37 protein-coding genes and 1 pseudogene (1 of these 38 cut by a window edge) are annotated in these 45,968 nt (G+C 74.2%); 22 read left to right on the top strand and 16 right to left on the bottom strand.

The genetic code is table 11. The features are described from left to right. The 3 genes and pseudogenes from RZ50_RS04675 to RZ50_RS04665 form a co-directional block, all read left to right on the top strand. A pseudogene (locus RZ50_RS04675) lies at positions 1-401 on the top strand (hypothetical protein); the annotation flags it as partial. Between the two features lie 128 nt (positions 402-529). Continuing rightward, positions 530-964, top strand: a complete 435-nt coding sequence (locus tag RZ50_RS04670) for a sec-independent translocase (protein WP_196948512.1) — start codon at positions 530-532, stop codon at positions 962-964. Between the two features lie 220 nt (positions 965-1,184). Next, a complete protein-coding gene (locus RZ50_RS04665; RefSeq protein ID WP_196948511.1) occupies positions 1,185-1,862 on the top strand; it encodes a hypothetical protein in 678 nt (225 codons plus the stop codon). 119 nt (positions 1,863-1,981) lie between these two features. On the opposite strand, the gene RZ50_RS04660 is transcribed toward RZ50_RS04665, so the two are convergent. The 4 genes from RZ50_RS04660 to RZ50_RS04645 all read right to left on the bottom strand — a co-directional run bounded on the left by RZ50_RS04660 (position 1,982) and on the right by RZ50_RS04645 (position 5,779). Then, positions 1,982-3,142: an Mrp/NBP35 family ATP-binding protein gene (locus RZ50_RS04660; RefSeq protein WP_196948510.1), complete on the bottom strand. Its 1,161-nt coding sequence runs from the start codon at positions 3,140-3,142 to the stop codon at positions 1,982-1,984. Positions 3,143-3,198: 56 nt separating this feature from the next. Beyond that, on the bottom strand, positions 3,199-3,834 hold the full coding sequence (locus RZ50_RS04655) for a DUF1003 domain-containing protein (RefSeq protein ID WP_196948509.1): 636 nt from the start codon (positions 3,832-3,834) through the stop codon (positions 3,199-3,201). Beyond that, entirely contained in the window at positions 3,824-5,110 is a 1,287-nt protein-coding gene (locus tag RZ50_RS04650; RefSeq protein WP_196948508.1) for a magnesium transporter MgtE N-terminal domain-containing protein, read from the bottom strand. Before RZ50_RS04650 ends, RZ50_RS04655 begins: the two co-directional genes overlap by 11 nt. Positions 5,111-5,239: 129 nt before the next feature. Further along, positions 5,240-5,779: a hypothetical protein gene (locus RZ50_RS04645; protein WP_196948507.1), complete on the bottom strand. Its 540-nt coding sequence runs from the start codon at positions 5,777-5,779 to the stop codon at positions 5,240-5,242. A gap of 131 nt (positions 5,780-5,910) precedes the next feature. On the opposite strand from RZ50_RS04645, the gene RZ50_RS04640 reads away from it, so the two are divergent. Continuing rightward, positions 5,911-6,840, top strand: coding sequence for a DMT family transporter (locus tag RZ50_RS04640; RefSeq protein ID WP_196948506.1), 930 nt, complete (start codon positions 5,911-5,913; stop codon positions 6,838-6,840). A gap of 8 nt (positions 6,841-6,848) precedes the next feature. Here the strand turns inward: RZ50_RS04640 and corA are convergent, their stop codons facing one another. Then, complete coding sequence (corA, locus tag RZ50_RS04635) at positions 6,849-7,970, bottom strand: magnesium/cobalt transporter CorA (protein WP_196948505.1); 1,122 nt, start codon at positions 7,968-7,970, stop codon at positions 6,849-6,851. Between the two features lie 428 nt (positions 7,971-8,398). Here corA and RZ50_RS04630 point away from each other — a divergent pair, with 428 nt between their 5' ends. Beyond that, on the top strand, positions 8,399-9,040 hold the full coding sequence (locus tag RZ50_RS04630; protein WP_196948504.1) for a suppressor of fused domain protein: 642 nt from the start codon (positions 8,399-8,401) through the stop codon (positions 9,038-9,040). Between the two features lie 81 nt (positions 9,041-9,121). On the opposite strand, the gene RZ50_RS04625 is transcribed toward RZ50_RS04630, so the two are convergent. From RZ50_RS04625 to RZ50_RS04605, 5 genes are all read right to left on the bottom strand, one after another. Next, positions 9,122-9,982 (bottom strand): PHP domain-containing protein, encoded by an 861-nt coding sequence (locus tag RZ50_RS04625; protein ID WP_196948503.1) that lies wholly within the window; start codon positions 9,980-9,982, stop codon positions 9,122-9,124. Positions 9,983-10,028: 46 nt separating this feature from the next. After that, positions 10,029-10,667 (bottom strand): DUF6758 family protein, encoded by a 639-nt coding sequence (locus tag RZ50_RS04620; protein WP_196948502.1) that lies wholly within the window; start codon positions 10,665-10,667, stop codon positions 10,029-10,031. Positions 10,668-10,977: 310 nt separating this feature from the next. Further along, the gene (locus RZ50_RS04615; RefSeq protein WP_196948513.1) at positions 10,978-11,136 is read right to left on the bottom strand and encodes a hypothetical protein; all 159 of its coding nucleotides are present in this window, start codon (positions 11,134-11,136) and stop codon (positions 10,978-10,980) included. 369 nt (positions 11,137-11,505) lie between these two features. After that, positions 11,506-12,384: an alpha/beta fold hydrolase gene (locus tag RZ50_RS04610; protein ID WP_196948501.1), complete on the bottom strand. Its 879-nt coding sequence runs from the start codon at positions 12,382-12,384 to the stop codon at positions 11,506-11,508. A 166-nt stretch (positions 12,385-12,550) separates the two neighbouring features. Beyond that, positions 12,551-14,581 carry a DEAD/DEAH box helicase gene (locus tag RZ50_RS04605; protein WP_254801983.1) on the bottom strand — a complete coding sequence of 677 codons (2,031 nt, stop codon included), beginning with the start codon at positions 14,579-14,581 and terminating at the stop codon, positions 12,551-12,553. A gap of 697 nt (positions 14,582-15,278) precedes the next feature. Here RZ50_RS04605 and RZ50_RS04600 point away from each other — a divergent pair. Further along, the gene (locus RZ50_RS04600) at positions 15,279-16,007 is read left to right on the top strand and encodes a ferritin-like fold-containing protein (protein WP_196949935.1); all 729 of its coding nucleotides are present in this window, start codon (positions 15,279-15,281) and stop codon (positions 16,005-16,007) included. A gap of 52 nt (positions 16,008-16,059) precedes the next feature. On the opposite strand, the gene RZ50_RS04595 is transcribed toward RZ50_RS04600, so the two are convergent. The 3 genes from RZ50_RS04595 to RZ50_RS04585 form a co-directional block, all read right to left on the bottom strand. After that, complete coding sequence (locus RZ50_RS04595; RefSeq protein ID WP_196949936.1) at positions 16,060-16,386, bottom strand: hypothetical protein; 327 nt, start codon at positions 16,384-16,386, stop codon at positions 16,060-16,062. Positions 16,387-16,532: 146 nt separating this feature from the next. Then, complete coding sequence (locus RZ50_RS04590; protein ID WP_196949937.1) at positions 16,533-16,760, bottom strand: DUF3107 domain-containing protein; 228 nt, start codon at positions 16,758-16,760, stop codon at positions 16,533-16,535. Positions 16,761-16,894: 134 nt separating this feature from the next. Further along, positions 16,895-17,554 (bottom strand): TetR/AcrR family transcriptional regulator, encoded by a 660-nt coding sequence (locus RZ50_RS04585; RefSeq protein WP_196949938.1) that lies wholly within the window; start codon positions 17,552-17,554, stop codon positions 16,895-16,897. A 232-nt stretch (positions 17,555-17,786) separates the two neighbouring features. Between RZ50_RS04585 and RZ50_RS04580 the strand changes: the two genes are divergently transcribed. From RZ50_RS04580 to moeZ, 4 genes are all read left to right on the top strand, one after another. Then, positions 17,787-18,689 (top strand): alpha/beta fold hydrolase, encoded by a 903-nt coding sequence (locus RZ50_RS04580; RefSeq protein ID WP_196949939.1) that lies wholly within the window; start codon positions 17,787-17,789, stop codon positions 18,687-18,689. A 421-nt stretch (positions 18,690-19,110) separates the two neighbouring features. Continuing rightward, complete coding sequence (locus RZ50_RS30035) at positions 19,111-19,488, top strand: DUF3492 domain-containing protein (RefSeq protein ID WP_217680239.1); 378 nt, start codon at positions 19,111-19,113, stop codon at positions 19,486-19,488. A gap of 84 nt (positions 19,489-19,572) precedes the next feature. Further along, positions 19,573-20,562: an NAD(P)-dependent oxidoreductase gene (locus RZ50_RS04570; RefSeq protein WP_196948301.1), complete on the top strand. Its 990-nt coding sequence runs from the start codon at positions 19,573-19,575 to the stop codon at positions 20,560-20,562. 230 nt (positions 20,563-20,792) lie between these two features. Continuing rightward, positions 20,793-21,971, top strand: coding sequence for an adenylyltransferase/sulfurtransferase MoeZ (moeZ, locus tag RZ50_RS04565; RefSeq protein ID WP_196948302.1), 1,179 nt, complete (start codon positions 20,793-20,795; stop codon positions 21,969-21,971). Positions 21,972-22,041: 70 nt separating this feature from the next. Here the strand turns inward: moeZ and RZ50_RS04560 are convergent, their stop codons facing one another. Continuing rightward, positions 22,042-24,795 carry a lysylphosphatidylglycerol synthase transmembrane domain-containing protein gene (locus tag RZ50_RS04560; RefSeq protein WP_254801980.1) on the bottom strand — a complete coding sequence of 918 codons (2,754 nt, stop codon included), beginning with the start codon at positions 24,793-24,795 and terminating at the stop codon, positions 22,042-22,044. 135 nt (positions 24,796-24,930) lie between these two features. Here RZ50_RS04560 and RZ50_RS04555 point away from each other — a divergent pair, with 135 nt between their 5' ends. The 4 genes from RZ50_RS04555 (at position 24,931) to RZ50_RS04540 (ending at position 33,445) form a co-directional block, all read left to right on the top strand. Beyond that, positions 24,931-25,308 carry an MGMT family protein gene (locus RZ50_RS04555; RefSeq protein ID WP_196948303.1) on the top strand — a complete coding sequence of 126 codons (378 nt, stop codon included), beginning with the start codon at positions 24,931-24,933 and terminating at the stop codon, positions 25,306-25,308. A 54-nt stretch (positions 25,309-25,362) separates the two neighbouring features. Beyond that, positions 25,363-28,725, top strand: a complete 3,363-nt coding sequence (locus RZ50_RS04550) for an ATP-dependent DNA helicase (RefSeq protein ID WP_196948304.1) — start codon at positions 25,363-25,365, stop codon at positions 28,723-28,725. Positions 28,726-28,808: 83 nt separating this feature from the next. Next, a complete protein-coding gene (locus RZ50_RS04545) occupies positions 28,809-32,066 on the top strand; it encodes an ATP-dependent DNA helicase (protein ID WP_196948305.1) in 3,258 nt (1,085 codons plus the stop codon). Positions 32,067-32,260: 194 nt separating this feature from the next. Next, positions 32,261-33,445, top strand: coding sequence for a PP2C family protein-serine/threonine phosphatase (locus RZ50_RS04540; RefSeq protein ID WP_196948306.1), 1,185 nt, complete (start codon positions 32,261-32,263; stop codon positions 33,443-33,445). A gap of 22 nt (positions 33,446-33,467) precedes the next feature. On the opposite strand, the gene RZ50_RS04535 is transcribed toward RZ50_RS04540, so the two are convergent. Further along, positions 33,468-34,439 (bottom strand): endonuclease/exonuclease/phosphatase family protein, encoded by a 972-nt coding sequence (locus RZ50_RS04535; RefSeq protein WP_308271370.1) that lies wholly within the window; start codon positions 34,437-34,439, stop codon positions 33,468-33,470. Between the two features lie 67 nt (positions 34,440-34,506). Here RZ50_RS04535 and RZ50_RS04530 point away from each other — a divergent pair, with 67 nt between their 5' ends. The 6 genes from RZ50_RS04530 to RZ50_RS30030 all read left to right on the top strand — a co-directional run bounded on the left by RZ50_RS04530 (position 34,507) and on the right by RZ50_RS30030 (position 42,537). Continuing rightward, positions 34,507-35,154 (top strand): PadR family transcriptional regulator, encoded by a 648-nt coding sequence (locus RZ50_RS04530; protein WP_196948101.1) that lies wholly within the window; start codon positions 34,507-34,509, stop codon positions 35,152-35,154. A 68-nt stretch (positions 35,155-35,222) separates the two neighbouring features. Further along, on the top strand, positions 35,223-35,987 hold the full coding sequence (locus tag RZ50_RS04525) for an ABC transporter ATP-binding protein (protein WP_196948102.1): 765 nt from the start codon (positions 35,223-35,225) through the stop codon (positions 35,985-35,987). Continuing rightward, positions 35,984-38,863, top strand: a complete 2,880-nt coding sequence (locus RZ50_RS04520; protein ID WP_196948103.1) for an FtsX-like permease family protein — start codon at positions 35,984-35,986, stop codon at positions 38,861-38,863. Before RZ50_RS04525 ends, RZ50_RS04520 begins: the two co-directional genes overlap by 4 nt. 137 nt (positions 38,864-39,000) lie before the next feature. After that, positions 39,001-40,404 carry a dipeptidase gene (locus RZ50_RS04515; protein ID WP_196948104.1) on the top strand — a complete coding sequence of 468 codons (1,404 nt, stop codon included), beginning with the start codon at positions 39,001-39,003 and terminating at the stop codon, positions 40,402-40,404. 88 nt (positions 40,405-40,492) lie between these two features. After that, a complete protein-coding gene (gene nudC / locus RZ50_RS04510) occupies positions 40,493-41,419 on the top strand; it encodes an NAD(+) diphosphatase (RefSeq protein ID WP_308271367.1) in 927 nt (308 codons plus the stop codon). Between the two features lie 278 nt (positions 41,420-41,697). Further along, a complete protein-coding gene (locus tag RZ50_RS30030; protein WP_196948106.1) occupies positions 41,698-42,537 on the top strand; it encodes a GntR family transcriptional regulator in 840 nt (279 codons plus the stop codon). A 119-nt stretch (positions 42,538-42,656) separates the two neighbouring features. Here the strand turns inward: RZ50_RS30030 and RZ50_RS04500 are convergent, their stop codons facing one another. Beyond that, a complete protein-coding gene (locus RZ50_RS04500; protein ID WP_196948107.1) occupies positions 42,657-42,914 on the bottom strand; it encodes a mycoredoxin in 258 nt (85 codons plus the stop codon). A 164-nt stretch (positions 42,915-43,078) separates the two neighbouring features. Between RZ50_RS04500 and RZ50_RS04495 the strand changes: the two genes are divergently transcribed. Beyond that, entirely contained in the window at positions 43,079-45,349 is a 2,271-nt protein-coding gene (locus RZ50_RS04495) for an ATP-dependent DNA helicase UvrD2 (RefSeq protein ID WP_374199871.1), read from the top strand. Positions 45,350-45,608: 259 nt separating this feature from the next. Next, positions 45,609-45,968, top strand: partial view of a hypothetical protein gene (locus RZ50_RS04490; RefSeq protein ID WP_196948109.1) — the 5' portion only. Its footprint extends 99 nt past the window's final position; 360 of the gene's 459 nt are visible here — the first part of the coding sequence; it begins with the start codon at positions 45,609-45,611; the stop codon falls past the right edge of the window.

Raw genomic sequence — 45,968 nt, 5'->3', positions numbered from 1 at the left:
GGACGAGAGCGCGCCCGCTGATGGGCCGGCGCACCGGCCGCCCGGAGGCCGCCGCCCGCCCCGACCGCACCCCCGTTCGGCCGCAGCCGTCCGCGGCCGTCCTCCGCTCCTCCGCACGCGGGCGACGCCTCGTCTTCGCCGCCGCGGGCGCCTTCTCGGTCGCCGCGGTGACGCTCGGCGGCGTCGGCGGGCTGCCCCAGGGCGAGGAGCAGCACGGCACCACGCTCAGCCCGCCCGGCGGCAGCGGCGGCTCCGGCCGCCCGGGCCTGGTCCCGATGAACGCGCAGGTCCCGGTGGACTTCCCGGGCCGGCCGATCGCCTCCACCCGGGAGGCGACCCCGTCCGCCTCTCCCGAGCGCTACCCGGGCAACATCGCCGCGCTGCGCCAGCAGCTGCCCTAGCGGAACCCCTCGCACCCGGCTCAGGCCACCGGCTGGTCTTTACCACGGCTTCATCCCAACGTGGAACAGGGACCCGCCGGTGGCCATTACCCTGTAGGAACCGTCGTCCGGCGAGCTAGGGAGCAAAGGTGTTCAGCGATGTAGGAGGGCTGGAGGTCCTGACCCTGATCGTCATGGCGATCATCATCTTCGGCCCCGACAAGCTGCCGAAGCTGATCCAGGACACCATGGGCTTCATCCGGAAGATCCGGTCCTTCGCCGACAACGCGAAGGAGGACATCCGCAGCGAGCTGGGCCCGGAGTTCAAGGACTTCGAGTTCGAGGACCTCAACCCCAAGACCTTCGTGCGCAAGCAGCTCATGGGGGACCAGCAGGACCCGCTGGGCCTCAAGGAGATGAAGGACACCCTCGACATCCGCTCCGTCCTGGACGACAAGCCCGCGGCGCCGGTGAACGGCCACAGCGGCAGCGTGAGCTTCGAGAAGGCCTCCCCGGCCCCCGCCTCCTCCGGTGCCCCGCTTCAGCCGGGCGAGCGGCCCCCGTTCGACCCCGACGCGACCTGACCGCGACCCGCCCGGACCCCGCGGCGACGCGAGCCCGCCCCGCCCGGCCGCCCGGCTGAGCGGGGCGGTGGCGTGTGCGCCGCTATTGTGCTGATTGTTCCCGCTGAGCCGTCCGTCACATCCGCGCCCCCGCGGACCAGGAACGGCCACCGGGAACGCCGAGGTACGCCACCATGGGAGCGCGCCACGGCAGGCACACGTGCGTTGAGGAGGCCCGGGGATGGACGCGACGAGTCAGGCGGGAGGGGCGACGGCCACGGCCGGCGGCCCGGTGGTCGGCGGACAGGCCGGCCCGGCGGACCCGCTGGTGCCCTACCTGTCCGCAGACTTCCCCTGGTACGGCCTGGACGACGGCTGGACCGGCCGCCGCTACCTGATGCAGGCCGGTGCGGGCGGCCCCCGTGCCGGGGCGGCCGGCAGCGTCGACTACGGCACCCTCGGCCACGGCGACGAGCCGGCCAGGCAGTTCGAGGCGCGAGACGTGCGCAAGTTCGCGGTGGTGGTCACCGTGGCCCGCCGGGACAGCCGCCGCAGCGCCGACAACACCGGCACCCTGGAGGCGACCTCCGCCTCCTCCGCCGCCTGGCTGGCCGGCTCAGGCCTGCTCGCCGCGACCTGGCCCGGCCAGCTGGACCGCACGCTGCGCCAGGACTGGATGGACCAGCAGAGCACCCTGGCCTGGGACCTCGCCGACGACCTGGCGGGCCCCGGCTGGTCCACTCTCAGCCTGCCGGTCAACGGCCTGCCGCAGCCTTTCCGCTACCGCGAGTCCGAGTACGGCTGGGTGCTGGCGGGGGAGGCCCCCGGCGTCCTGCTCGGAGCCTTCGGGCGTGGCGTCAGCGCCTACGGCGTCGGCTTCGCCACCGTCCCCGACCTGGGCGCCTACACCCGGCCGTAGTCGCCTTCTCCGAGGACCACGAGCGGCCGCGGCGCCGTGCCGGTTGACGTCCTGTCACCGGTTCCGGGCACGGGAACGGGCCGGGTGCGGGTGCACCCGGCCCGTTCCGTCCGCCGATGTCAGAACTTGTTCCTGGGGGTCAGCCCGAGCGACATCCCGGACAGCCCGCGCTGGCGGCCGCCGAGCTTGCCGGCCACCGCGCGCAGGGCCGCGCCGGCCGGGGAGTCGGGGGCGGCGAGCACGACCGGGCGGCCGTCGTCGCCGCCCTCGCGCAGCCGGACGTCGATCGGGATCGAGCCGAGCACCGGGACGGTCGCGCCGACGGTGCGGGTGAGCGCGTCCGCGACGGTCTGGCCGCCGCCGGTGCCGAACACGTCGATCATCTCGTCGCAGTGCGGGCACGGCATGCCGGACATGTTCTCGATCACGCCGACGATCTTCTGGTGGGTCTGCACCGCGATGGTGCCGGCCCGCTCGGCTACCTCGGCGGCGGCCATCTGCGGGGTGGTGACGATCAGGATCTCCGCGTTGGGGACCAGCTGGGCCACCGAGATCGCGATGTCGCCGGTGCCGGGCGGCAGGTCCAGCAGCAGCACGTCCAGGTCGCCCCACCACACGTCGGCGAGGAACTGCTGCAGCGCGCGGTGCAGCATCGGGCCGCGCCAGACCACCGGGGCGTTGCCCGGGGTGAACATCCCGATCGAGATGACCTTCACGCCGTTCGCCTGCGGCGGCATGATCATGTCCTGGACCTGGGTCGGCCGGCCCTCGACGCCCAGCATCCGCGGCACGCTGTGGCCGTAGATGTCGGCGTCCACCACGGCGACCTTCAGGCCGTCCGCGGCCATCGCGGCGGCCAGGTTCACGGTGACCGAGGACTTGCCGACGCCGCCCTTGCCGGAGGCCACGGCGTAGACGCGGGTCAGCGTGCCGGGCTTGGCGAACGGGATCTCCCGCTCGGGGGCGCCGCCGCGCAGCAGCTGGGAGAGCTCCTTGCGCTGGGCGTCGCTCATCACGTCGAGCTCGACCTCGACGCCGGTCACGCCGGCCACCGCGCCGACCGCCTCGCGGACCCGGGTGACGATGGTGTCGCGCATCGGACAGCCGGAGACGGTCAGGTAGACCGCGACGCGCACGGCGCCGCCCTCGGCGATCTCGACCGATTTCACCATGCCGATCTCGGTGATCGGGCGGTTGATCTCCGGGTCGTTGACGGTCGCCAGCGCCTGGCGTACGGACTCCTCCGTGACGCCGGCCGCGACCTCTGTCTCGTTGGCCATGCCTTGATGGTACGGCGCCCGGGGCACCTCTTAACCGGTCGGTAGCGTGCCGCAGGTCACAGCGCCTCCGAGGCGTCCCGGCGCTCGTCCATCTCCTTGAGCAGCGACTGGAGTTCGGAGCGGATGAAGTCGCGTGTGGCCACCTCGCCGAGGCCCTGCCGCAGCGCCGCCACCTCCCGGGCCAGGTACTCGGTGTCCGCGATGCTGCGGTCGCTGCGGGCCCGGTCCTGCTCCATGTTGACCCGGTCCCGGTTGTCCTGGCGGTTCTGCGCCAGCAGGATCAGCGGGGCCGCGTACGAGGCCTGCAGGGACAGCGCCAGGGTCAGGAAGATGAACGGGTACTCGTCGAAGCGCACGCTGGCCGGCAGCAGGGTGTTCCACCCTATCCAGAGGACCACCACCACCGTCATCCAGACGATGAACCGCCCGGTGCCGAGGAAGCGGGCGATCCGCTCCGACAGCACGCCGAAGGCCTCGGGGTCGTAGGACGGCAGCGTGATCAGGCCGGGGCGGGCGGTGCGCGGCTGGTCGAGCCGGGAGCGGTTGGAGCCGGTGATCGGGGAGGTCTCCAGGCGGTCCCGGCCGCCGCCCTCGCGGGTGCGCAGCTCGCGCAGCTGGCGCAGCTCCCGCAGCTCGCCCTGGAGGCGCCGGCGCGCGGAGTCGTTCGGCTGTCGGTTGCGGTCAGTGTCCACCGGCCACCCCTTCCCTCTCGTCGTCCCCGGCGTGCAGCGCGTCGTCGCGCCAGTCGTCCGGCAGCAGGTGGTCGAGCACGTCGTCGACGGTCACCGCGCCGAGCAGGTGGTCCGCCTCGTCCACGACCGGCGCGGCCACCAGGTTGTAGGTCGCCAGGTAGCTGGTCACCAGTGACAGCGGGGTGTCCGGCGGCAGCGGGTCCAGGTCGTCGTCCACCAGTGAGCCGACCAGCACGTACGGGGGCTCGCGCAGCAGCCGCTGGAAGTGCACGACGCCCAGGTAGCGCCCGGTCGGGGTCTCGTTCGGCGGGCGGCAGACGAACACCTGGGCGGCCAGCGCGGGCTTGTGGTCGCTGACCCGGATCCGGGCCAGCGCCTCGGCGACCGTCGCGTCCGGCTCCAGCACGATCGGCTCGGTGGTCATCAGACCGCCGGCGGTGTCCTCCTCGTACGTCAGCAGGCGGCGCACCGGCGCGGCCTCCTCGGGCTCCATCAGCTGGAGCAGCCGCTCGGCCTCCTCACCGGGCAGCTCGGAGAGCAGGTCGGCGGCGTCGTCCGGGTCCATCGCCTCCAGGACGTCGGCGGCGCGCTCCTGCTTGAGCTTGCCGATGATCTCGACCTGGTCGTCCTCGGGCAGCTCCTCCAGGACGTCCGCGAGCCGATCGTCGGGCAGCGCGGCGGCCACCTCGCCCCGGCGCTTGGCGGACAGGTGGTGCATCACGCTGGCGAGGTCGGCCGGGCGTAGCTGCTCGAAGGTGGCGAGCAGGTTGGCCGCGCCCTGGTCCTGCTCGGGCAGCGTGAAGCCGGTGACGTCCTGCCAGTCCAGGGTGAGCCGCTCGCCCCTGCCCTTGCGCAGCCGGCCGGCCCGGCCGACCTGCACGAAGACCTTGCTGACCTCCCACTCGCGCAGCCGGGTCTGCACCATGCCGACGTCCAGCACGGTGACCTCCTCACCGGTCTTGGACCAGGTGACGGTGCGGTCCAGCAGCTCGGCGAGCACCAGCGTCTCGGCCGGGCGCTGCTCGAAGCGCCGCAGGTTGATCAGGCCGGTGGTGAGCACCTGGCCGGACTCCAGGCTGGTCACCCTGGTCATCGGCAGGAAGATCCGGCGCCGGGCGACCACCTCGACGACCAGGCCGAGCACGCGCGGCGGACGGCCGCCGAGCCGCAGCGAGACCACCACGTCCCGGACCCGGCCGACCTGGTCGCCGTTCGGGTCGAAGACCGCGATGGCGGAGAGGTGGGAGATGAAGACCCGGGTACCTGGCCCTGCCATGGACTCCCTCGACTCGCTCGACGCCGTGCGGCGTGCGCCGGGGCGCACGTTCGGCCCAGGCTACCCGTGTGTCCGAGGCCCGGCCCGGTGTGGCACCGTAGCGGCCGCAGGAGTCCTGGGCATGAACCTTTAGCGGCGCTTGAACAGCAGTTTGGGCAGGCCGGCCGGGATCGGGCGGCGGGTGGTGGCCGGGGTGGGCAGCGGCTGGGCGGCGTGCGATCCGTCCGGCATCGCGCCAGGACGCTCGGTCAGCGGCCCGGTCGGCTCCAGCCGCAGCACCCGGCACTCGCGGGCCCAGCGCTCGGTGATGGCGTCGGTGTCGGGAGCGTTCAGCCGCTTGCCCTTGAGCTCCTCGACGGCGCCCCGCCAGGCCTCGCCGTTCGGCTCCAGCTCGACGACCCTGGCGTTCCAGCCGGTCAGCCGGCCGCCCTTGTCCTTGCTGCGCACGGTGACCACGGCCCCGGCGCCAGAGGTCAGCCCGTGCAGCGGCTGCTCGCCGTCGTCGCCGACCACCACCACCGCGCCGTCGTGCCAGGCGTGCCAGAGCGGGCGGGCCTGCGCCTCGCCGTCCGCGCGCACCCAGAGCAGCCCGGACTTCTTCGCGGCCTCCTCCAGCAGGGCCTGGTCGAGGAGGTCGTCGGCGGTCGCGGCGGCGGGCGTACGGTCCATGGCGGACAGCGTACGGCTTTCAGGCCCCCCGGTGTCCGCCGGACGTCTCAGCCCCCGGGCGACAGTTCCATTAGCGGCCCACGGGCCTTACCGTATGAGCGCCCCGCCACCATGACCAGCGAAGGAGCGCCGTGCCCGCCGCCCGGCCCGCGACCGCCCCCGCCATCGCCGCAGCCGCCGACCCTCGGCCCGCGCAGCCGCTGCCGACCCTCGACCTGCTGCTGCTCGCCGTCTCGATCGGCGGCATCTCCTTCTCCGGCCCGCTGATCAGCGCCACCGCCGCCCCCGCGCTGGCGATCGCCCTCTGGCGCAACGTCATGTCGGTCGGCGCCCTCGGCCCGTACGCGCTGCTGCGCCACCGCGCCGAACTGCGCGGCATCGGGCGGCGGGCGCTGCTGCTCGCGATCGCCGCCGGGGCGCTGCTCGCCGTGCACTTCGCGCTCTGGATGCCCAGCCTGCGGATGACCTCGGTGGCCTCCGCCACCGCCCTGGTCACCACCACCCCGCTGTGGACGATCCTGCTGATGCGGCTGTTCGGCGTCCGGGCGCCGCGACTGGTCTGGCTCGGCACCGTCGTCGCCTTCGCCGGCGTGCTGGTGCTGACCGGCGTGGACCTCTCGATGTCCCCGCGCGCCCTGCTCGGCGACGGCCTGGCCCTCGCCGCCGGCCTCGCCGCGGCCGGGTACATGCTGCTCGGCGCCGAGGTCCGGCGGACGGTCAGCACCACCGCGTACACGCTGGTCTGCTACGCCACCACCGGGCTGGTCCTGCTGGTGATCTGCCTGGCCGCCGGGACGCCGCTGTCCGGCTGGTCGGCCGGGGCGTGGTGGCAGATCGTGCTGCTGATGGTCTCCGCCCAGCTGCTCGGCCACTCGCTGAGCAACCGGGTGGTGCGCAACCTCGGCCCGTCGATCACCTCCACCGCGATCCTGCTGGAGACCCCGGGCGCGGCCCTGATCGCCGCCCTCTGGCTCGGCCAGTGGCCCCCGGCGGCCGCCTACCCGGCGGTGGTGCTGATCCTGCTCGGCCTGGTGCTGGTCGCCCGCGGCGGACGGCGCTGAGCCTTCGGCTACAGCCAGCCGTTGCGGCGGAAGCCCCGGTACATCCCGAGGCAGATCAGCACGATGGCGCCGAGCACCATCGGGTAGCCGTACTCGTCGTCCAACTCGGGCATGTACTTGAAGTTCATGCCGTACACGCCGGTGATCATCGTGGGCACGGCGAAGATCGCCGCCCAGGCGGTGATCTTGCGCATGTCCTCGTTCTGCGCCACCGACACCTGCGCCAGGTTCGCCTGGAGCAGCGAGTTCAGCAGCTCGTCGAAGCCGTGCACCTGCTCGGTGACCCGGGCCAGGTGGTCGGCGACGTCCCGGAAGTACTTCTGGATGTCCGGGTCCACCAGGCGCTGCGACGGCTCGGACAGCTGCTGCATGGGCCGCAGCAGCGGCGCCACCGCGCGCTTGAACTCCAGCACCTCGCGCTTGAGTTGGTACACCCGGCCGACGTCCTCGCTGCGGCCGCCCTTGGCCGAGAAGACGCCGTACTCGATCTCGTCCATGTCGGTCTGCAGCCGCTCGGCGACCAGCAGGTAGTTGTCCACCACGTGGTCGGCGATCGCGTGCAGCACCGCCGAGGGGCCCTTCGCCAGCAGCCCGGACTCGTCGGTGTCGGCCTCCAGCCGGTGCCGCAGCTCCTGGAGCGAGCCGTGGCCGCCGTGGCGCACGGTGATCACGAAGTCCCGCCCGGCGAAGACCATCAGTTCGCCGGTCTCCACCACCTCGCTGGTCGGCGTCAGCTGGTCGTGCTCGACGTAGCGGATGGTCTTGAAGACGGCGAAGAGGATGTCGTCGTAGCGCTCCACCTTGGGCCGCTGGTGCGCGTGCACCGCGTCCTCCACCGCGAGCGGGTGCAGGCCGAAGCGCTGGGCGATGCCCTCGAACTCGGCCTCGGTCGGCTCGTGCAGCCCGATCCAGCTGAACGAGCCGGTGCCGTCCGTCAGTTGGTGCGCCGCCTTGACCCGGCGGGCGGCCTCGCGCGGGCTGCAGCTCTCGCCGCTGCGCCGACCGTGCTGGTAGACCGCGCAGTCCACGACCGCCGAGCCGCTGCCCTCCGGAACGGCGTCGTACGGGCCGGTGGCGCCCCGGCGGCGGTTGGTGCGGACGGCGGCGCGCAGGCTGTTGATCATCGACATGACAGGCTCCCTGGGACAGGAACCGTCGCACGGCGGCGGGAAGGGCGAAGGCGGGGCCGTGGTGCGGCGGCGAGGAACACCGGTGAAGGGGACGAAGGTGCTCTCCCGGCCGGTCCGTTCGCCGTCGATCCGCGCGCCCGGGCCGCTACGGCTGGTTCAGCCGCGAAGGCCTGCGGGGCGGATGCTGCGGGGAGGTCGGGGCCGGGCAGAGCTGCCGGTACTGCATGGTCGGCCGGTATCCACCGCAACCACCTCCTTCGCGCCGCCGCCCCGGGACGAAGGATCCCGGTGGCCAGTCGCTCACCCTAACACCTGACCGGGCGTCGGCGCCGGGGGGTTGACCAAGCCTTGACGGCCCACCGTCCGCACGCGTCGACGGGCCCGCCCTCCACGCGTCCCGCGCGCCCGCCCGGGTTACGCTCACCGGCATGGCGCACGACTTCCCGCTCTTCGGCGACCCCCACGGCGGCAGCTCCCCTGAGCTCTCCCGGGAGGCGGTGCTGGCCGCCGTCGAGGCCCGGCTGATCTCCACCTTCGGCGAGCCGGGCGGCCGTGCCGCCGTCACCTTCCTCGGCGCCGACCGGATCGAGGTGCTGCGCTTCGGCCCGGATGCCGAGGGCCTGGTCCGCTACACCACGCTCGGGATGTCCGCCGCGCCGATGGCCGACCCGACCTCGCCGGTCGCCGACCAACTGCGCGGCCCGCGCGTCGAACTGGTGCTGACCGTGCGCGGCGGACGCGACGGCGTGCTGCGCAGCCTCGCCACCTTCGCCGCGACCCCGCAGGTCGAGGGCCTGGTGGTGGCCCCGGGCGGCTCGCTGGACCTCGGCGCCCCGCTCTGGGACGGCGCCCCCTTCACCTCGGTGCTGGCCGCCGAGCCGGGCGGCCTGGTCGAGGACCTGGAACTCGCCGAGCCCGCCGAGCCGGTGCGCTTCCTGCCGCTGCTGCCGATGACGCCCAACGAGGCGGGCTGGAAGCGGGTGCACGGCGCGGCCGCGCTCCAGGAGCGCTGGCTCAACCAGGGCACCGACCTGCGCGACCCGGACCGGCGCGGCGTCAAGCTCGACTGACTCCGGCTCAACTCGGGCGTGCGGCAGGGTCCGTACGCCCATGCCGCGCCCCGGTGCGCCGGAGCGTGGCGGCCGCGCCGCTCAGTGCCCGATCGGCTTCGCGCCGGTGGCCTGCGCCAGCAGCGCCTCGTACACGGCCGGGTCGGTGGTGTGCTCGCCGAGCCGGACGGTCTTGCGGCTGCCGTGGTAGTCGCTGGAGCCGGTGACCAGCAGTCCGAGCTCGCCGGCCAGGCCGCGCAGCCGCTGCCTGGTCTCCTCGTCGTGGTCGGTGTGGTCGACCTCCAGCCCGGCCAGCCCGGCCGCCGCGAGGTCGGCGATCACCCCGTCGGACACCGTCCGGCCGCGCTTGACCGCGCCGGGGTGGGCGAAGACCGGCACCCCGCCGGCCGCCCGGACCAGCCGGACCGCCTCGATCGGGTCGGTCTCGTGCTTGCGGACGTCCGCCCGGCCGTCGTTGGCGAGCCAGTCCGGGGTGAAGGCGTCCGAGACGGTGGCCACCACGCCGGCCTCGACCAGCGCGCTGGCGATGTGCGGCCGCCCGACGGAGCCCGCCCCGGCGATCCGCTGCACCTGCTCCCAGCTGATCTCCGCGCCGAGCTCGCGGCAGCGCTCGACGATCGCCCGCCCGCGCCGGAACCGGTCGGTGCGCACCAGCTCCCGCTCGCGCGCGAACTCCGGCTCCTCGGGGTCGAACAGGTACGCCAGCAGGTGCATGCTGACGCCCTCCACCGCGCAGGACAGCTCGGCGCCCGGGACGAGGGTCAGCCGGGTGCCGTCCGGCAGCGCGTGCACCGCCTCGGCCGCCTCGGCGTGGCCGGCGACGGTGTCGTGGTCGGTGAGCGCCACCACGTCGAGGCCGGTGGCGACCGCCGCCGCGACCAGCTCGGCCGGGCTGTCGGTGCCGTCGGAGGCGTTGCTGTGGGCGTGCAGGTCGATGCGCACGGGGCGGACTCCTGGATGCTCGTGGGTGCCGCCCAGGATAGGACGTTCAGCCCAGCAGGCGGGGGGAGAGGGCCCCACAGGGCAGCAGGTCCAGCTCGGCGCCGGCCTCGCGCAGGTCGGTGAGCACCAGTTCGTCGTACATCACCAGGGCGGACTGCTCGGGCCAGGCGACCGCCCAGAGCCAGAGCCCGCGGGCCTCGCCGACGAACACCGCGCGGTCGGCCGGGGCGTCCGGGACGTGGAACATCGGGGTGGGCCGCCCGGCGGCCATCAGCTTGGCGTCGGCGGGCTTGTAGAGGCCGACCGAGTCGCCCGGGTCCGGCCCGGGCAGTCCGGCGTAGCGGGCGCCGAGCCCGACGCCCAGCTCCTCGGCGACCAGCACCAGCTCGCCGAAGCCGCCCAGCGGCGCCGGCCCGGAGCAGGCGACGGCGGTGGCACGGGCGCCCGAGACGTCGTCCCCGACGTGGGCGATGCCGGTGTAGAGCCAGCCCACCGGGAGCGGCCAGGGCAGCCAGACGGGGACCTGGGAACGGACGACGGCGACGCCCAGGGCTTCCACACTCGGGGGCAGCACGGGCTGCATCGGGTGCACCGCTCCGTGCCGGTCGCACTGCCAGGTGTCCGAAAACAGACCGGGGGCGCGGACCCGACCGGCGCACCTCGGGCAGCTTGGCTCGCCCCTCATAGCCGACAACGCTCCTCCCTCCGGACCGCCGCGTCAAGGACGATCACCCGTACGGACGGCTACGGCGGCACCTGTCGGTGGCGGACGCCCGGCCGGCGCTGGGTGGGGTGCGGCGCGGGCGGTTCCCGTTGGGGGGATGTCCCGTGACGGGCGGTGGCAAACGTCCCGGGCTCCGGCCCCGGACGCACTGACGCCCCGTCATCGTCGATCGCGGTGACGGGGCGTCAGTCGGGTATCGGAACGTCCGGATCGGACGATCCCGGCTCGTCTGCGGCGGGTGAGGCCTCCCGGTCGGAGGCGCCGCGCAGGGTCAGACGGTCGGGCACGGGCGGATGAGCAGGCGTTCGCCGGTGCGGGCGGCGGCCTGGACGAGTTCCTGCACGGTGGCGGCGTCGGCGATCACGCGGTCGGTGGCGGAGCCGTTGGCGTCGTCAAGTCGGACGATCTCGAAGCGCATGGTCTTCGTCATGGGCGTCTCCTCTCCTGGCCCCGTCGGCTGGGGCGGCTGCGGCTGACTCGGTATCAGCCCTTTCGGGGTCCGGCGGATCCGGCGGTGCGGCCGGAGTGGCCGGGGCGTACGTGCGGCGGTCTGCTGCGGCAAGGGCTCCCCCTGCTTGCCTGGTGCGTCCAATGCCTCGTGAACCACGGTGCCGTGGCGGTGCTACTGGGCCGTTGCCCGCCCGTAACGTCCAGGTTTCGACTGATCGGCGCCCGAGTGCGGGCCGGTCGATGATTCCCGGACAGAATCAAAGATTACCGTAACTAACGAATTTTGTCCTGCGTTGAGGACGGTCGAACTTCCAGAAGTGGTTCAGACCACTCTTGGCGCGGGGTCCGCTCAGGCCCAGAACGACGCCAGCGCCGCGGCCGTGGCGGCGGGCCGCTCGGCGTTGGGGGAGTGGCCCGCGTCCTCGACCACCACCCGGCGGGCGCCCAGCCGCTCCGCCATCCGGGACTGCTCCGGCACCGGCCAGGCGTAGTCCCGCACCCCGGAGAGCACCAGCACCGGCAGCACCCCGGCGGTCACCGCCGCCAGCTCCGCCACCCGGTCCGGCGCGGCCACCAGGTGGGCGCCGGTGACGGCCAGCGCCCGCGGCACCCCGGCCACCCAGCGGCGGTGCAGGAACTCCGCGATCTCCGGCTCCACGGCGGGCCTCGGCTCGCCGCTGCTCTCCTCCATCTGCCGCATGATCTGCCAGATCTCTTCCAAGCCGAGCACCGGCAGGACGTCCAGCAGCAGCTTGGTCCGAGCCGCCTCGGAGGGGTCCAGCGCGCCCGGGCCGGTGGACATCAGGGTCAGCGAGCGCCACGGCAGCGCCCCCTCCGCGGCGGCCGCCAGCACGGCCTCCCGCACCACCTGGCCGCCGAAGGAGTGCCCCAGCAGGTGCACCGGTCCGCCCTCCGCCGCCAGCACCTCGGTCAGCGCCCGCACGTCCGCGCCCAGCGCCGCCACCGCGTACGCGGCCGGATCGTCCGGCCCGCCGGTCTCGTACTGCCCCCGCTGGTCCACGGCCGTCACCCGGTACCCGGCCGCCGCCAGCGGCTCCAGCAGCCCGATGAAGTCCTCCTTGCTGCCCGTGAACCCCGGCACCAGCAGCGCCGACCCCCGCACCGGGCCGTCCGGCTCCGCCCGCAGCGCCGCGAACTCCCCCCGCGCGGTCACCACCCGCTCCGCCCGCGCACAGCCGGGCAACGTCAGGAAAGGCGGGGTGCTCATGCGCCCACCTCGCTGCGCTCGCTCATGGACTCATTCCCTCCCGCGACGGACCGACATCCCGAGCCTATGCCGTTCCCGCGCTGGTCGCCGTGCCGTTGCGGGCGGGAACGCCCGAGGGGGCGGGCGGGCCGGTGTGGCCCGCCCGCCCCCTCGGGGCGCGTGTGGCTCAGCTCTCCGGGGTGGCTTCCGGGGCGACCGCGGCCTTGCGGGTGCGGGTGCGCTTGCGCGGGGCCGGGACCTCGGCGGCGGCCGCCTCGGTGGCCGGGGCCTCCGGGGCGGTCTCGGCGACGGCCTTGGGCTTGCGGGCCCGGGTGGCCTTCTTGGCGACCGGGGCCTCGGCGGGAGCCTCGGCCGGGGCCTCGACAGCGGTCTCGACAGCGGTCTCGACGGCTACGGCCTTGCGGGTCCGGGTCCGGGTGGCCTTCTTGGCAGCCGGGGCCTCGGCGGGAGCCTCGGCCGGGGCCTCGACAGCGGTCTCGACGGCTGCGGCCTTGCGGGTCCGGGTCCGGGTGGCCTTCTTGGCGACCGGGGCCTCGGCGGGAGCCTCGGCCGGGGCCTCGGTCACCACGGCGGCCTCGACGGCCTCGACGGCCTCGACGGCCTCGGCCTTCGGCTTGCGCGCCCGGGTCCGGGTGCGGGAGGCCGGCTTCTCCTCGGCCACCGGGGCCTCGACCACGGCCTCGACGGCCGGAGCCGCCTCGACCACGGCCTCGACGGCCACCGCGGCGGTCTCACCGGCGGCGGCGCCACCGCGCGAGCGGCGACGACGACGGCGCGGCGCGGCCTCGCCCTCGGCGCCCTCGACGGCCGGGGCCGCCGGAGCGGCCACCGAGGCCTCGGTCACCACGGCGGACTCGTCGGCCCCGTCGACCGTCGTGCCGCGGCGGGTGCGGCGGCGCTCACGGGTGCGGCGCGGCTTCTCCTCGGCGGCCGGGGTCTCGACGGCGGCACGGCCCGAGCCGCCCCGCCCGCCGCGGCCGCGACCGGTGCGGGCGCCGCGCCCGCCGGTCTCGCCGAGGTCCTCGATCTCCTCCGCGCCGAGCCCGGCCCGGGTGCGCTCCGAGCGGGGCAGGATGCCCTTGGTGCCCGGGGTGATCTTCAGCAGCTCGTACAGGTGCGGCGAGGTGGAGTAGGTCTCCTCCGGCTCGTTGAACGGCAGGTCCAGCGCCTTGTTGATCAGCTGCCAGCGCGGGATGTCGTCCCAGTCGACCAGGGTGACGGCGGTGCCGGAGGCGCCGGCCCGGCCGGTGCGGCCGATCCGGTGCAGGTAGGTCTTCTCGTCCTCGGGGCACTGGTAGTTGATGACGTGGGTGACGCCCTCGACGTCGATGCCGCGGGCGGCCACGTCGGTGCAGACCAGGACGTCGACCTTGCCGTTGCGGAAGGCCCGCAGCGCCTGCTCGCGGGCGCCCTGGCCGAGGTCGCCGTGCACCGCGCCGGCCGCGAAGCCGCGCTGGGTGAGCTGGTCGGAGACGTCGGCGGCGGTGCGCTTGGTGCGGCAGAAGATCATCGCCAGCCCGCGGCCCTCAGCCTGCAGGATGCGCGAGACCATCTCGACCTTGTCCAGCGAGTGCGCACGGAAGATGTGCTGCTCGATGTTGGCGACGGTGGTGCCGGTGTCGTCCGGGGCGGTGGCCCGGATGTGGGTCGGCTGGCTCATGTACCGGCGGGCGAGGCTGATCACCTGGCCCGGCATGGTGGCCGAGAACAGCAGGGTCTGCCGCTTGGCGGGCAGCATGGTGATGATCTTCTCGACGTCCGGCAGGAAGCCGAGGTCGAGCATCTCGTCGGCCTCGTCCAGGACCAGCGCGCGGACCTTGGACAGGTTGAGCTTCTTCTGCCCGGCCAGGTCGAGCAGCCGGCCCGGGGTGCCGACCACGATGTCGACGCCCTTGGAGAGCGCCTCGACCTGCGGCTCGTACGCCCGGCCGCCGTAGACCGCGAGCACGCGGACGTTGCGGACCTTGCCGGCGGTCTGCAGGTCGTTGGTGACCTGGGTGCAGAGCTCGCGGGTCGGGACGACGATCAGCGCCTGCGGGAAGTCGGAGAGCTGCTCCTCGGTGGTCCGGCCGGCGTCCACGTCGGCGCGTACGACGACCCGCTCGATCAGCGGGAGGCCGAAGCCGAGGGTCTTGCCGGTGCCGGTCTTGGCCTGGCCGATGACGTCGTGGCCGGTCAGCGCGACCGGGAGGGTCATCTCCTGGATGGGGAAGGGGTGGACGATGCCGACGGACTCCAGGGCCTCGGCGGTCTCCGGGAGGATCCCCAGTTCCCGGAACGTCGTCTTGATGGGTTCAGCGGTGGTGGACAGGGTGCTGCCTCTTCCGTTTTTCGGAGGGGCCGAGAGCGAGCGGCGGGCGGGCAGCCGCGCGGCTGCGTACGGGCCTGGGCGGCCCCGAACAGCTGCGCGGACGCACAACCGCGCCGGTCCCTGCGGCCGGCCGGTGCGCGCGGCCCGGTGCGGGGCGCGTCGCCGGCGGCGTCGGGGAGGATTCCCGTGAGGGACCTGCGCGGGACCTCCGCCAGGTGGGCGTGGTCTCGGCGGCCCTCGCTCGGCCACTGATGCGGTGCCAAGGCTTGAAGTCCAAGCCATGGTCGGAGCCGATCGGCTCTCCGACCGGGCATCCGCGTACGTGAGTACCCGTGCCTCCGGTGCGGACACGTCCGAGGGGACGGCACCACTACGGAGCGGGCTGGCTCGGGCCACCGAGACGGCGGTGACACCGTGCAAGCACGACGGGGCTCCGTACCACCATACAGTCAGGCGACGACTCGAACACGTGATGCGTCTGACATTGCCCCCGGAGACCGGCACGTGATCAGGCGATTCGGGAGGTCACCCGGGCGCGCCCGATGGTGGGGACGCGGGCCCGGCGGGACTAAGGTGGCGGGTCATGGACACCCATGGTGAGACGCAGGACGCCGCGGCCGGCTCGATCGGCGACTGGGCCACGTGCTCGGCGGACCCCGGCTACCGCGCGGCGGTGCTGGATCTGCTCGGCGCACTCGCCTACGGCGAGCTGAGCGCCTTCGAGCGGCTCGCCGAGGACGCCAAGCTGGCGCCGGACCTCGCCGACAAGGCGGCCCTGGCCCGGATGGCCTCCGCCGAGTTCCAGCACTACCAGCGGCTGCACGACCGGATCGCCGAGATCGGCGCCGACCCGCAGGAGGCGATGCGCCCCTTCGTCGAGCCGCTGGAGCTGTTCCACCGGATGACCGCCCCCTCGGACTGGCTGGAGGGCCTGGTCAAGGCCTACGTCGGCGACGCCATCGCCACCGACTTCTACCGCGAGGTGGCCGTCCGGCTCGACGACGACACCCGCGAGGTGATCCTCGGCGCGATGTCCGACACCGGCCACGCCCAGTTCGCCGTCGACAAGGTCCGCCAGGCCATCGAGGCCGACCCGCGGGCCGGTGGCCGGCTCGCGCTGTGGGGCCGACGGCTGATGGGCGAGGCGCTCAGCCAGGCCCAGCGGGTGGTCGCCGAGCGGGACGCGCTGTCCAACCTGCTGGTCGGCGGCGTCCGGGTGCAGGGCTTCGACCTGGTCGAGGTCGGCAAGATGTTCAACCGGATCACCGAGGCGCACACCAAGCGGATGGCCGCGCTCGGCCTCGCCTCCTGAGCCCGGCTGAGCCTGGCTGAACCGGACCGAGCCCGGCTGAACCGGACGACCCCTACGCCGGACGGTGCCGCCGCGCCGCGCGGTGGACGCCGCCCCGGTGCGGGCGGTGCCGGTGCGCCGGGGCCCGCCCGGCCGCGAGGTCCGGCCGGGCCAGCAGCGAGGTGAGCACCGCGGCGGCCAGCGCCGAGAACGCCACCGACACCACCGGGAAGCGCCCGTCCAGACAGAAGTGCGCCACCGCCCCGCCGCCCAGCGCGGCCCCCGCCGCCGTGCCCAGCACCAGCGCGCGGGACGCCCGGAAGTACCCGGGCAGGCCCAGGAGCGCGGCCCCGCCCGCGACCAGGCCGACCAGGGCGAAGGCGATCGTTTCGACCAGCAAGGCAGCCTCCCGGGGGGACGGGCGTACGGCACCGGTGCCGTCCCTGTCGCCGTACCCCGGCGCACCCGGCCGTACACGCGACGGTGCCCCGCTCCCTGGGGGAACGGGGCACCGGAACGCTTCGCCGGGCGGCGAAACCGGGCGACTCAGAGGGTGGCGAAGCCCACCTTGCGGGTCTCCGTCTCACCGATCTCCACGTACGCCAGGCGCTCGGCCGGAACGATGATGCGGCGGCCGTGCTCATCGGTCAGCGTGAAGAGCTTCTCCGAGCCCTCCAGCGCCTTCGCGACCGCGCTCTGGACCTCATCGGCAGTCTGCGAGCTCTCGATCACGATCTCGCGCGGCGCGTTCTGCACGCCGATCTTGACCTCCACGGCTTCCGTCCCTCCGGGTTTGCAGCCTCCACGCGCGGACACCGGACCGCCTGGAACAAGCGTTCGCGGCGACCGCGCCGTACGGCTTCACCATAGAGCACCGGATCACCGGCCTGACGAAGGTCGGCGGATCGTCACCGCTGCGCGGACGGCTCCCCGGCCTGGTCGCCCGGGTGCATCGGGAAGCCCTTCAGCCCGCGCCAGGCCAGGCTGGCGACCAGTCGCACCGCCTCGTCGCGCGGGATGTCCAGCCCCTGCGAGAGCCAGTACCGGGCGGTGATCTGGGCCAGGCCGCAGACGCCCGCGGCCAGCAGCTTCGACTCCGCCTCGGGCAGGTCGGTGTCCTCCTGGATCACCTTGCTGACCAGCGTGGCGCTCGCCTCCGAGGCCCGCTCGACCCGCTCGCGCACGGCCGGCTCGTTGGTCAGGTCCGACTCGAAGACCAGCCGGAACGCGCCCGACTCGCTGGAGACGTAGTCGAAGTACGCCTCCATGGTGTTGGCCACGCGCTGCTTGTTGTCGGTGGTCGTCGACAGCGCCTCGCGGGTCGACTCGACCAGGGCGTCGCAGTGCTTGTCCAGCAGCGCCAGGTAGAGCTCCAGCTTCCCGGGGAAGTGCTGGTAGAGCACCGGCTTGCTCACCCCGGCGCGGTCGGCGATGTCGTCCATGGCGGCCGCGTGGTAACCCTGTGCGACGAACACCTCCTGGGCGGCACCGAGCAGTTGTTCACGGCGGGCGCTTCGCGGCAGGCGGGCACCGCGCGGGCGCTCCTGCGCCTCCTGGATGGCCGTCACGGCGCTCCTCACTTCGGGCTTCTTCGGGGCTGGCAAGATGGCCGATTCTACTTTTCGGTAACCGCGCCCGCGTTCGGCGGAGGCGAGAAAAGCTGCCGGGCCTGCTTGTCAGGAGCCCACAATACGGCGCTGACCTCGGCGTCGGCAGTGGTGTGACAAGGGGCGGGACGAGTGACGGAACGGCCCGCCCGGCCGCCGCCGGTCCGGCCGGGGCTCACTACCATCGTCCACCATGAGCAGCGCTGAGCAGCAGGTACGTACGGTCGAGGTCCCCGGCGCGGTGCTCGCGGTGCACCGCAGCGCCGAGGACGGGGGCGCCGACGGCCGCACGCCCGGGCTCTTCGTGCACGGCCTGGGCGGCTCGGCCGCCAACTGGACCGCGCTCATGGACCGCCTCTCCGGCGTCGTCGACGGCGAGGCCGTGGACCTGCCCGGCTTCGGCCGCTCCAACCCGCCCGCCGACGGCAACCTCAGCCTCTCCGGCCACGTCCGCGCCGTCATCGGCTACCTGGAGGCCTCCCGGCGCGGACCGGTCCACCTGTTCGGCAACTCCCTCGGCGGCGCCGTCGCCGTCCGCCTCGCCGCCCTGCGCCCCGATCTCGTGCGCAGCCTCACCCTGGTCTCGCCCGCCCTGCCCGAACTGCCCCCGCAGCGCTCCGCCTGGCCGACCGGCCTGCTCGCCCTGCCCGGCGTGCCCGCGCTGCTGCGCCGGCTGCCGGCCGGCCGGCGCGACGCCGAGGCGGCCACCGAGGACCTGCTGCGCCTGGTCTACGGCGACCCGGGCAGCCTCGAACCGGCCGCCCGGGCCGAGGCGGTGGCCGAGTACCGGCGCCGGCTGGAGGTGCCGCACGCGATGCAGGCGCTGATCGGCTCGGCCCGCGGCATCGTCTCGGCGTACACCGAGCGCGGCGACCAGGCGCTGTGGCGGCAGGCCGAGCGGGTCGAGGCGCCGGTGCTGCTGGTGTACGGGCTGCGCGACCGGCTGGTCGCCTACCGCTCGGCCCGCCGCGCCTGCGCGGCCTTCGCGGACGCCCGGCTGCTGGTGCTGCCGGACTCCGGGCACGTGGCGATGATGGAGCACCCCGACGCGGTCGCCCGGGCCGTCCGTGAGCTGATCGCGGACGCGGACCGCTGAGCGGACCCCAGGGTCCGTCTTCGGACTCGCGTCTGCGGGGCGACGCGCCCCCGGCCTTCGGCCGGGAGGTGCCTCCCTCCTCCGCCTTGCGCTGCACGCGCGGCGACGGCGCCCGCGTATAGCGCGCGCCAACGGGTCGGTTCGGGGCGAGGTCACGTCGGTTCACTCGTTCAGGTGGCAGCCAGGCATGTGACCGATGCATTGCCCCGGGCCGGTCCTACCTTTCTGCTGCCGGACCGAACAGGTGTGGGGGAGGGCCGCTGACGCCGGAGCACGGCGGGTGGTCCGACAAGGGCCCGGCGTACGACCCCGCGGCTCCCGCGGCCCCTTCCCAGGGGGGCGTCCAAGGGGTGCGTGGGGCGGCCGGCCCGGCCGAGGGCCGCCGGCACCGCCCCCGTTCCGAGGCAGAAGGAGGTCTCCCGTGCGCGTCGCCCTGCTCACCGAGGGTGCCCGGCCGCATCCCCGGCGTGGTGCCGGCGACTGGTGCGACCGGCTGGCCGAGGGCCTGTCGGAGCACGAGTTCGAGCTGTACCTGCTGACCGGTTCCGAGGGCGGCCCCGGCGCCGTCGACCGGCTCCCGACCGTCTGGCGCGGGGTGCGGGACCTCGCACTGTGGGGGCGCTGCGGCCGGACGGCGGCCGCCGCGCTGGGGGCGGCCGCCGGGCCCGCCGCGGCGGTGGCGCTGCTCGCGCCGGGGCGCTCCGGGCCGTCGGCCGTTCTGCTCGGCGGCGGCGCGGTCGCGGTGGTACTGCTGGCGTACGCCTGGGTGGTGCTCGGCCGGGCCGACTCGCACCGCTGACGCTCACGACCCCTGTTCGTCCTCTTTCGTTGTTCTCAGTCCGCCAGGTCGTCCCCGACCTCGCTTCGTGGAAGGACGCCCCCGATGAGGGTGCTGCTGCTGGGCGCCGACGGCTTCATCGGCCGCCGGGTGACCGATCGTCTGCTGATGGACCAGGAGTTGCAGGTGACGGTGCTCGGCCGGCGCGACTCGGCCGACATCCGCTTCGACCTGACCACCGGGAGCCCGGGCGCGTTGGCCCGGTTCCTGGACGCGGTCGCGCCGCAGGTGGTGATCAACTGCGCGGGCGCCACCTACGGCAGCTCGCGCACCCTGATCCGGTCGAACACGCTGGCCGTCGCGACCGTCTGCGAGGCGATCCGGCGCAGCCGGGAGCCGGCCCGGCTGGTGCACGTCGGCTCGGCCGCCGAGTACGGGCCGGTGCCCGGCGGGGTGCCGGTCTCCGAGCAGGCCGAGCCGCGGCCGGTCGGCCCGTACGGGGTGTCCAAGCTGGCCGGGACGGAGCTGGTGCTGGCCTCCGGGCTGGACGCGGCGGTGCTGCGGGTGTTCGACGTGGTGGGCCCGGGGGCGCCGACGGCCTCGCTGTTCGGCCGGCTCGCCGAGGGGCTGCGCCGGGCGCTGGAGCGGGACGAGGGCCAGGTGCGGATGCCGGACCTGTCCGGATACCGGGATTTCGTGGACGTGCGGGACGTCGCGCGGGCGATCCGGGCGGCGGCGGTCTCGGCCGCCACCGGGGTGATCAACATCGGCAGCGGGCACGCCGTCCGGGCCCGGGACGCGGCCCAGCTGCTGGTGCGCGCCTCGGGCTTCGAGGGGTCGATCGTCGAGGAGAACCGGCAGGTCCTGCTGCCCGCGCAGGTGGCCGGGCCGGTCGGCGACCACCTGCCGGGGCACCACCTGCCGGGCCACCGGGCGGAGGGCCAGCGACCGGAGGGGCGGCCCGCCCCGGGTGAGCCGGTGCCGTGGCGGCAGGCGGACGTGCGCACCGCCCGGGACCGTCTCGGCTGGCGGACACAGGTGCCGCTGGAGGAGTCGCTCGGGGACGTCTGGCTGGAGACGGCCTGCCGGGTGTGAGCCGCCCCCCCGTGCCGCCCCGGGCCTTGAACCACTGGTCCGGGGCGCCCCCGGGGGCCCGGCGGGTGGTTCCACGATCCGGCGTGGCCCGTCTCGCCCATCGGACGGGCTGTCTCGGAATACCGGAGGGGCGTGACACTGTTGGCGTAGACAGCCATCCGAGCGGCGGAGCGTCGCCTCCGTCCGAGGCTGGTCCTGGCCACCTGAACAAGACACCCATCGGAGTCCCCGTGTCGTTGCCACCCCTGGTCGAGCCGGCCGACGAGCTCACCGTTGACGAGGTCCGCAGGTACTCCCGCCACCTGATCATCCCCGATGTCGGGATGGCCGGGCAGAAGCGGCTGAAGAACGCCAAGGTGCTGTGTGTCGGCGCCGGCGGCCTCGGCTCGCCCACCCTGCTGTACCTGGCCGCGGCCGGTGTCGGCACGCTGGGCATCGTCGAGTTCGACGTGGTCGACGAGTCCAACCTCCAGCGTCAGGTCATCCACGGCCAGTCGGACATCGGCCGCTCCAAGGCGGAGTCGGCGCGCGACTCGGTCAAGGAGATCAACCCCTACGTCGACGTGATCCTCCACGAGGAGCGCCTCGACAACTCCAACGTCATGGAGATCTTCTCCGGCTACGACCTGATCGTGGACGGCACCGACAACTTCGCCACCCGCTACCTGGTGAACGACGCCGCGGTGCTGCTCGGCAAGCCGTACGTGTGGGGCTCGATCTACCGCTTCGACGGCCAGGCCAGCGTCTTCTGGGCCGAGCACGGCCCCTGCTACCGCTGCCTCTACCCGGAGGCCCCGCCGCCGGGCATGGTCCCGTCCTGCGCCGAGGGCGGCGTGCTGGGCGTGCTGTGCGCGTCCATCGGCTCGATCCAGGTGAACGAGGCGATCAAGCTGCTGGCCGGCATCGGCGACCCGCTGGTCGGCCGGCTGATGATCTACGACGCCCTGGAGATGAACTACCGCCAGGTGAAGGTCCGCAAGGACCCGAACTGCGCCGTCTGCGGTGAGAACCCGACGGTCACCGAGCTGATCGACTACGAGGCCTTCTGCGGCGTCGTGTCGGAGGAGGCGCAGGCCGCCGCCGCCGGTTCGACCATCACCGCGAAGCAGCTCAAGGAGTGGCAGGACGAGAAGGAGGACATCTTCCTGATCGACGTCCGCGAGCCCGGCGAGTACGAGATCGTCAACATCCCCGGCGCGGTGCTGATCCCGAAGAACGAGTTCCTGATGGGCGACGCCCTGGAGAAGCTGCCGCAGGACAAGAAGATCGTCCTGCACTGCAAGTCGGGCGTGCGCTCGGCCGAGGTGCTGGCCGTGGTCAAGGCCGCGGGCTTCGCCAACGCCGTCCACCTGGGCGGCGGCGTGCTCGGCTGGGTGAACCAGATCGAGCCGCACAAGCCGGCCTACTAGGCCGAGGCGATCGACGGAGGAGGGCCCCACCGCTCGGCGGTGGGGCCCTCCTCCGTCGTACCGGGGTTCCTCAGAGCGCGTTCTTGCGCTGCAGCACGTTGTAGGAGATCCAGCCCGGCAGCACCGGCAGCCAGAAGGTGAGCGCCCGGTAGAGGAAGACCGCCGGGGTGGCGACCGCGGGGGAGACGTCCGCGACGGTCAGGGCGCCGATCAGGGCGACCTCGACCGGGCCGATGCCGCCCGGGGTGGGGATCGCCGAGCCGGCCGCGTTGGCGGTCAGGAAGACCACCGCGACCGCCGAGTAGCTGATGTTGCCGCCGAAGGCCTGCACCGAGAAGTCCAGGCAGGCGGTGAAGGAGAGGGTCAGCAGCAGGATGCCGCCGAAGCCGGTGATCAGCTTGCTGGGCGTCTGCATCAGGTCGAGCATCCGCGGCACCACGCCGAAGAACAGCGAGCGCAGCCGGCCCAGCACGAAGCGGCGCAGCGGCGCGACGGCGGCCACCACCAGGGCGAGCACGGCGGCGGTGAGCACGCCGATGATCACCGCGCGGGAGGCGGAGAGGTCGCCGTTGGTCTGGCTGCCGGTGACCAGGCCGAAGCTGAACAGCAGCAGCAGGTGCCCGGCCAGGCCCGCCAGCTGGGAGGCGCCGACCGAGGCGACCGCCTGGCCGGGGCGGATGCCGGCCTTCTGGAGGTAGCGGGTGTTGAGCGCGATGCCGCCGATCGCGGCGGGCGCGACCAGCTTGACGAAGGAGCCGGCCAGCTGCGCGGCGACGGTGCGCCGGAACGGCAGCCGCTCGGGCACGAAGCCGGTCAGGCTCATCGCGGCGGCGACGTAGCTGAACGCGGCCGCGAGCAGGGCCGCCGCCGCCCAGGCCCAGTTCATCTGGGAGAGCTTGAGCTGGGCGGGCTTGATGGTGGTCAGCGCCAGGTAGGCGGCGAAGGTGAGCGCGATCACCATGATCAGGCTCTTCGGCTTCAGCCGCTCCAGCTTGGCCGGCTCCATCGGCGCCTCGGGGGCGATCTGCAGGATCTGGCCGCGGATGCGGCTGAGCAGGTCCTCGCCGGCCGCCGCGATGTCCTCCTCGGCCTGCTGCTGGGTGCGCTCGCCGGCCGCGACCTGCTCCAGCGCCCTGGCCCGGGCGGCGGTCCTGCGCTCCTTGGTCAGCCGCGCCAGGTCGACCCGGGTGGAGCGGCTCATCCCGACCGGCTGGAGCAGCGGCAGCGCCTGGGCCACCCGGTCGGCGCCGAGCACCGCGTTGGCGGTGGCGACGGCCCGCTCGGGGCCGATCCGCAGCGCGAAGGTGGTGAGCAGCTGGGCGACGTCGATGCGCAGCGTCAGGTCGGTGGCGGCGATGTCGCCGCCGGAGAGGTTGACCAGGCAGGCGGTCTCGTCGTCCACCACCAGCAGCGACTCGCCCGTCAGGCGGCGGTGGGCGATCCGGCGTTCGTGCAGGGCGGCCACCGACTGCCAGAGCGAGGCCATCACCCGGTCGGTGATCTCCTCGTCGGGGAGCTCGTCCAGGGTGCGGCCCTCGACGTTCTCGTACACCAGGATCGCGGCGTCCGGGCCCAGCTCGGAGGTGGCGACCAGCTGCGGCGCGCGGGCGCCCGAGGCGGCCGCCGCGTACGCGATCAGGGCCTCCTGCTCCAGCGCCTGGCGCAGCGACTGCGGGCTGCGGCGCACCGCCACCGAGCGCAGCCGCAGCCGCCGCCAGGCGCGGTAGAAGAAGCCGGAGGCCTGCTGCTCGCGGTCGATGATGTGGACGTCCAGCGGCGGGCCGTCCTGCTGGGTGACGTAGTAGCGCCGGGTGCCGCCGGGGGCGTCCGGGGCGCGGTGCGCGCCGTCCGGGGTGAAGCCGACCTTGCGCAGGCCGATCATCAGGTGCTGGCCGGTGGGCCGGATGTTGGGGGAGCCGATCGCGTACAGCGTGCCGTAGGCGACGGACCAGCCGATCAGCACGGTGAGCAGCAGCGACAGCGGGGTGGTGTAGCCGCCGAGCAGCTCGGTGACCCCGCTGAAGACGACCACCACCCACAGGGCCACCCGCCAGCGCGGTCTGCTCGACATGCCGACGGCGGTCATGTAGGCGATCACCGGGGCGAGGTAGCCGTGCACCGGGTCGGTGAGGCTGCCGTTGCTGTCCAGCGGCAGCCGGGTCAGCGCCGTCCGGATGTGCTCGGAGGCGCCCTCGGCCACCCACCAGTCGATGCCCAGCGAGACGCCGTACGCGAGCACCGAGGCGAGTACGCCGTCGGCGACCCGCAGTCCGTCGCGTTTGATCAGCCGCTCGACGGCGAAGGCCAGCGGCACGGCGAGCACCGCGACGCTGGAGAGCAGGCCGGTGATGGTGGACAGCACCGCGGAGAAGTGCGGCGCGTTGGTGGCGATGTCCTGCTCGATGCCGGTGGTCGTCGAGGTGGCGATGCCGGCCAGCACGAAGACCGCGACGATCCCGAGGACCCCGGCCAGGAAGCGGATCAGGTCGGACGGGCGGTGCGCGCGGGCGGCGAGCAGCGGCTCGTCGACGTCCAGGTGCGGGGCGTCGTCCAGCTGGTCGTGGTGCTCGGGCCCGGGGGCGGGCGGCTGGGGAGCGGGGGGCCTCGCGGGCGACTCGGAGCCCTGCGGGGGTACGGGGTCCTGCGGGGGTACGGGGTCCTGCGCGGGTACGGGGGTCTTGATCATCCGGTCCTTGATCAGGGAGACTTCCGGGACAGGCCCCGGTTCGGGCCGGCCCTCCGAGCCGCCGCCGGGCGCCGGGGGCACGGCGGATCCGGACTCGTCGGAGTCCTTGTCCACGCCCACGTCAGCCGTCCCGGTCATCTGGTCTTGTCCTCGTATCACCACTCACCGCCCCGGAAGATGGTGGCATGCCCCGCGCTCCCGTGCTGGACAGGGGGCGGATCGGGCGCGGCGGATCGTTCGTACGGGGCCCGGGCCACGGCCCCTTGAGGAAGAATGCCGCAGGTGACGGACGTAACAGACGACGGTCTCCCGGACGCCCTGCCGCCCTTCGCCGAACTGGTGCTCGACCTGACCGAGCGGATTCCACCCGGCCGGGTGATGACCTACGGCGACGTCGCCGAGTACCTCGGCCAGGGCGGCCCCCGGCAGGTCGGCCGGGTGATGGCCCTCTACGGCGGCTCGGTGCCCTGGTGGCGGGTGATCCGCGCCGACGGCCGCTTCCTGCCCGGGCACGAACACCGCGCCCTCGCCCACTACAGCGAGGAGGGCACCCCGCTGCGCGAACTCGCCGACCCGCCCCGGGTCGACCTCGGGCGGGCCCGCTGGGACGGCGAGCCCGTTCCCGGAAAACCCCCGCACGGGCGGGAATGACGGGGCAGGATCGTAGGCTCGATGCGGGCGGGCCCCCGACGGGCCCGCCCGGCCATGCCCGCCAGACCCCAGGACCCGTTCGTCGTGAGCTCCCCCTACCGGCTCGTGCGCAGCCCGCTCGTCCAGCCCGACCCGCCCGCGCTGGACGACCACCAGCGCGCCGTGGTCGAGCACACCGGCGGCCCGCTGCTCGTCCTCGCCGGGCCGGGCACCGGCAAGACCACCACCCTCGTCGAGGCCGTCGCCCGGCGGATCCAGGACGGCACCGACCCCGAGCGGATCCTCGTCCTCACCTTCAGCCGCAAGGCCGCCATGGAACTGCGCGACCGGATGTCCGGCCGCCTCGACGGCACCGCCGCCGCCCCGCAGGCCACCACCTTCCACTCCTTCTGCTACGCCCTGCTGCGCGCCCACCAGGACCCCGAGGACTACGCCGAGCCGCTGCGGCTGCTCTCCGGCCCCGAGCAGGACGTCATGGTCCGCGAACTGCTCGCCGGCGGCGCCGAGGACGCCAAACTCGGCAGCTCCCGGATCACCTGGCCGCTCGACCTGCGCGCCTGCCTCACCACCCGCGGCTTCGCCGACGAGGTCCGCGCCGTCCTCGCCCGCAGCCGCGAGCTCGGCCTCGGCGAGGCCGAGCTCGAACGCTTCGCCCGGAACGTCCAGCGCCCCGACTGGGCCGCCGCCGCACACTTCCTCGCCGACTACCTCGACGTCCTCGACCTGCGCGGCGTCCTCGACTACGCCGAACTCGTCCACCGGGCCGTCCTGCTCGCCGAACGCCCCGAGATCGGCCGGGAACTGCGGGAGCGCTACGAGGTCGTCTTCGTCGACGAGTACCAGGACACCGACCCCTCCCAGGTCCGGCTGCTGCGCCAGCTCGCCGGCGGCGGACGCGACCTCGTCGCCGTCGGTGACCCCGACCAGTCCATCTACGCCTTCCGCGGCGCCGACATCAACGGCATCCTCGACTTCCCGCAGACCTTCCGCCGGGCCGACGGCACCCCCGCCGAGGTCAAGGTCCTGCGGGTCTCCCGCCGCTCCGGCGCCGTCCTGCTCGCCGCCTCCCGCGAACTCGCCCGCCGGATGCCGATGGGCCGGCTGCCCGCCGACAAACTCGCCCAGCACCGCGCCCTGCTGCCCTCCCGCGAAGGCGGCAGGGCCGAGGTCTACACCTACCCCACCCCCGGCGCCGAACTCGACTCGATCGCCGACCTGCTGCGCCGCGCCCACCTGGAGGACGGCGTGCCCTGGGGCGAGATGGCCGTCCTCGTCCGGGCCGGCGCCCGCTCCATCCCCGGCGTACGGCGGGCGCTCGGCGCGGCCGGCGTCCCGCTGGAGATCGACGGCGACGACCTGCCGCTGCGCGAGGAACCCGCCGTCGCCCAACTGCTGCTCGCCCTGCGGACCTGCGCCGAGCTCGCCGCCCGCGACCGGCAGGGCGACCCGGACGCCCCCGACCCGCTCACCACCGACGTGGCGCACGCCCTGCTCACCGGCCCGCTCGGCGGCCTCGACGGCTCCGACCTGCGGCGCCTGGGCCGCGCCCTGCGCGAGGAGGAGCGCGCCGCCCTGCGCGCCGCCCCGCGCGCCGAGGGCCACCCCGCCACCGCCCCCCGCCCGGCCGGCGACCTGATCCGCGAGGCCCTCGCCGAACCCGAGCGCCTCGTCGCCCTCGACCCGGCGACCGCCCGCCGCGCCCGCGACCTCGGCACCCTGCTGCGCAAGGTCCGCGAACTGCTGGCCGGCGGCTGCACCGCCGAGGAGGCGCTCTGGGAACTGTGGGACGGCAGCCGCCGCTGGCGCGAACGGCTGGAGCGCGCCGCCCTGCGCGGCGGCGCCGCCGGCCGCAACGCCGACCGCGACCTGGACGCGCTGTGCGCCCTGTTCGAGACCGCCGCCCGCGCCGAGGAGCAGGTCACCGGCCACCGCAGCGCCCTCGACCTGCTCGCCGAACTCGAAGCCCAGGACATCGCCGCCGACACCCTCACCGTGCGCACCGTCCGCCCCGAGGCGGTCCGGCTGATGACCGCCCACCGCTCCAAGGGCCTGGAGTGGCGCCTGGTCGTCGTCGCCGGCGTCCAGGACGGCCTCTGGCCCGACCTGCGCCGCCGCGGCTCCCTGCTGGAGGCCGACCGGATCGGCCGCGACGGCCTCGCCGAACCGCTCTCCCCGGCCGCCCTGCTCGGCGAGGAGCGCCGCCTCTTCTACGTCGCCGCCACCCGCGCCAGGGAACGGCTCATCGTCACCGCCGTCAAGGCGCCCGCCGACGACGGCGACGAACCCTCCCGCTTCCTGCGCGAGCTCTACCGCGAGGACGTCGACCCGAGGACCGGCAAGGTCGTGCGCCGCACCCCGCCCGTCACCGTCGAGGACGTCACCCACCGCCCGCGCCGCCCGCTGTCCGTCGCCGCCCTGGTCGCCGAACTGCGGGCCGTCACCGTCGACCCGGCCCGCTCGCCCGAACTGCGCCGCGCCGCCGCCGAACGCCTCGCCACCCTCGCCGCCGCCACCGACGAGGACGGGCTGCCGCTGGTGCCCGCCGCCCATCCCGACCGCTGGTGGGGCCTGGACGACGCCACCACCGCCCCCGAACCGCTGCGCGGCGCCGACGCGCCGGTCCGGCTGTCCGGCAGCGGCCTGGAACAGCTGGAGAACTGCTCGTTGCAGTGGTTCCTGGACAAGGAGGTCAAGGCCCGCGGCGTCGGCTCCGCCGCCCAGGGCTTCGGCAACGTGGTGCACGCCCTCGCCGACGAGGTCGGCTCCGGCCGCACCCCCGCCGACCTCGCCGTCCTCATGGAACGCCTGGACACCGTCTGGGACGCCCTCGCCTTCGACGCCCCCTGGAAGTCCCAGCAGGAGAAGGGGGAGGCCCGCGCCGCCCTGGAGCGCTTCCTCAACTGGCACGTCCTGGAACGCGGCCGGGACCTCGTCGCCACCGAGCACGGCTTCGACGTCACCCTCGACGTCGGCGGCGTCTCGGTGCGCATCCGCGGCTCGATGGACCGGGTCGAGAAGGACCGGGCCGGACGCGCCTACGTCGTCGACTTCAAGACCGGCAAGCAGATACCCACCGACAAGTCGCTGCCCGAGCACAAGCAGCTCGCCGTCTACCAGCTCGCCGTCCGGGCCGGCGCCCTGAACGACCTGCCCGGCTTCGACGAGCACCCCCCGGCCACCGGCGGCGCCGAACTCGTCCATCTGCGCGAAGCCGCGGCCAAGGCCGACCCGGACGCCCCCAAGGTGCAGCGGCAGGAGCCCCCCGAGGGCGAACCGTGGATCGAGAACCTGCTCGCCGAAGCCGCCGGCAAGGTCCTCGCCGAACGCTTCGTCCCGCAGACCGGCGGCGGCTGCGACCGCTGCTCGTTCCGCCGCAGCTGCTCCGCCCAGCGCGACGGGGCCCAACTCGTCGAGTAGCCCGACTCGTCGGGCAGGGCCCAACTCGTCGGGCAGGGAAAGGCCGGGCAAGGAATGTCCGCCGCTCCGGTTACGGTTGCGGGGTGACCGCCGTGCTCAGCCATCCCGACCAGCTCAAGGAGCTGCTGGGCATCCCGTTCAACCGGGAGCAGATGGCGGCCATCGGCGCCCCCCTGGCACCGGCCGTGATCGTGGCCGGCGCCGGCTCCGGCAAGACCACCGTGATGGCCGCCCGCGTCGTCTGGCTGGTCGGCTCCGGCGCCGTACGGCCCGAGGAGGTGCTCGGCCTCACCTTCACCAACAAGGCCGCCGGCGAACTCGCCGAACGCGTCCGCACCGCCCTGCTCAGAGCCGGCGTCGCCGACCAGGACGACGCCGAACCGCTCGGCGAACCCGAGATCTCCACCTACCACGCCTTCGCCGGCCGCCTCCTCAAGGAGCACGGCCTGCGGATCGGCATCGAGCCGGACGTGCGCCTGCTCGCCGACGCCACCCGCTTCCAGCTCGCCGCCAAGGTGCTGCGCACCGCCCGCGGCCCGTTCCCCGCGCTCACCGGCACCTTCGCCAACCTGGTCGCCGACCTGACCGCGCTGGACGGCGAACTCGCCGAGCACCTCGTCGAACCCGCCGCCCTGCGCGCCTTCGACGAGGACCTGCTCGACACCCTCGCCACCGTCAAGCTCACCAACGACGACCTGCGGGCCGTCCCCGCCACCGCCCGCGCCCGGCTGGAGCTGCTGCGCCTGGTCGAGGACTACCGCCGCCGCAAGCAGTCCGCCGGGCTGATGGACTTCGGCGACCAGATAGCCGCCGCCGCCCGCCTCGCCCAGCAGCGCCCCGAGGTCGGCGAACTGCTGCGCGGCCAGTTCAGGGTCGTCCTGCTGGACGAGTACCAGGACACCTCCGTCGCCCAGCGCCTCATGCTCGCGGGCCTGTTCGGCGCGGGCCCGGACGGCGCGGGCCCGGACGGTGCGGCCCCGGGCGGCAGGGGCGGGGGCCACCCCGTGACCGCCGTCGGCGACCCCTGCCAGGCGATCTACGGCTGGCGCGGAGCCTCCGTCGCCAACCTCGACGACTTCCCGAAGCACTTCCCGAAGGCCGACGGCACCCCCGCCGACCGCTACGCGCTCAGCGAGAACCGCCGCAGCGGCGGGCGCCTGCTCGCCTTCGCCAACCGGCTCGCCGCCCCGCTGCGGGAGATGCACGAGGGCGTCGAGGCGCTGCGCCCGGCCCCCGGCGCCGAGCAGGACGGCTACGTGCGCGCCGCGCTGCTGCCCACCCACGCCGAGGAGGTCGACTGGCTCGCCGACTCGATCGCCCACCTGGTGCGCACCGGCACCGCGCCCGGCCGGATCGCCGTGCTGTGCCGGGGCGGCGCGGCCTTCCCGGACATCCACGCCGCCCTCGTCGCCCGCGAGGTGCCCGTCGAGGTGGTGGGCCTGGGCGGGCTGCTGCAACTGCCCGAGGTGGCCGACCTGGTGGCGGTCTGCGAGGTGCTGCAGGACCCGACCGCCAACGCCGCCCTGGTGCGCCTGCTGATCGGCCCGCGCTGGCGGATCGGCCCGCGCGACCTCGCCCTGCTCGGCCGCCGGGCCGCCGAGCTGGTGCGCACCGAGCGCCCCGAGGGCGTGGAGGCGCTGGCCGCGGCCGTCGCCGAGGCCGACCCCACCGAGGTGGTCTCGCTGGCCGACGCCGTGGAGACCTTCCTGACCTCCCCGTCCGGAGAGGAGGGCGACCAGCACGACGAGCTGCCGTTCTCCGCCGAGGCCCGGGTGCGTTTCGCCCGGCTCGCCGCCGAACTGCGCGAGCTGCGCCGCTCGCTCGCCGACCCGCTGATGGACGTGCTGCACCGGGTGCTCGCCGTCACCGGTCTGGAGGTCGAACTCGCCGCCTCCCCGCAGGCCCTGGCCGCCCGGCGGCGGGAGACCCTGCACGCCTTCCTGGACGTCGCCGCCTCCTTCGCCGACCTGGACGGTGACCCGGGCCTGGCCGCCTTCCTCGGCTTCCTGCGCGCCGCCCAGGAGTACGAGCGCGGCCTGGACAGCAGCCTGCCCGGCGGCGAGGACACCGTGAAGGTGCTCACCGCGCACAAGTCCAAGGGCCTGGAGTGGGACGTGGTGGCCGTCCCCGGGCTGGTGAAGGGCGCGTTCCCCTCCGGCAGTGCGCGCGAGCGGTGGACCAGCACCAAACGCGTGCTCCCGCACGCCCTGCGCGGCGACGCGGCCACCCTGCCCGACGTGCGGGGCGGCTGGAACGGCAAGTCGATGACCGCGTTCCGGAAGGAGCTGGCCGAGCACTCCGGCACCGAGGAACTGCGCCTGGGCTACGTCGCGTTCACCCGCCCCCGCTCCCTGCTGCTGGCCTCCGGCCACTGGTGGGGGCCCAGCCAGAAGACCGTCCGCGGCCCGTCCGTCTTCCTGGAGCAGCTGCGCGAGCACTGCGAGCAGCCGGGCGCCGGCGAGGTCGAGCACTGGGCCGGGCAGCCCGAGAAGGGCACGGAGAACCCGGCGCTGGCCGCCGCCGTCGAGCGCCCCTGGCCGCTGCCGCTGGACCCGGCCGCGCAGCACGCCCGCCGCCGGGTCGCCGAGGTGGTGCACGCCCGCCTCGCCGGCGCGCCCGCCCCCGAGGCGGAGCCGATGGCCGTCGAGGACCAGCGCCAGGTGGCCTCCTGGGACCGCGATCTGACCGCGCTGCTCGGCGAGTTGGAGCGCTCCCGGCGCACCGCGCGCGAGGTGCCGCTGCCCGCCGCGCTGTCCGCCACCCAGCTGCTGCGGCTGGCCGCCGACCCGGACGGCTTCGCGCGCGACCTGGCCCGCCCGATGCCGCGCCCGCCGCAGCCCGCCGCCCGCCGCGGCACCCGCTTCCACGCCTGGGTGCAGTCCCGGATCGAGCCGCTGCTGCTGATCGAGCCGGGCGCGCTGCCCGGCGCCGACGACGACGGCATCGAGGACGAGCAGGACCTGGAGCGGCTGAAGGAGGCGTTCCTGCGCACCCCGTACGCGCAGCGCAAGCCCTACCGGGTGGAGGCGCCGTTCCAGCTGGTGCTGGCGGGGCGGGTGGTGCGCGGCCGGATCGACGCGGTCTACCGGGACGGTGACGTCGTGTCAGAATCCGGTGGTGCGTCACGCTACGAAGTGGTGGACTGGAAGACGCACCGCGAGGAGACCGCCGACCCGCTGCAGCTCGCGGTCTACCGGCTGGCGTGGGCCGAGCGGATGGGCGTTGATCCCGAGCAGGTCACGGCGTCGTTCCTGTACGTCCGCAGCGGACGAATAGTCCGTCCGGAAGGACTTCCCGACCGAAAAGAGTTGGAACGGCTCCTGATCGGGAACAGTGACTAATGAGTCACGCAGAGCATCCAAGTCGTCACGGCAATGCCCGAAACCTGTGCGTCATGCACGTTTCGCGCCTATTGTGGGGTCGGTAACCGGTCAACCTCCGAGCTCCGGCCACCAGCGAGGCCCGCATTCCCTAACCCTCAGTCATCACCGCAGGTGCCCTTGGGCATCGGCGCCTTCTGCTGGAGAAACCGAAGTTGAGCGCGACCGGATGGATCAGAGAACGGTTCGCCGGGCCGACCCCGAGGCCCCTTCCGGGCACGACCGGCACCTGGCCGAGGACGGCGCTCGCGCTGCCGTTCATCGGCATGGCGCTGATCGTCGTCCTCGACTACCTCAGCGGCACCGAAGTGACGGTCGAACCGGCCCTCACCGCCGTGCCCGCGCTGGCCGCCGTGGTCAGCCGCCGCACCTGGTACCCCCTCGTCATCGGCGCGTGCACCGAGGCGGTGGCCTTCCTGATGGCCTTCCGCAGCGACGCGCTCGACCAGTCCGTGCACGCCGCCAGCGTCATCGCGATCCTGCTCGTCGGCACGATCGGCTGGGTCAGCGCCACCCTGAGACTGCGCCAGGAACGGGCCCTGGCCGACGCCCAACTGGTCGCCTCCATCGCCCGCCGGGTCCTGCTGCGGCCCGTCCCCGAACGTGTCGGCAGCGTGCGCGCCGCCGTCCACTACGAGGCCGCCGCCGCACACGCCCGCATCGGCGGCGACCTCTACGAGATCGTCAACACCCGGCACGGCGTGCGGGCCGTGATCGGCGACGTGCGCGGCAAGGGCCTCGGCGCCGTCGAGACCGCCGCCGCCGTCCTCGGCGCCTTCCGCGAGGCCGCCCACCAGGAGCCCGCCCTCGACCGGGTCGCCGGCTGGCTCGCCGTCAGCCTCGACCGCGCCCTGCACGAGAACGACCACCCCGGAGTGGAGGAGGAGTTCGTCACCCTGGCGCTGATCGGAGTGCGGCCCGACGGCACCGCGGAGATCGTCAACTGCGGCCACCCCTCGCCGCTGCTGCTGCGCGACGCCCGGGTCCGCGCACTCGAACTCGCCGAGACCGTACCGCCGCTGGGCGTCCTCGACCCCGCCGACGTCCGCCCCCCGGTGCACCGGGTGCCGCTGCGCGGCGGCGACCGGGTCCTGCTGTTCACCGACGGGATGATCGAGGCCCGCGACCGCTCCGGCACCTTCTACCCGCTCGCCGAACGCTTCCCGCGCTGCGCCGACGGCCGCCCCGCCGACGTGCTGCAACGCCTCCACGAGGACGTGGTGCGCCACGTCGGCCGCCAGCTCGGCGACGACGCCGCCATGCTGCTCCTCCAGTACGAGCCACCGCCGACCGCCACGCCCCTCCTGCCGCAGCAGGCCGGGGTCCTGACGAACCACTAGGCCCTGTCCGGGCAGCGGGCCCTCACAGCGACACCTCGACCAGCAGCGGGCGGTGGTCCGACACCCCCGCCCGCGGGGCCGCCGCCGGGCCCACCACCACGCGCGGCACCCCGATCGCCAGCACGTGGTCGAACTGCACCGCCGGCCGGTGCGAGGGGTAGGTCGGCGTGCGCGCCAGGTCGTACCAGCCCTGGAGCCGGGCCCGCGGCTCGCGCACCCGCCGCCGGCGCGGCTCGGCCAGCACCGGGCGGATCCGCCGCGCCGCCCGCAGCTCCCGCACCCGCGTCCGCGGGGCGGTGCGCTCCAGCGCCGTCGCCCCGCCGAGCACCGTGCGCGGCACCGCGCCGATCAGGTTGAAGTCCCCCAGCACCAGGTACGGCTGCGGCAGGTCGGCGATCCAGCGCCGGATCCCGGCCAGCTGCGCCATGTTCCAGCCCGGGACGAACGACAGGTGCGCCGCCACCACCGTGAACGGCCCGCGCTCGCCCTCCAGCACCGCAGCCAGCGCCGCCCGCGGCTCGTCCGGCACCGGGGTCAGCCCGCGTCGCCCGGCCACCCGCAGCGGAAGCCCGAACGGCGCCGGGGCGAAGCGCCGGGCCCGCCAGTGCCGCACCGGCAGCCGGGTCAGCAGCGCCGTCCCGTACGAGGGCACGGCGCCGTCGCCCACCTCGCCCGGCCCGTACACCCGCAGCCCGTTGGGCCCGGACGGCTCCGGCACCCAGCCCGCCACGGGCGCCGGGCGGCCGTGCAGCGCGGCGGCGAAGCGCCAGTCGCCCGCGCCCATCGCCGCGGCCGCCACCGCCGCCTGGTCGGTGCCGCCCGAGCGCGGCTGGTGCCGGTCCACCTCCTGCAGCGCCAGCACGTCGGCGTCCAGCGCGGCCACCGCCTCCGCCAGCGGGGCGCCCGCGTCCAGCGGGTAGGGCCGGGGCGCCCCGTCCGGGGCGAGCGGCTGACCGTGCAACAGGTTGAAGGTGGCGATGCGCAACTGGCTCACACCGCACGACGGTACCGGAGGGGGCGCGGCTTGAGGCGGCCGGGCATACCGGGTATACATACTGAGTATGTCCATCAGACACGGTCTGCTCGCCCTGCTCGACGAGGGCCCCCGCTACGGCTACCAGCTGCGCACCGAGTTCGAGGCGCGCACCGGCGCCACCTGGCCGCTCAACGTCGGGCAGGTCTACACGACGCTGTCCCGACTGGAGCGCGACGGCCTGGTCGAGGCCGCCGGGGAGGACGAGGAGGGCCACCAGTTCTACGGCGTCACCGAGGCCGGCCGCGCCGAGCTGCGGGCCTGGTTCGACACCCCGGTGCCCCGGACCAACCCCCCGCGCGACGAACTGGCGATCAAGCTCGCCATGGCCGTCACCGTCCCCGGGGTCGACGTCTCCGCCGTCGTCCAGGGGCAGCGCCGGCACAGCATCAAGGCCCTGCAGGACTACACCCGGCTCAAGGGCCGCGCCCTGGCCGGGCCGCACTCATCGGGTAAGGGGGCCAGGCCCGGCGCGGCGCCCTCCGCGAGCAACGAACTCGCCTGGCTGCTCGTCCTCGACCAGCTGATCTTCCAGACCGAGGCCGAGATCCGCTGGCTCGACCACTGCGAGACCCGCCTCGCCCAGCAGGCCGAACTCCAGCAGACCCGCGCCGCCGAGCCCGCCCGCGACGACGCCGCCGCTCCCGCCAAGCGCGGGCGCCGCCTGCGCGCCTGAGGGCCCAGGCACCGAACCACCGGCTCGGAGCCCGACCCCGAGCCCACACCCAGCACTAGGGGGGAATCGTGTCCCACACCCAAGAAGCCCGGCGGACGCCGGTGCTGCACCTGGAGAACGTCACCCGGGTCCACGGCCAGGGCGCCGCCGAGGTCCAGGCCCTGCGCGGCGTCGACCTCAAGGTCCACCCGGGCGAGTTCGTCGCCGTCATGGGCCCCTCCGGCTCCGGCAAGTCGACCCTGCTCACCCTCGCCGGCGGCCTCGACACCCCGAGCAGCGGCCAGGTCCTGGTCGAGGGTGTCGCCCTCGGCGGCCTCAACCGCAAGAAGCTCGCCCAGGTCCGCCGCCGCTCCGTCGGCTACGTCTTCCAGGACTACAACCTGATCCCGGCGCTCACCGCCGCCGAGAACATCGCGCTGCCCCGCGAACTCGACGGCCTGTCCGCCCGCGCCGCCCGCCGCGAGGCCCTCGCCGCCCTGGAGGAACTCGGCATCCCCGAACTCGCCGACCGCTTCCCCGACGACATGTCCGGCGGCCAGCAGCAGCGCGTGGCCATCGCCCGCGCCCTGATCGGCGACCGCCGCCTCGTCCTCGCCGACGAGCCCACCGGCGCCCTCGACTCCACCACCGGCGAAGCCGTCCTCGCCGTCCTGCGCGCCCGCTGCGACGCCGGCGCCGCCGCCATGATGGTCACCCACGAGGCCCGGCACGCCGCCTGGGCCGACCGCGTCGTCTTCCTGCGCGACGGCCGCATGGTCGACGAGTCCGTCAGCCAGGACGCCGCCAGCCTGCTCGTCAGCGCCGCCACCAACAGCATGAAGGTGGACGAGTGAAGCTCAGCGCCTGGCGGGTCGCCCTGCGCATCGCCCGTCGCGACGCCCTGCGCGCCAAGGGCCGCAGCGCCCTCGTCGTCGCCATGGTCGCCCTGCCCGTCCTCGGCGTCACCGGCGCCGACGTCGTCTTCCGCAGCGCCGAACTCACGCCCACCGAACACGCCGCACGCGTCATGGGCCAGGCCGCCGCCGAACTGTCGATGATCGAACGCGGCTCCTCCGTCAAGCAGGCGCCCGACCCGGACCAGGGGCTCATCATCCAGAACCCCCGGAACACGGCCAAGGACGGCGAAGCCCCCCAGTACACCGCCGCGCAGCAGCGCTCCCTCAAGACCGAACCCGCCGAACTGGCCCGCCAGTTGCTCCCGGCCGGTGCCACCCTCGTGCCCGAACGCGAGGGCCCGTACACCGCGGCCAGCAGCACCGAAGGCCTGCTCAGCACCCGCGTCAGCGAGGCCGACCTGACCGACCCGGTCTGGAACGGCCGGGTCGTCCAGCTCAAGGGCCGGGCCCCCGCGAGCGAGCACGAGGCCGCCGTCACCACGGAGTTCCTCACGCGCTCCGGCCTCAAGATCGGCGACCGGACCGCCGTCCGCGGCCTGGAATCCGACCCCTTCACCATCACCGGCGTCTACGAGTACCCCGGCGCCCTGACCGCCATCGAGCTCATCGCCCGCCCCGGCGCCCTGATCGACCGGCTCCCCAAGAGCCCCGCGGCCGGCGGCCCCGGCGACAGCGGCACCGCCGACGGCGGCGGCGAACCCACCAGCTGGCTGGTCAAGCTCCCCGCCGGCGCCGTCCTCGACTGGCACAAGGTCACCGAACTCAACGAGTACGGCTTCAAGCTGACCTCGCGCGCCGTCCTGATCGACCCGCCGGCCCGCGGCGACGTCCCGTACTACGTCCAACAGGACCAACACCAGGGCCCCGACACCGGGTACTTCGACCGGACCTACATCGTCATCCTCGCCACCGTCGCCGGCATGGCCCTGCTGGAGATCGTGCTCCTCGCGGGCCCCGCCTTCGCCGTCGGGGCACGGCGCTCCCGGCGGCAGCTCGGCCTGCTCGCCGCCGCCGGCGGTGACCGCTCCAGCGTCCGCGCCGTCGTCCTCGGCGGCGGCATCGTCCTCGGCATCACCGGCGCCGTCATCGGCCTCGGCCTCGGCGTCGGCCTGGTCGCGCTGCTGCGCACCCAGGCCGAGGAGCACTCCGGCCGGCGCTTCGGCCACTTCGCCCTCCAGCCGCTCGACCTGCTCGGCATCCTGCTGGTCGGCCTGGTCACCGGACTGCTCGCCGCCGTCGTCCCCGCCGTCCAGGCCTCCCGCCAGGACGTCGTCGCCGCGCTCACCGGCCGCGACTCGCTCAAGCCGCCGAGCCGCAAGCTCGCCGTGCTCGGCCTGCTGATGCTCGGCGGCGGCGCCGCCCTCGCCCTGCTCGGCGCCACCAGCGGCTTCGGCAACCGCAGCCTCGCCGTCCTCGGCGGCTCGGCCCTCGCCGAACTCGGCATGGTCGCCCTGACGCCCTACCTGGTCGGCCTCTTCGGCCGGCTCGGCCGCTGGCTCTCGCTCGGCCCCCGGCTCGCCCTGCGCGACTCCGTGCGCCACCGCGGCCGCACCGCGCCCGCCGTCGCCGCCGTCATGGCCGCCGTCGCCGGCTCCGTCGCCGTCGGCGTCTACACCAGCAGCTCCGAGGAGCAGTACCGGCGCGAGTACGTCGCCAGCGGCCCCTCCGGCGCGGTCATGCTCGGCAGCAGCTGGCTGACCGGCGCCGACAGCAAGCTGATACCGCAGATGCGTACGGCCGTCGAACGCAGCATCCCCGACCTCGGCCCGCGCGCCGACGTCCAGCGCGTCAACTACAAGGGCGACTGCTCCGACATCGGCTCCTGCGGCTACATCGCCGTCGACAGGCCCAAGGAGGACCGCTGCCCCGCCCTCGACGACGACCGCGAGTTCGGCCCCGGCGAGGTCGACCGGATTCTGGAGAGCGACCCCCGCTGCCACGCCGACACCCGGCGGCGCACCCCCTACGGCCAGCTGATGGCCGGTGACGCCACCCTGCTGCACAACCTCTACGGCGTCACCGACCCGGCCCCCGGCCGGGCCCTCGCCGCCGGCAAGGCCGTCGTCTTCGACGCCCGCTACGTCAAGGACGGCAAGGTCGCCATCCAGTACACCGAGCCGTACAACCCCAACGCGGGCGGCGCCAACAAGAAGCCCGTCCGCACCGAGATCGCCGTCGACGCCGTCCTCGCGGACCCCGTCCTGCCCGCCCCCGGCCAGGCCGTGATCAGCCCGGACACCGCCGCCAGGCTCGGCTTCACCACCGCGCCGACCGGCTCGGTCTGGCTGCCCGCCGCGATGCCCTCCGACGGTGCCAACCAGAAGGCCGACGGCGCACTCGCCAAGATCACCGACAACAGCGTCCTCACCATCGAACGCGGCTACCAGTCCGACGCCGACCTCGTCACCCTCGGCCTGACCGTCTTCGCCGCCCTGGTCGCCCTCGGCGCGGCCGGAATCGCCACCGGACTGGCCGCCGCCGACTCCCAGCACGACCTGACCACCCTCGCGGCGGTCGGCGCCGAGCCCCGCATCCGGCGCTCGCTGTCCGGCTTCCAGTGCGGCGTCATCGCCGCCATGGGCGCCCTGCTCGGCGTCGTCTGCGGCATCGTGCCGGGCATGGCGCTGCGCAAGGTCGAGGGCGCGGCGAGCACCTACCCCGGCATGAGCCCCGAGGAGATCGCCAACAAGGCGCTCGTGGTCTTCCCGTGGCCCACCATCGCGGCCACCGTCGTGCTGCTGCCGGTGCTCGCGGCCGGGCTCGCGGCGCTGCTCACCCGCTCGCGGATCTCGCTGCTGCGCCGCTCGGGCTGAGGCCTTCCGCACGCGCCTTCCGTCACCCCCGGCCGCCTCCGCGCGCGGCCGGGGGTGACGGAGGTTACAGCCCCTGCGGGGCCCGGCAGCCGGACGGCCGGGGCGGGCACCCGCACGGGCGAACTACAGTCGTCGGTATGACGAGAACCCCGGACAGCGCCGTCCGCTCCTTCATCGACCGCCACCAGCCCGCGTTCCTCGCGGACCTCTCCGAGTGGCTGGCCATCCCCTCGGTGTCCGCCGACCCCGAGCGGGCCGGTGACGTGCGGCGCTCCGCCGAGTGGCTGGCCGCCAAGCTGCGCGAGACCGGCTTCCCGGTGGCCGAGGTGTGGGAGACCGACGGGCTGCCGGCGGTGTTCGCCGAGTGGCCCTCCGGGGATCCGTCCGCGCCGACCGTCCTGGTCTACGGGCACCACGACGTGCAGCCCGCGGCCAAGGAGGACGGCTGGGACACCGAGCCGTTCACCCCGACCGTGGTGGGGGAGCGGCTGTACGCGCGCGGCGCCGCCGACGACAAGGGCCAGGTGTTCTTCCACACCCTGGGCGTGCGCGCCCACCTGGACGCCACCGGCCGCACCGCGCCGGCCGTCAACCTCAAGCTGCTGATCGAGGGCGAGGAGGAGTCCGGCTCGCCGAACTTCGCCGACCTGGTGCGGCGCGAGGCCGGGCGGCTGGCCGCCGACGTGGTGGTCATCTCCGACACCGGCATGTGGTCCGAGACCACGCCCACCGTCTGCACCGGCATGCGCGGTCTCGCGGACGCCCAGCTCGACCTGTACGGGCCGGACACCGACATCCACTCCGGCTCCTTCGGCGGCGCCGTGCCCAACCCGGCGCAGGTCGCGGCCGAGCTGGCCGCCGCCCTGCACGACGCCGACCGCAGGGTGGCGGTCCCGGGCTTCTACGACGGGGTCGTGGAGCTGACCGAGCGCGAGCGCGAGCTGTTCGCCGAGCTGCCCTTCGACGAGGCGCAGTGGCTGCGGGTCGCCAAGTCGTACGGCACCCGCGGCGAGGCCGGGTACTCCACCCTGGAGCGGGTCTGGGCCCGCCCGACCGCGGAGGTCAACGGCATCTGGGGCGGCTACACGGGCCCCGGCGGCAAGACCATCGTGCCGTCCTCGGCGCACCTCAAGCTGTCCTTCCGGCTGGTCGCCGGGCAGGAGGTGGAGAAGGTCCGCGAGGCGGTGCGGGACTGGGTGGCCGAGCGGGTTCCCGAGGGCATCCGGTACGAGCTGGTCTTCCCGGGGGCCACCCGGCCCTGCCTGACCCCGCTGGACCACCCGGCGCTCCAGTCCACCGTCCGCGCGATGAGCCGGGCCTTCGAGCAGAAGGTCCTCTTCACCCGCGAGGGCGGCTCCGGCCCCGCCGCCGACCTCCAGGACGTGCTGGGCGCCCCGGTGCTGTTCCTCGGCATCTCGGTGCCCTCGGACGGCTGGCACTCGGTCAACGAGAAGGTCGAGCTGGGCCTGCTGGCCAAGGGCGTCGAGACCGCCGCCTACCTCTGGGGCGATCTGGCCGAGAACTTCCGGCCCGGCGCGTGACCGCGTCCTTCGCGCGCCATGGCCGTCAGATCACTCATCCGGATGATTCACCTGATTCACCACGTGGGGATGGAACGAAGTGAGCACCGTGCCTGAGACCGATCGCCCGCTCGCCCTGGCCAGGGCCGGAGTGGACCGGGCGGCCGAGCACCGGTTCGACGAGCCGTGGCTGGCCGCCGCCTGGAGCCACCCCTCCACCAGGGTGCTGCCGATCGCCGGCGGCGAGGTCTTCGTGGTCGACACCGCGCAGGGCACCGAACTGGTGCTGATGCCCTCCTTCGAGGCGCCGCAGACCGGGGACCGGTACTTCCTCGGCACCGACGAGGACGGCGTCTCCTACTTCGCGCTGGCCGGCGAGAGCCTGCCGGGGCGGCTGGACGGCGACGCCCGCCCGGCCGGGCTGCGCGAGGTCGGCGCGCTGCTGTCCGACCGGGACGCGGGGCTGCTGGTGCACGCCGTCGCCCTGGAGCACTGGCACCGGCTGCACAGCTTCTGCTCGCGCTGCGGCCACCCGACCGAGAAGGCCGGCGCCGGGCACGTGCGGCGCTGCACCTCCTGCGCGGCCGAGCACTACCCGCGCACCGACCCGGCGGTGATCATGGTGATCACCGACGAGCAGGACCGCTGCCTGCTCGGCCGCCAGGCGCTGTGGCCCGAGGGCCGCTGGTCCACGCTGGCCGGCTTCGTCGAGCCGGGGGAGTCGATCGAGCAGGCGGTGGCCCGCGAGGTGCAGGAGGAGGCGGGGGTGCGGGTCGGCGAGGTGCGCTACGTCGCCAGCCAGCCCTGGCCGTTCCCGTCCAGCCTGATGCTCGGCTTCGCGGGCAAGGCGCTGCCCGGCGGCACCGAGATCACCGTCGACGGCGAGGAGCTGGCGGAGGCGCGCTGGTTCTCCAGGGAGGAGCTGCGGGCCGGGATGGAGGCGGGCGAGATCCTGCCGCCCTCCGGCATCTCGATCGCACGCCACCTGGTCGAACTCTGGTACGGCGAGCCGCTGCCCTCGGCGGCGCGCTGGTAATCCTGTACGAATTTCTGGGGCTCCTGCGTTCTCCTGAATGCCCGTGAGCTCTGGTGAGTACTCGTGAGTACTCGTGGGAGTGGGGGCGTGCGGCTTTTGTCGCACGCCCCCGTATTTCTTTTCCACCCCTGCCGGAATCCGTCACAACCGGATGTTCGTGATCGGACGGGCCAGTTCTGCTACCGCCGGGCACCCCCAGACCCCCACCGTCAACCCGCCCGGACGACATTGCCGGAAACGGCTGAAACCCCGTCACCGCGCTCGCTACATTCACTCGGGTGACAATCCCCCGGGGCACCGCCCAATCGCCCAAATACCAGCGCCTCGCCGCCGACCTGCGCCGCCGGATCGCCGAAGGCGAGTTCACCGCCGACGCCGCCCTGCCGGTCGAGAGCGAACTGGAACGCCAGTACGGAGTCGCCCGCAACACCGTCCGGCTCGCCGTCGACGTCCTGGTCAACGAAGGCCGCCTGGTCCGCCTCCAGGGCAAGGGCACGTACCTGCGCGAACACCCCGTACTGGACCACCGCGCCTACGGGCCCACCCTCGCCCCCGCGCCGCGCGACTGCCTCGCCGCGCCCTCCGCCGTCTACCACGGCGAAGCCGCCGAAGCCGGGCGCGAACTCAGCACCGACTTCGAGATGATGATCGTCCGGGCCCGCGTCGACATCGCCGAACGGCTCGGACTGCGCCCCGGCGAGGCCATCGTGGTGCGCCGGCAGCTGCGCCTGCTCGACCGCGAGCCCTACTCCATCGAGGAGAGCCACTACCGGGCCGGACTCGCCGCCGGCACCCCGCTGATGGAACCCGACCCGGTCGAGGGCGGCGACGAGGCCGTGCTCGCCGCGCTCGGCCGCACCGAGGTCGGCGCCGTCGACCACCTGGTCGCCCGGATGCCCGGCCCCGAGGAGGCCCAGTGGTTCCAGGGCGGCCCCGGCGTCCCGCTCATGGTGCAGACCCGCGTCACCTACGACCGGCGCGGGCCCGTCCGGGTCATCGAGACCCGCTACTCCGCCGACCGCAGCCGACTCGTCTACGGCATCGGCGACCTCGGCGCGCGCGCCAGCCTGCCCGCGCCGGCCACCCCCGTCGACCCCGCCCGGGCCGACGCGCCGTGACGTCCGCCGACGTGCCGTGACGTCCGCCGACCGCCCGGGCCGAGGCGGAACGATGCCCGCCGACCGCCCGGGCCGGTGCGCCGTCGTGCGGCGGGCCGACCCGGACGGGCCCGGCCGGATCAGGCCGCCAGGGCCTTCTTGACCTGCATCAGGCTCGGGTTGGTCATCACGACCTGCTCGCCGCCGCCCGCCGGCGTCACCAGCACCGTCGGCACCACCTGGTTGCCGTTGTTCACCGACTCCACGAACGCCGCCGACGCCGGGTCCTCCTCGATGTTGATCTCGGTGTAGCCGATGCCTTCGCGGTTCAGCTGGCTCTTGAGCCGGCTGCAGTACCCACACCAGGTCGTGCTGTACATCGTCACGGTGCCGGACATCGAGGGGGCTCCTTCGAAAGAGGGGTCTTGCGGTCTCCGAACGCAACGTCCGCCGGGCGGCGCGCATTCCGGGCCTCCGTATGAGGGAGGACAGAAGTGATCATCCTGCGATCGCACCGGGCCTGTGGACAACCCGCCCCCCGCTGTCCCACCGGGCTGAGAGGATGGAACGCATGCAGGAAGACCTCTTGAGCGGCAGCCCGTACGACGGCCCCCACGGCGGCTCCCCCTGGGCCGACCCCGGCGCCGCCACGGGCCCCGACGCCGTGCTCGCCGGGCTCGACCCCGAACAGCGCGCCGTCGCCACCGCCCTGCACGGGCCCGTCTGCGTCCTGGCCGGCGCCGGCACCGGCAAGACCCGCGCCATCACCCACCGCATCGCCTACGGCGTGCGCAGCGGCGTCTACCAGCCCCAGCAGGTCCTCGCCGTCACCTTCACCGCCCGCGCCGCCGGCGAGATGCGCGGCCGGCTGCGCCAGCTCGGCGCCGAAGGCGTCCAGGCCCGCACCTTCCACGCCGCCGCCCTGCGCCAGCTCCAGTACTTCTGGCCCCGCGCCGTCGGCGGCCCCGTGCCCCAGCTCCTCGAACGCAAGGTCCAGCTCGTCGCCGAAGCCGCCGGCCGCTGCGGCCTGCGCGTCCAGCGCACCGAACTGCGCGACCTCACCGCCGAGATCGAATGGGCCAAGGTCACCCAGACCGCCCCCGAGGACTACCCCGCCGCCGTCGCCAAGTCCGGCCGCGAAGCCCCCCGCGACCCCGCCGAGACCGCCCAGGTCTACCGCGTCTACGAGGAGGCCAAGAGCCGCCGCGGCTCCATCGACTTCGAGGACGTCCTGCTGCTCACCGCCGCCATCCTGGAGGACCGCCCCGACATCGCCGAGCAGGTCCGCACCCAGTACCGGCACTTCACCGTCGACGAGTACCAGGACGTCTCCCCGCTCCAGCAGCGGCTGCTCGACCAGTGGACCGGCCCCGGCGGCGGCGCCAGCCTGTGCGTCGTCGGCGACGCCAGCCAGACCATCTACTCCTTCACCGGAGCCACCCCCGACTACCTGCTGAACTTCCGCGGCCGCCACCCCGAGGCCACCGTCGTCAAACTCGTCCGCGACTACCGCTCCACCCCCCAGGTCGTCCACCTCGCCAACGGACTGCTCGCCCAGGCCCGCGGCGAGGCCGCCCGGCACCGCCTCGAACTCGTCTCCCAGCGCGAGAACGGCCCCGAACCCGTCTACACCGAGTACGACGACGAACCCACCGAGGCCGAGACCACCGCCCGCCGGATCAAGGACCTCCTCGCCGCCGGGGTGCGCGCCAGCGAGATCGCCGTCCTCTTCCGCACCAACGGCCAGTCCGAGGTCTACGAGCAGGCCCTCGCCGACCTCGACATCCCCTACCAGCTCAAGGGCGCCGAACGGTTCTTCGAACGCCCCGAGGTCCGCGACGCCGGCGTCCTGCTGCGCGGCGCCGCCCGCGCCGCCGACGACCCGCTCACCGCCGGCGCCCCCGACCTCGCCGGCCAGGTCCGCGCCGTCCTCGCCAGCCGCGGCTTCACCCCCGAACCGCCCGCCGGCTCCGGCGCCGTCCGCGACCGCTGGGAGTCCCTCGCCGCCCTCGTCCGCCTCGCCGAGGAGTTCGAGCGCACCCGCACCGCCGCCGGGCAGAGCGCCGACCTCGCCGCCTACGTCGCCGAACTCGACGCCCGTGCCGCCGCCCAGCACGCCCCCGCCGTCGAAGGCGTCACCCTCGCCTCCCTGCACGCCGCCAAGGGCCTCGAATGGGACGCCGTCTTCCTCGTCGGCCTCACCGAGGGCACCCTGCCGATCATCTACGCCAAGACCGACGAACAGGTCGAGGAGGAACGCCGCCTCCTCTACGTCGGCGTCACCCGCGCCCGCAAGCACCTCAGCCTCTCCTGGGCGCTCTCCCGCTCCCCGGGCGGCCGCGCCAGCCGCAAGCCCAGCCGCTTCCTGGACGGACTGCGCCCCGGCTCCAGCGCACCGGGCGCACGCACCGGCGCGAGGAGCGGCCGGGGGAGCGTCGAGCCCGGCGAGCGCTCCGCCGCCCGGCGGGCCCGCGGCCCGGTCAAGTGCCGGGTCTGCGGCAAGGCGCTCACCGAGGCCGTCGAACGCAAGCTGCGCCGCTGCGAGGACTGCCCGTCCACGATGGACGAGGGGCTGTACGAGCGGCTGCGCGAGTGGCGGGCCCGGCAGGCCAGGAAGCAGGGCGCGCCGGCCTACGTGGTGTTCACCGACGCGACGCTGATGGCGATCGCCGAGGACGTGCCCTCCAGCCGCCAGGAACTGGCCCTGATCTCGGGGGTCGGCGCCATGAAGCTGGACAAGTACGGGGCCGCCGTGCTCTCGTTGTGTGCGGGGGAGGAGCCCGAGGAGGATCCGGACGTCGTCGAGGACGGCGGTTCGGTCGATCCGGCCTGAGCCGGCACGGGCGCGGTCCAGGGGACTGCTCGGGGGACTTCGGAGCCCGTCGTGTAACGCGCCGCAGAACTCGCGTGAAAAATAGTTTGCGCCGCGTACCGGGAGCGCAATAGCCTGCCGGAGCGGTCAAGGGGACGCGGTCGCACGGGGTGAAACCTGTGCCGATTCCCCTAACCCCACAGCATCACCGAGACAGACATCCGAACATTCGGAGCCAGGGGAACCAGGCTCCGCGAGACGCCGAGAGGAGGCGAAGGAAATGGGAAACATCATGATCACCAAAATGACTGGCCAGACCGTTGCTGACGCCTCCCTGCGTGCCGCCCGCCTGCGGGCGCTCGCCGAGTTCGGTGGAACCGGTCTGGGTCTCGACACCACCGGTGTCTCCGTCGCCTCCGTTGTCAGTGGTCTTGGACACACTGATCTCTGCCTCACGGGCGGCAGGAGTGTCGAAGGCACCGTCGTCGAGACCGGTCTGTCCCGTGACTGGGCGTCGGTCGGCACGTCGCGCCCCGAGCGCAATGAGCGACCGATCCAGGCACCGAAGGCGGCAGTAGCCGCCGCCATCCATGGCGGCTATGCGCAGGTCATCGGTGCCGGAAACGCCCAGAAGCAGAAC

The organism is Kitasatospora sp. SUK 42, from assembly GCF_015776785.2.
Taxonomy (GTDB): domain Bacteria; phylum Actinomycetota; class Actinomycetes; order Streptomycetales; family Streptomycetaceae; genus Kitasatospora.
The sequence above is the reverse complement of the archived record's forward strand: the minus strand, read 5'-3'. Positions and strand labels throughout refer to the sequence as shown.

Coding starts and splice junctions, on each gene's coding strand:
- RZ50_RS04665 (WP_196948511.1), top strand. CDS start 1,185: ATGGACGCGACGAGTCAGGCGGGAGGGGCGACGGCCACGGCCGGCGGC.
- RZ50_RS04660 (WP_196948510.1), bottom strand. CDS start 3,142: ATGGCCAACGAGACAGAGGTCGCGGCCGGCGTCACGGAGGAGTCCGTA.
- RZ50_RS04650 (WP_196948508.1), bottom strand. CDS start 5,110: ATGGCAGGGCCAGGTACCCGGGTCTTCATCTCCCACCTCTCCGCCATC.
- RZ50_RS04645 (WP_196948507.1), bottom strand. CDS start 5,779: ATGGACCGTACGCCCGCCGCCGCGACCGCCGACGACCTCCTCGACCAG.
- corA (WP_196948505.1), bottom strand. CDS start 7,970: ATGTCGATGATCAACAGCCTGCGCGCCGCCGTCCGCACCAACCGCCGC.
- RZ50_RS04630 (WP_196948504.1), top strand. CDS start 8,399: ATGGCGCACGACTTCCCGCTCTTCGGCGACCCCCACGGCGGCAGCTCC.
- RZ50_RS04620 (WP_196948502.1), bottom strand. CDS start 10,667: ATGAGGGGCGAGCCAAGCTGCCCGAGGTGCGCCGGTCGGGTCCGCGCC.
- RZ50_RS04615 (WP_196948513.1), bottom strand. CDS start 11,136: ATGACGAAGACCATGCGCTTCGAGATCGTCCGACTTGACGACGCCAAC.
- RZ50_RS04610 (WP_196948501.1), bottom strand. CDS start 12,384: ATGAGCACCCCGCCTTTCCTGACGTTGCCCGGCTGTGCGCGGGCGGAG.
- RZ50_RS04605 (WP_254801983.1), bottom strand. CDS start 14,581: ATGACCCTCCCGGTCGCGCTGACCGGCCACGACGTCATCGGCCAGGCC.
- RZ50_RS04600 (WP_196949935.1), top strand. CDS start 15,279: ATGGACACCCATGGTGAGACGCAGGACGCCGCGGCCGGCTCGATCGGC.
- RZ50_RS04580 (WP_196949939.1), top strand. CDS start 17,787: ATGAGCAGCGCTGAGCAGCAGGTACGTACGGTCGAGGTCCCCGGCGCG.
- RZ50_RS04570 (WP_196948301.1), top strand. CDS start 19,573: ATGAGGGTGCTGCTGCTGGGCGCCGACGGCTTCATCGGCCGCCGGGTG.
- RZ50_RS04560 (WP_254801980.1), bottom strand. CDS start 24,795: ATGACCGGGACGGCTGACGTGGGCGTGGACAAGGACTCCGACGAGTCC.
- RZ50_RS04555 (WP_196948303.1), top strand. CDS start 24,931: ATGCCGCAGGTGACGGACGTAACAGACGACGGTCTCCCGGACGCCCTG.
- RZ50_RS04550 (WP_196948304.1), top strand. CDS start 25,363: ATGCCCGCCAGACCCCAGGACCCGTTCGTCGTGAGCTCCCCCTACCGG.
- RZ50_RS04530 (WP_196948101.1), top strand. CDS start 34,507: ATGTCCATCAGACACGGTCTGCTCGCCCTGCTCGACGAGGGCCCCCGC.
- RZ50_RS04515 (WP_196948104.1), top strand. CDS start 39,001: ATGACGAGAACCCCGGACAGCGCCGTCCGCTCCTTCATCGACCGCCAC.
- RZ50_RS04500 (WP_196948107.1), bottom strand. CDS start 42,914: ATGTCCGGCACCGTGACGATGTACAGCACGACCTGGTGTGGGTACTGC.
- RZ50_RS04495 (WP_374199871.1), top strand. CDS start 43,079: ATGGAACGCATGCAGGAAGACCTCTTGAGCGGCAGCCCGTACGACGGC.